This is a genomic window from Providencia sp. PROV197, assembly GCF_028479625.1.
Taxonomy (GTDB): Bacteria; Pseudomonadota; Gammaproteobacteria; order Enterobacterales; family Enterobacteriaceae; genus Providencia; species Providencia vermicola.
Genome location: NZ_JAMPNZ010000025.1, coordinates 1 through 57671 on the forward strand (window position 1 = coordinate 1; position 57671 = coordinate 57671).

The 57671-nt window shown below is 42.1% G+C and carries 51 protein-coding genes (1 of these 51 running past the window's edge); 11 read left to right on the forward strand and 40 right to left on the reverse strand.

The annotated features are described in order from the left end of the window. Positions 1 to 98 precede the first annotated feature (98 nt). The 4 genes from hemG to pepQ are packed head-to-tail and all read right to left on the reverse strand — an operon-like array spanning position 99 to position 4100. Entirely contained in the window at positions 99 to 623 is a 525-nt protein-coding gene (gene hemG, locus PR808_RS14935) for a menaquinone-dependent protoporphyrinogen IX dehydrogenase (RefSeq protein ID WP_206086359.1), read from the reverse strand. Positions 624 to 671: 48 nt separating this feature from the next. Next, entirely contained in the window at positions 672 to 2123 is a 1452-nt protein-coding gene (trkH, locus tag PR808_RS14940; RefSeq protein ID WP_206086358.1) for a Trk system potassium transporter TrkH, read from the reverse strand. 28 nt (positions 2124 to 2151) lie between these two features. Then, positions 2152 to 2766: an IMPACT family protein gene (locus PR808_RS14945; RefSeq protein WP_206086357.1), complete on the reverse strand. Its 615-nt coding sequence runs from the start codon at positions 2764 to 2766 to the stop codon at positions 2152 to 2154. Next, a complete protein-coding gene (pepQ, locus tag PR808_RS14950; RefSeq protein ID WP_206086356.1) occupies positions 2766 to 4100 on the reverse strand; it encodes a Xaa-Pro dipeptidase in 1335 nt (444 codons plus the stop codon). Before pepQ ends, PR808_RS14945 begins: the two co-directional genes overlap by 1 nt. A 257-nt stretch (positions 4101 to 4357) precedes the next feature. Between pepQ and fadB the strand changes: the two genes are divergently transcribed. Both fadB and fadA read left to right on the forward strand, forming a co-directional pair. Further along, positions 4358 to 6550 (forward strand): fatty acid oxidation complex subunit alpha FadB, encoded by a 2193-nt coding sequence (gene fadB / locus PR808_RS14955; protein ID WP_272539565.1) that lies wholly within the window; start codon positions 4358 to 4360, stop codon positions 6548 to 6550. 4 nt (positions 6551 to 6554) lie between these two features. Further along, complete coding sequence (fadA, locus tag PR808_RS14960) at positions 6555 to 7721, forward strand: acetyl-CoA C-acyltransferase FadA (protein ID WP_206086354.1); 1167 nt, start codon at positions 6555 to 6557, stop codon at positions 7719 to 7721. Positions 7722 to 8068: 347 nt separating this feature from the next. Here fadA and fre read toward each other — a convergent pair whose 3' ends face one another. The 3 genes from fre to pepE form a co-directional block, all read right to left on the reverse strand. Beyond that, complete coding sequence (fre, locus tag PR808_RS14965) at positions 8069 to 8770, reverse strand: NAD(P)H-flavin reductase (RefSeq protein ID WP_206086353.1); 702 nt, start codon at positions 8768 to 8770, stop codon at positions 8069 to 8071. 10 nt (positions 8771 to 8780) lie between these two features. Further along, positions 8781 to 10253 (reverse strand): 4-hydroxy-3-polyprenylbenzoate decarboxylase, encoded by a 1473-nt coding sequence (gene ubiD / locus PR808_RS14970; protein WP_206086352.1) that lies wholly within the window; start codon positions 10251 to 10253, stop codon positions 8781 to 8783. A gap of 112 nt (positions 10254 to 10365) precedes the next feature. Continuing rightward, positions 10366 to 11091, reverse strand: a complete 726-nt coding sequence (gene pepE, locus PR808_RS14975) for a dipeptidase PepE (protein WP_206086351.1) — start codon at positions 11089 to 11091, stop codon at positions 10366 to 10368. 163 nt (positions 11092 to 11254) lie between these two features. Between pepE and rfaH the strand changes: the two genes are divergently transcribed. Then, entirely contained in the window at positions 11255 to 11752 is a 498-nt protein-coding gene (rfaH, locus tag PR808_RS14980; protein WP_206086350.1) for a transcription/translation regulatory transformer protein RfaH, read from the forward strand. A 77-nt stretch (positions 11753 to 11829) separates the two neighbouring features. On the opposite strand, the gene tatC is transcribed toward rfaH, so the two are convergent. The 17 genes from tatC to ltnD all read right to left on the reverse strand — a co-directional run bounded on the left by tatC (position 11830) and on the right by ltnD (position 27674). Beyond that, positions 11830 to 12594 (reverse strand): Sec-independent protein translocase subunit TatC, encoded by a 765-nt coding sequence (gene tatC / locus PR808_RS14985; RefSeq protein ID WP_206086349.1) that lies wholly within the window; start codon positions 12592 to 12594, stop codon positions 11830 to 11832. A gap of 3 nt (positions 12595 to 12597) precedes the next feature. Beyond that, positions 12598 to 13158, reverse strand: a complete 561-nt coding sequence (tatB, locus tag PR808_RS14990) for a Sec-independent protein translocase protein TatB (protein WP_272539566.1) — start codon at positions 13156 to 13158, stop codon at positions 12598 to 12600. A gap of 3 nt (positions 13159 to 13161) precedes the next feature. Then, positions 13162 to 13443 carry a twin-arginine translocase TatA/TatE family subunit gene (gene tatA / locus PR808_RS14995; protein ID WP_206086347.1) on the reverse strand — a complete coding sequence of 94 codons (282 nt, stop codon included), beginning with the start codon at positions 13441 to 13443 and terminating at the stop codon, positions 13162 to 13164. Between the two features lie 113 nt (positions 13444 to 13556). Then, positions 13557 to 15191: a ubiquinone biosynthesis regulatory protein kinase UbiB gene (gene ubiB / locus PR808_RS15000; protein ID WP_206086346.1), complete on the reverse strand. Its 1635-nt coding sequence runs from the start codon at positions 15189 to 15191 to the stop codon at positions 13557 to 13559. Then, the gene (locus PR808_RS15005) at positions 15178 to 15831 is read right to left on the reverse strand and encodes a ubiquinone biosynthesis accessory factor UbiJ (RefSeq protein WP_206086345.1); all 654 of its coding nucleotides are present in this window, start codon (positions 15829 to 15831) and stop codon (positions 15178 to 15180) included. Before PR808_RS15005 ends, ubiB begins: the two co-directional genes overlap by 14 nt. A 1-nt stretch (position 15832) precedes the next feature. Further along, complete coding sequence (ubiE, locus tag PR808_RS15010; RefSeq protein ID WP_047756010.1) at positions 15833 to 16588, reverse strand: bifunctional demethylmenaquinone methyltransferase/2-methoxy-6-polyprenyl-1,4-benzoquinol methylase UbiE; 756 nt, start codon at positions 16586 to 16588, stop codon at positions 15833 to 15835. Positions 16589 to 16662: 74 nt separating this feature from the next. Continuing rightward, positions 16663 to 18018 (reverse strand): DNA recombination protein RmuC, encoded by a 1356-nt coding sequence (gene rmuC, locus PR808_RS15015; protein ID WP_206086344.1) that lies wholly within the window; start codon positions 18016 to 18018, stop codon positions 16663 to 16665. Between the two features lie 107 nt (positions 18019 to 18125). Then, positions 18126 to 18656, reverse strand: a complete 531-nt coding sequence (locus PR808_RS15020; RefSeq protein WP_206086343.1) for a DedA family protein — start codon at positions 18654 to 18656, stop codon at positions 18126 to 18128. A gap of 137 nt (positions 18657 to 18793) precedes the next feature. After that, positions 18794 to 19576: a tyrosine-protein phosphatase gene (locus PR808_RS15025; RefSeq protein ID WP_206086342.1), complete on the reverse strand. Its 783-nt coding sequence runs from the start codon at positions 19574 to 19576 to the stop codon at positions 18794 to 18796. Positions 19577 to 19851: 275 nt separating this feature from the next. Next, positions 19852 to 20610: a uridine phosphorylase gene (gene udp / locus PR808_RS15030; RefSeq protein WP_206086341.1), complete on the reverse strand. Its 759-nt coding sequence runs from the start codon at positions 20608 to 20610 to the stop codon at positions 19852 to 19854. 267 nt (positions 20611 to 20877) lie between these two features. After that, complete coding sequence (locus PR808_RS15035; protein WP_004914902.1) at positions 20878 to 22254, reverse strand: GntP family permease; 1377 nt, start codon at positions 22252 to 22254, stop codon at positions 20878 to 20880. Positions 22255 to 22264: 10 nt separating this feature from the next. After that, positions 22265 to 23224, reverse strand: a complete 960-nt coding sequence (denD, locus tag PR808_RS15040) for a D-erythronate dehydrogenase (protein ID WP_206086340.1) — start codon at positions 23222 to 23224, stop codon at positions 22265 to 22267. 62 nt (positions 23225 to 23286) lie between these two features. Continuing rightward, positions 23287 to 24054 carry a DeoR/GlpR family DNA-binding transcription regulator gene (locus tag PR808_RS15045; RefSeq protein WP_206086339.1) on the reverse strand — a complete coding sequence of 256 codons (768 nt, stop codon included), beginning with the start codon at positions 24052 to 24054 and terminating at the stop codon, positions 23287 to 23289. 12 nt (positions 24055 to 24066) lie between these two features. Next, positions 24067 to 24846: a 2-oxo-tetronate isomerase gene (gene otnI / locus PR808_RS15050; protein ID WP_206086338.1), complete on the reverse strand. Its 780-nt coding sequence runs from the start codon at positions 24844 to 24846 to the stop codon at positions 24067 to 24069. An 11-nt stretch (positions 24847 to 24857) separates the two neighbouring features. Then, the gene (gene otnC / locus PR808_RS15055) at positions 24858 to 25499 is read right to left on the reverse strand and encodes a 3-oxo-tetronate 4-phosphate decarboxylase (RefSeq protein ID WP_206086337.1); all 642 of its coding nucleotides are present in this window, start codon (positions 25497 to 25499) and stop codon (positions 24858 to 24860) included. Beyond that, positions 25492 to 26769 (reverse strand): 3-oxo-tetronate kinase, encoded by a 1278-nt coding sequence (gene otnK / locus PR808_RS15060; RefSeq protein WP_272539567.1) that lies wholly within the window; start codon positions 26767 to 26769, stop codon positions 25492 to 25494. The genes otnC and otnK overlap by 8 nt, the downstream gene beginning before the upstream one ends. Further along, a complete protein-coding gene (gene ltnD / locus PR808_RS15065) occupies positions 26766 to 27674 on the reverse strand; it encodes an L-threonate dehydrogenase (protein ID WP_272539568.1) in 909 nt (302 codons plus the stop codon). The genes otnK and ltnD overlap by 4 nt, the downstream gene beginning before the upstream one ends. Positions 27675 to 28058: 384 nt before the next feature. On the opposite strand from ltnD, the gene PR808_RS15070 reads away from it, so the two are divergent. Then, positions 28059 to 28448, forward strand: a complete 390-nt coding sequence (locus PR808_RS15070; protein WP_206086334.1) for a YidB family protein — start codon at positions 28059 to 28061, stop codon at positions 28446 to 28448. A gap of 157 nt (positions 28449 to 28605) precedes the next feature. Here PR808_RS15070 and metE read toward each other — a convergent pair whose 3' ends face one another. Continuing rightward, positions 28606 to 30885, reverse strand: a complete 2280-nt coding sequence (gene metE, locus PR808_RS15075; RefSeq protein WP_272539569.1) for a 5-methyltetrahydropteroyltriglutamate--homocysteine S-methyltransferase — start codon at positions 30883 to 30885, stop codon at positions 28606 to 28608. Between the two features lie 108 nt (positions 30886 to 30993). On the opposite strand from metE, the gene metR reads away from it, so the two are divergent. Further along, a complete protein-coding gene (metR, locus tag PR808_RS15080; RefSeq protein WP_206086332.1) occupies positions 30994 to 31950 on the forward strand; it encodes an HTH-type transcriptional regulator MetR in 957 nt (318 codons plus the stop codon). Here metR and PR808_RS15085 read toward each other — a convergent pair. From PR808_RS15085 to PR808_RS15095, 3 genes are all read right to left on the reverse strand, one after another. Next, entirely contained in the window at positions 31835 to 32734 is a 900-nt protein-coding gene (locus tag PR808_RS15085) for a carboxylate/amino acid/amine transporter (protein WP_206086331.1), read from the reverse strand. The genes metR and PR808_RS15085 overlap by 116 nt on opposite strands. A gap of 57 nt (positions 32735 to 32791) precedes the next feature. After that, the gene (locus PR808_RS15090; protein ID WP_206086330.1) at positions 32792 to 34441 is read right to left on the reverse strand and encodes a Na+/H+ antiporter; all 1650 of its coding nucleotides are present in this window, start codon (positions 34439 to 34441) and stop codon (positions 32792 to 32794) included. Between the two features lie 258 nt (positions 34442 to 34699). Further along, positions 34700 to 36046, reverse strand: coding sequence for an NCS2 family permease (locus PR808_RS15095; protein ID WP_225820737.1), 1347 nt, complete (start codon positions 36044 to 36046; stop codon positions 34700 to 34702). Positions 36047 to 36682: 636 nt separating this feature from the next. On the opposite strand from PR808_RS15095, the gene PR808_RS15100 reads away from it, so the two are divergent. After that, entirely contained in the window at positions 36683 to 38368 is a 1686-nt protein-coding gene (locus tag PR808_RS15100) for an ArnT family glycosyltransferase (RefSeq protein ID WP_272539595.1), read from the forward strand. Positions 38369 to 38399: 31 nt separating this feature from the next. Here the strand turns inward: PR808_RS15100 and PR808_RS15105 are convergent, their stop codons facing one another. Then, on the reverse strand, positions 38400 to 39596 hold the full coding sequence (locus PR808_RS15105) for an MFS transporter (protein ID WP_272539570.1): 1197 nt from the start codon (positions 39594 to 39596) through the stop codon (positions 38400 to 38402). A gap of 186 nt (positions 39597 to 39782) precedes the next feature. Further along, positions 39783 to 40535, reverse strand: a complete 753-nt coding sequence (locus PR808_RS15110; protein WP_206086327.1) for a sulfite exporter TauE/SafE family protein — start codon at positions 40533 to 40535, stop codon at positions 39783 to 39785. A 211-nt stretch (positions 40536 to 40746) separates the two neighbouring features. Between PR808_RS15110 and PR808_RS15115 the strand changes: the two genes are divergently transcribed. Continuing rightward, complete coding sequence (locus PR808_RS15115; RefSeq protein WP_206086326.1) at positions 40747 to 41307, forward strand: helix-turn-helix domain-containing protein; 561 nt, start codon at positions 40747 to 40749, stop codon at positions 41305 to 41307. Here PR808_RS15115 and PR808_RS15120 read toward each other — a convergent pair. The 4 genes from PR808_RS15120 to ivbL form a co-directional block, all read right to left on the reverse strand. Next, positions 41304 to 41966 (reverse strand): hypothetical protein, encoded by a 663-nt coding sequence (locus PR808_RS15120; RefSeq protein ID WP_206086325.1) that lies wholly within the window; start codon positions 41964 to 41966, stop codon positions 41304 to 41306. The two genes, PR808_RS15115 and PR808_RS15120, sit on opposite strands and share 4 nt — an antisense overlap. 165 nt (positions 41967 to 42131) lie before the next feature. After that, entirely contained in the window at positions 42132 to 42416 is a 285-nt protein-coding gene (ilvN, locus tag PR808_RS15125; protein WP_047756595.1) for an acetolactate synthase small subunit, read from the reverse strand. A gap of 2 nt (positions 42417 to 42418) precedes the next feature. After that, complete coding sequence (gene ilvB, locus PR808_RS15130) at positions 42419 to 44116, reverse strand: acetolactate synthase large subunit (protein ID WP_206086369.1); 1698 nt, start codon at positions 44114 to 44116, stop codon at positions 42419 to 42421. Positions 44117 to 44219: 103 nt separating this feature from the next. After that, positions 44220 to 44309, reverse strand: a complete 90-nt coding sequence (ivbL, locus tag PR808_RS15135; protein WP_206086368.1) for an ilvB operon leader peptide IvbL — start codon at positions 44307 to 44309, stop codon at positions 44220 to 44222. A gap of 338 nt (positions 44310 to 44647) precedes the next feature. On the opposite strand from ivbL, the gene PR808_RS15140 reads away from it, so the two are divergent. Further along, entirely contained in the window at positions 44648 to 45817 is a 1170-nt protein-coding gene (locus PR808_RS15140) for an MFS transporter (protein ID WP_272539571.1), read from the forward strand. 254 nt (positions 45818 to 46071) lie between these two features. Next, a complete protein-coding gene (locus PR808_RS15145) occupies positions 46072 to 46479 on the forward strand; it encodes a helix-turn-helix domain-containing protein (RefSeq protein ID WP_206086323.1) in 408 nt (135 codons plus the stop codon). Positions 46480 to 46735: 256 nt separating this feature from the next. On the opposite strand, the gene PR808_RS15150 is transcribed toward PR808_RS15145, so the two are convergent. Beyond that, positions 46736 to 47257, reverse strand: a complete 522-nt coding sequence (locus PR808_RS15150; RefSeq protein ID WP_206086322.1) for a single-stranded DNA-binding protein — start codon at positions 47255 to 47257, stop codon at positions 46736 to 46738. Positions 47258 to 47707: 450 nt separating this feature from the next. Between PR808_RS15150 and uvrA the strand changes: the two genes are divergently transcribed. Further along, positions 47708 to 50542, forward strand: a complete 2835-nt coding sequence (gene uvrA / locus PR808_RS15155; RefSeq protein WP_272516346.1) for an excinuclease ABC subunit UvrA — start codon at positions 47708 to 47710, stop codon at positions 50540 to 50542. Positions 50543 to 50582: 40 nt separating this feature from the next. On the opposite strand, the gene PR808_RS15160 is transcribed toward uvrA, so the two are convergent. The 4 genes from PR808_RS15160 to dnaB form a co-directional block, all read right to left on the reverse strand. Next, a complete protein-coding gene (locus tag PR808_RS15160) occupies positions 50583 to 51317 on the reverse strand; it encodes a hypothetical protein (protein ID WP_272539572.1) in 735 nt (244 codons plus the stop codon). Positions 51318 to 51388: 71 nt separating this feature from the next. Next, positions 51389 to 52585: an amino acid aminotransferase gene (locus tag PR808_RS15165; RefSeq protein WP_206086319.1), complete on the reverse strand. Its 1197-nt coding sequence runs from the start codon at positions 52583 to 52585 to the stop codon at positions 51389 to 51391. A 100-nt stretch (positions 52586 to 52685) separates the two neighbouring features. Continuing rightward, positions 52686 to 53768 carry an alanine racemase gene (gene alr, locus PR808_RS15170; RefSeq protein ID WP_272539573.1) on the reverse strand — a complete coding sequence of 361 codons (1083 nt, stop codon included), beginning with the start codon at positions 53766 to 53768 and terminating at the stop codon, positions 52686 to 52688. A 492-nt stretch (positions 53769 to 54260) separates the two neighbouring features. Continuing rightward, the gene (dnaB, locus tag PR808_RS15175) at positions 54261 to 55673 is read right to left on the reverse strand and encodes a replicative DNA helicase (RefSeq protein ID WP_206086317.1); all 1413 of its coding nucleotides are present in this window, start codon (positions 55671 to 55673) and stop codon (positions 54261 to 54263) included. A gap of 214 nt (positions 55674 to 55887) precedes the next feature. Here dnaB and PR808_RS15180 point away from each other — a divergent pair, with 214 nt between their 5' ends. Beyond that, a complete protein-coding gene (locus tag PR808_RS15180) occupies positions 55888 to 56871 on the forward strand; it encodes a quinone oxidoreductase (protein WP_225820726.1) in 984 nt (327 codons plus the stop codon). A 61-nt stretch (positions 56872 to 56932) separates the two neighbouring features. Here PR808_RS15180 and dusA read toward each other — a convergent pair whose 3' ends face one another. Then, positions 56933 to 57671, reverse strand: partial view of a tRNA dihydrouridine(20/20a) synthase DusA gene (gene dusA, locus PR808_RS15185; protein WP_272539574.1) — the 3' portion only. The gene runs 263 nt beyond the window's last position; the window shows 739 of its 1002 coding nt (coding positions 264–1002); its start codon lies off the right edge, out of view — the gene reads right to left on this strand; the stop codon is at positions 56933 to 56935.

Here is a 57671-nt window from a genome sequence, read left to right on the forward strand (position 1 = left end):
ACGAAAAAATCTCGCAAGTGTTTTTTTGATATTTTCCACTGACAGCTTAATAATTAAACAATTCGTATAAAAAAAATATGATTTGTTGATAAATCACACTATAGATTATCAAACTCAATCGCAAAGTATGAAACCTTCTCCCAATTGGTGTACTCAATTTCAGTATTAGGGTCTGTTGGCCCATCTGTCATTTTCATAATGAGACGGATCATTACTTTATCGAACCATTTATAGCGTGGGTAAAACAACGCCCCCGCAAAAACAGACTTCAATGCTGGCTTCCAAGGACAAACCTCCAGAAACTTACGCGTATAAGCATTTGTCTCTACTGTGTTCTTACCTTCTTTCCTTGCTGTTAGGTTCACTGCAAAGAAAGCGGTCTTCATTGAATTCAGCTGGCTTTGATGAGAAGTCGCGAAACGCTGAAGTTTTTTATTGAAATGCCCATAACGGATAGAAGCCCCTACCAGCACCTTATCATAAGCAGATAAATTAAAATTTTGCTCTGTATTCAAATCGCGAATATCACATTCTCGGCCTAAGCTACGTAATTGCTCTGCTATTTTTAAAACAATTTTTTTTGTCTGCCCATCCGTACTGGAATGTAGAAGTAAATAACTCATTATCGTTCCTAGATTTTTATCATTTCTATATAGCAATATTGTACTGAATTACTCACGCCAAAACGTTGGAGTCAGTAACACTAATAAGGTAAACACTTCTAAACGACCAAATAACATAGTAACGACCAAAATCCATTTACCCGCTGGATTCATACTTGTGAAGTTATCCGCTACTGTGCCTAACCCTGGTCCTAAGTTATTCAATGTAGTCGCAATCGCAGAAAACGCTGAAAATTCATCGACACCTGTTGCGATAAGCAATAAGAGGCTGACAACAAAAACCAATGCATACGCTGAAAAAAAGCCCCAAACAGCCTCTATTATACGTTCAGGAAGTGCTCTTTGCCCAAGCTTGATGGTATAGACTGCATTTGGATGTACTAGTCGTTTTAGTTCGCGGGAACCTTGTAAGAACAATAATAAGATACGGATAACTTTTAAGCCGCCCCCCGTTGAGCCTGCACATCCACCAACAAATGCTGCACACAATAAAAGCATTGGCAAAAATAGCGGCCAACCAGAGAAGCTATCTGTCGTGAAGCCCGCCGTTGTGGCCATCGAGACAACTTGGAAAAAAGCCTGATCAAGTGTTTGACCAAAACCGCCGTAGACAGAGTGATACATCAATATCGCAGTACAAACCACCACGAGGACAAACTGGAAGCTGATAAACATCTTAAATTCAGGATCGCGCCAATAAATACCGAGGCTTCGCCCAGTTAAAACTGCAAAGTGCAAACCAAAGTTACACCCCGAGATAATAAGGAAAACACCAATAATGGTATTAATTGCGGGGCTATTAAAGTAACCGATGCTGGCATCGTGGGTAGAAAACCCACCAATAGCAATTGTTGAAAAGCTATGGGAAATCGCATCAAACACATCCATCCCAGCTATCCATAACGCAATTGCACAGGCTATCGTCAATAAGACATAGATAAGCCAGAGTGTTTTGGCTGTTTCCGCAATTCGAGGACGCATTTTATTGTCTTTCAATGGCCCTGGCATTTCTGCACGATAGAGCTGCATTCCCCCAACACCTAACAGGGGAAGAATAGCAACTGCAAGCACGATGATCCCCATCCCCCCAAGCCACTGCAACATTTGTCGATAAAATAAAATTGCTTTAGGTAAAGAATCAAGTCCTGTTAATGTTGTTGCTCCAGTCGTCGTTAAGCCAGAAAAGGATTCAAAAAAGGCATCCGTCACTGAAAGGTTTGGCCTTTCAGAGAAAATAAACGGTAATGCTCCCACACTGCCCAATACGGTCCAAAATAAGACAACAATAAGAAAGCCTTCTTTCGCTTTTAATTCATGTTTGCTATTACGCGTAGGTAACCATAAAAATAGACCAATTAATAATGCCGTAACGAAAGTCTGGCTGAAGGCTCGCCCTGCACCATCGCGATAAATTAACGCGACAATACCAGGAATAACCATGGTAAAAGAAAAAATGATGACAAGCAGCCCGACAATACGGGTTATTGCACGAAAATGCATTCGGCAGGTTCCTTGCTAAAGCGATTGACTATTCCGATTCTGGCGTGAGCGCTAAGGCACCACGGCTTATATCGCGTAATTTATCATTGACCTCCTGCTCAAGGGTAGCAGGAATTGTAATTTGCAAAGCAACAACTTCATTATAATCACTGTGCAAGATCACGCCATTGACCTGAGCAAGCAGCTGTTCTATTGCATTAATTAGCGAATAATCACACACTAAATTAAACACTTTTTGTGGGACTTTGGTTTGTGTCGATAGTATTTTCAGCGCTTGTTGTGCGCCATTACCATAAGCTTTAACTAGCCCACCAGTACCTAATTTGATCCCACCAAAATAACGCACAACCACACAAGTGATTTCCCCTAGTTGACTACCTAAGAGCTGCGCCATAATAGGTTTACCAGCCGTCCCTGTAGGTTCCCCATCATCGGAAAAGCCCAATTGTTGAGAATCGTCAGGGCGGCCAGCAACGAATGCCCAGCAATGGTGCCGAGCATCGGGGTATTGTGCTTTAATCGATTGAATGTAATCTTTCGCCGCTTCAATACCCTCGGTATGAGCTAAGTAAGTAATAAATCGGCTTTTTTTAATTTCTTCTGTAAAAGAAATCGTTTCTGCCGGTATTAAATAAGGTTTCATTAACGTAAATGCAGGTCTCGAGTCATATTTTCGATACGGTTAGCATGGATCACGATATTATCTTCAATACGAATACCACCGTATGGCTTAAAGAACTCAATTCTATCCCAATTAAAATGCTGACTAAACTCACCCGCTCTCCACGATAAAAGCAGAGATTCAATGAAGTAAAGACCTGGTTCGATAGTTAACACCATTTTGGGTTCTAGAACACGAGTACAACGCAAGAAAGGATACATTTTTGGTGCTGCAAGATGTGTCCCATTGTCGTCTTGCATAAATCCAGCTGCATCATGGACCTGCAGACCTAATGGATGCCCTAAACCATGAGGTAAAAATGGTGTAGTTAAACCATTCTCAACCATTGATTCTTCACTAATACCATTAACAATATCATGTTTCACAAGGATTTTTGCTATACGGTGATGCATATCCACATGGTAATCAGTGTAACGAACGCCCGCTTTAATTGTGTCGATAAGAGAAAGCTGCTCTTTATTAACGTCCGCGACTAATTCAGCAAATTCATCCTTGCCTTTTGCTGCATACGTTCTCGTGATATCAGCCGCATAACCGTTATATTCGGCGCCTGCATCAATCAAGAAACTCCGTAATTCAGCAGGAACGGATTGCTGTAATTTAGTGTAATGGAGCACTGCTGCATTTTCATTCAATGCAACAATATTGCCATACGGCACGTTAGTATCACGGTGGCCTGTTGATTGTAAGTAGCTGACATTAATATCAAACTCACTCATTCCAGCACGGAAGGCTTCCAATGCAGCAAGATGGCCATTTACCGCCATTTTTTGCGCTTCACGCATGCAATACAGTTCGTAGTCTGTTTTATAGGCACGATGAAAATGGTAATAATCTAAGACTGGCTTCGGATTAATATTATCTAAAGAGATGCCTAAAGATTCGGCTCTTGCTGCCGCTGAACCAATATAAGCAACATTCTCTTTTGGTAAACTGGCCAGGAACCCTTTGATATCATCTGCATTTTTTAGATGAATCAGTTCGACATCTTTCGTCCAAAAGCCATTTGGAAGTGGCTCAACACTGTGCCAATAATCAACGGGTGAGTAAAACCATAATTTAGGTTTATTAACGCCGTCAACTAATAACCAAGAGTGGGGGACATCCGTAACAGGAACCCAAGCCTTAAAGTGCGGATTAACCTTAAATGGGTAGTCACTATCATCAAGAAAGATGCGAAGTGGTTCACCCGAATGAATCAATATGGCATCTAATTTGCTGCGCTGTAAGACTTGCTGAGTTCTGTTTTGTAACGTTTTAATATGATCAGCGTAGAGTGCAGTCAGTTTTTCCATTTCCTTCAACCTTTCAGCATTAATTAGAAAATTCAAGCTTATCACGTTCTGTTCTTAACGGATATGCACTCCGTTGCAAATCCAAACTAATTAATTGATAAATAATAAAAATATCATTTTAAAACAACAGTATTTCACTTAATTGCTGTGACCAAGATTCCAAATTTGTTATTAACCGTTTGCAATTAATTAACATTCTAGTCACACTAAAATCATCTGGTCGTACCAGATAACTTTTTCATGTAAAGGAGAACAGAATGCTTTATCAAAGTGAAACAATCTATATTCAATGGTTGAAAAAAGGTATTGCAGAACTGGTTTTTAATTCACCAGGGCCAATCAATAAGTTGGATACCCACACCGTTGCTTCACTGGATGAAGCCGTGTCTGTTCTTGAGCGTCAACCTGATCTGCAAGGTGTTATTTTCCGCTCTGACAAATCTGCTTTTATTGTCGGAGCTGATATCAAAGAATTTCTCTCATTATTTGAAGCACCGAAAGAAACCCTCAGTGAATGGCTGAAATACGCTAATAGCATCTTTAATCGCATTGAAGATCTCCCTGTTCCTACAATTTGTGCAATCAATGGTTATGCACTTGGTGGCGGCTGTGAGTGTGTTTTATCAACAGATTTTCGTATCGCATCCCCTGATGCTCGTATTGGTTTACCTGAAACGAAACTTGGTATCATGCCAGGGTTTGGTGGCTCTGTTCGCTTGCCAAGGTTAATTGGTTTAGATAGCGCGCTAGAAATTATTACTGCAGGCAAGGATGTCAGCGGGCCTCAAGCACTCAAATTAGGGTTAGTTGATGCCGTAGTTGAAACCGAAAAATTGCCACAATCTGCTTTAGCCATTATTGAATCAGCCATTGCGGGTAACATGAATTGGCAGAAGAAGCGTCAACCTAAACTGGCCCCTCTTCAATTAAGCCCACTTGAGCAGACCATGAGCTTTAATGTTGCGAAAGGCATGGTGTATCAAGTTGCAGGAAAACACTACCCAGCACCAATGGCGGCAGTCAATACCATCGAGAAAGCAGCGAATTGCACTCGCGATGAAGCGCTAAAACATGAAACAGCAGCTTTTGTCCCTCTCGCTCACAGTGATGTTGCCCGTTCATTGGTCAGTATTTTTCTTAATGATCAACAAATTAAATCCAATAGTAAAAAACTGGCTCAAAATGTTAAAGCGCCAACTCAAGCCGCTGTTTTGGGTGCAGGTATTATGGGTGGAGGGATAGCTTACCAATCCGCCAGTAAAGGTGTGCCAGTTCTAATGAAAGACATCAATGAGAAGTCTTTAGATCTTGGTATTGAAGAAGCCCAAAAACTGTTAAATAACCAGTTTGAGCGGGGGCGCATTAGTGCAGCTAAAATGGCAACAACTTTAGCCGCAATCCACCCTTCATTATCTTATAATGGTATTGAAAATAGCCAAATTATTGTCGAAGCTGTGGTTGAAAATCCCAAAGTAAAAGCCGCCGTGCTATCTGAAGTGGAATCACTTGTTTCACCAGAAACGATACTGGCATCTAATACTTCAACAATTCCAATTTCCACATTGGCTCAATCCTTAAAACGCCCTGAAAACTTTTGTGGAATGCACTTCTTCAACCCTGTACACCGAATGCCTTTAGTGGAAGTTATACGCGGTACACAAACGTCTGACGATACTGTCGCAAAAGTCGTTGCCTATGCGAATAAAATGGGCAAAACACCAATTGTGGTGAACGATTGCCCAGGTTTCTTTGTGAATCGTGTTCTATTCCCTTATTTTGCAGGTTTCAACTTATTACTCCAAGATGGCGCGGATTTCAAAGAGATCGACAAAATCATGGAAAAAGAATTTGGCTGGCCGATGGGCCCTGCTTATTTACTTGATGTCGTTGGTATCGACACCGCCTTCCACGCTGAACAAGTGATGGCGCAAGGTTTCCCTGAGCGAATGAGTAAAACGGGTAAAAATGCAATTGATGTGATGTATGAACAACAGCGCTTTGGCCAAAAGAACGGGAAAGGCTTTTATCAATACGAAAAAGATAAAAAAGGGAAACCTAAAAAAGTCAATGACCCACAAACTGATGAACTACTGAATTCTATCTGCAAAGTTAAGCGTTCATTTACGAAAGAAGAAATTATCGCTCGAATGATGGCACCAATGATAAACGAAGTCGTTCGTTGCTTAGAAGAAGGCATAATCCAAAGCCCTGCAGATGCAGATATTGCACTAGTTTATGGCTTAGGCTTCCCTCCATTTAGAGGTGGCGTGTTCTGTTATTTAGACACACTCGGTAGCCAATCATACTTAAAAACTACGGAAGTATTAGCATCATTAAGCCCGCTTTATCAGGCACCTGAGGGCCTAAAAGCAAAAGCGATGACTAATGCTACCTATTACCCACAACCGCCTGTTGTGGCTATTGATCTCAAAAAAGTTGCGAGGGGTTAATTTTATGGAAAACGTCGTCATTATTGATGGAATACGCACACCAATGGGCCGTTCAAAGGGTGGAGTATTTCGCCATGTTAGAGCTGAAGACCTTTCTGCGCACCTTATGAACGCAATTTTTGAACGCAATCCTAATGCAAGTAAAAAAGAATTAAATGACATTATCTGGGGATGTGTACAACAAACTTTAGAACAAGGTTTTAATATTGCAAAAAATGCCGCTTTATTAACGGATATTCCTCATACAGTGCCTGCTGTCACGGTTAACCGCCTTTGCGGTTCATCAATGCAGGCGGTACATGATGCGAGCCGGTTAATTATGACGGGTGATGCAAATTCAGTCTTAATTGGTGGTGTGGAACATATGGGGCATGTGCCTATGACACATGGCATCGACTTTAACCCTAGACTTACATTGCGAGTAGCAAAAGCCGCAGGAGCAATGGGGTTAACCGCAGAAATGCTAGCCAAAATGTACAAGATTAGTCGAGAAGAACAAGACGCCTTTGCACTTAGGTCTCACCAACTTGCCGCTGCTGCCACAAAAAATGGAAAGTTCGCCAATGAAATCGTAGCTATTGAAGGGCATGATGCTGATGGGAATCTTATTTCCGTAAATTATGACGAAGTCATCCGCTTAGACGCGAGTCTTCAAGGGTTAGCCGCCCTTCGCCCTGCCTTTGATCCTGTAAATGGTACAGTAACTGCGGGGAACTCATCTGCTTTATCAGATGGCGCATCCGCCATGTTACTTAGTAGCGAAAGCTATGCGAAGCAACATGGCATAAAACCGAGAGCTAGAGTCAGGGCAATGGCCGTTGTTGGCTGTGATCCATCTATTATGGGATTTGGCCCTGTTCCTGCGACTGAAATGGCGCTAAAACGAGCAGGCTTATCTTTAAATGATATTGATATTATTGAGTTAAATGAAGCATTCGCGGCTCAATCCATCGCATGTTTAAAAGGACTGAATATTGCTGAAAGCCTCATCGATGAGAAGGTAAACCTAAGCGGAGGGGCTATTGCGCTGGGTCACCCATTAGGTTGCTCTGGAGCAAGGATCACTACAGCATTACTGAATCAGTTAGAGCAAAAAGATAAGCAATTTGGTTTAGCCACAATGTGTATTGGTTTTGGTCAGGGTATCGCCACAATTATTGAACGAGTTTAATACCCCTTTCGTCAAACATTGCATTTTGTCGATGTTCCCGCCTAGTCAGGGGCGGGTTTTTTTTGCCTTTTTTGCCAAATACCCGTGAGTCGTCTGCCATAATTTCGACTAATAGTTGGCGACAAAAAATTATTTCAAAGCGTTTTAACCTTGAAATGACTGTAAGAACTAAGTGAAGTCCCCCTGCAATCTGCAACACTGCCATATTAAATAATATACCAATGCAGGTTTACCCCTCATAGTTCAGATTATAGATAGATAGCGAGCAAAGATATTCCTAGAAGCGTAGATAACTACATGACTAGGGGAGCTAAGTGAAGCCCCCCTACAATTTGAAATATGGCCGGTTAAATAAATTCGTAGGCATCACCAAACAAGCGTTCAACTTTAGCTCCACGCTCATTACAAAAACGATCCCTCGCGCTTTTCGCCATCTCAAAACGACCTGCAATATAAATGTCATGTTCTGAAAGGTCGCCAAAATCCTCTAATACTGCGCTAAGAACTGTCCCTGTACGGCCTCGCCATAATTCATCGGGTTGTTCAACAACAGGAACGACTTTTAGACTAGTGTATTTTTCACTCAGCGCCTGAAGTTCACCAAGATCATACAAATGCTCTAATTGACGCCCCCCCCAATAGAAGGTGATATCCCGTTGAGGGTTTTCAGCTAAAGCGGCAAGTAATATTGAATGGGTATAAGAGAACCCCGTTCCCCCCGCAATTAAAATCATTGGGCTTTGACTGTCTTCACGAAACCAGGCTTTGCCATGGGGAATATCGATATCGATGCGTTGTTGATCTAAAATCCTATCCATCACCGCCATGGCATATAAATTAATTTCAGAGGCACCAATATGCAGCTCGATTGTGCCTTTGGTGCAGAGTGTGGATGCCATTGAAAATGGTCGTTTATCTCGCTCATCCATCACAACCATCAAATATTGACCAGCTTTAAAATGAAAGGGACCATCTGGCAACAAAATAACCCGATAAACCGTATCCGTGATTGATTCGACAGATGTGACTTTACAGCTTAAAGTTGCCATGCTTTCCCTCTTATTTTTCAAAAATTTTCAATTGTTCCCAGATATCATCAATGCGAGATTTAACGCTTTCCGTCATGACAATTGGGCGGCCCCATTCACGGTCTGTTTCACCTGGCCATTTGTTTGTCGCATCAAGCCCCATTTTTGAACCTAAACCAGACACAGGGGAAGCAAAATCAAGATAATCTATTGGGGTATTTTCCATCATAACCGTATCTCTAGCAGGGTCCATACGCGTTGTAATAGCCCAAATAACATCCTTCCAGTCACGTGCATTGATATCATCATCGCAAACAATAACAAATTTAGTGTACATGAACTGACGCAGGTATGACCAGACCCCCATCATGACTCTTTTTGCATGCCCTGCATATTGCTTTTTCATTGTTACAACCGCTAAACGGTATGAACACCCTTCGGGGGGGAGATAAAAGTCGACAATTTCAGGAAATTGTTTTTGCAAAATTGGCACTAAAACCTCGTTTAGTGCTTCACCAAGTACCGCTGGCTCATCAGGTGGGCGGCCAGTATATGTTGAGTGATAGATAGCATCACGGCGTTGAGTAACATGAGTGACTGTGAACACAGGGAAGTTATCTATTTCATTGTAATAACCCGTATGATCGCCATAAGGTCCTTCTGGCGCCATCTCACCAGGTTCAATATAGCCTTCAAGGATAATTTCAGCACCAGCAGGTACTTCAAGATCATTGGAAATACACTTAACCACTTCCGTTTTATTACCGCGTAATAAACCCGCAAAAGCGTATTCAGATAGCGTGTCTGGCACAGGAGTAACTGCGCCTAAAATCGTTGCTGGATCAGCACCCAATGCAACAGCTACAGGAAACTTTTCCCCTGGATGTGCTTGGCACCATTCTTGGAAGTCTAATGCACCACCACGATGAGACAACCAGCGCATGATCACTTTATTTTTACCAAGGACTTGCTGACGATAAATACCGAGGTTTTGACGCTCTTTGTGTGGCCCTTTAGTGACAGTCAACCCCCACGTAATAAGTGGTGCGGCATCTTCTGGCCAACAATGCATAACTGGAATTTTAGTTAGATCAACATCTTCACCCGCCCAAATTTGTTCCTGACACGGAGCTGAGCTTAAGCGCTTAGCAGGCATATTCAAAACTTGTTTGAATTTAGGTAACTTATCGAATAAGTCACGGAAACCCTTCGGAGGATCAGGCTCTTTTAAGAATGCGAGTAGCTTGCCAACATCATGCAAGGCTTTAATGTCTTCTTGCCCCATTCCCATTGCAACCCGCTTGGTTGTCCCAAACAAATTACATAGAACAGGCATATTGTAACCTTTTGGATTTTCAAATAATAAGGCCGGTCCCCCTGCTCTTAGGGTGCGATCTGCAATTTCAGTCATCTCCAAATAGGGATCGACTTCCATTGTAATGCGTTTTAACTCGCCTTGCTTTTCCAGCTGCGCGATAAAATCTCTAAGGTCACGATATTTCATTATCTTCTTTTACTATTACAGAGGGAGTCTCATTATAAGACGTCCGGCCAAGGTTACAAGTTACTGTCTAAATCATTTAAAAATCAATATTTTTCTGGTTAAGTATACCATTTTACTGGCAATCAAAAGGGACTAATTTTTCTAATAATAATGTATCGAACTGCTCTGGGAATGTTTTGTTGTGCTGAAATAATTTAAAACCTTCATTCTTACCACTAAAATAATGGAGTTCATTCCCTTTAATTTGCAAACCGCTACCTTCTCGAAGCGCAACAACCACTTCATGTGGGTTAATTACGCAAAACTCTTGTAGTCTTTCATCACGTGTTTCCCCCATATGCCCAGAAATATGTGCATCAATGTAATGTGGGTTAATTTGTAATGGGAAGAGCCCCAAAGATGGCATAATAGCTGCATTACTCACAGGCATATCATTGGTTGTGCGAATACTTGGTGTTGCTACATTACAACCTGCACTCCAACCAATGTATGGAACACCACGCTCTCTGACCGCACGTTGAATCGCCACAATCAAACCATTTTCATGTAGGCACTTGTTTAACCACCAAGTATTACCACCGCTAACCAGAATACACTCTGCTTGTTCAATGGCTTCAACTGGGCTAGAAAAATGCTCTATAGTCGTTACTTTAATGCCTAGTGCTTCTGAAAGTTGTTCTGCACGCTCATCATGGGATCCACGGAGAACAGCATATGGAACGAGAACAGCTGATTTGATATTTTTACGGGTAAGTGTTTCTTTAATTCGAGGTAAAGCATAGCTTAACCAAACTGAGTTTCCTGGTAATTTACCATTACTCAACAAAAAGATATCCATTGTGTCTCCTACAAACTTAGGTTCTATATTACAGTGTTCATAAGCCGCAGCTTGATGATTTTAACTTACAGATATGAATAATATTGTGCAGAGGTTCATTAGTCACATTGTTCTGTCGTAATTTGTTATCATAAACATATTATTGTCATACGAGATTCAAAAAATGGAAAAATGGTACCTGCTTTATTGCAAACGAGGCCAAATTGAACGTGCTATTGAGCATCTAAATAGACAGAACGTGCTCTGTATGACTCCCATGACTGAGATGGAAAAAATTGTTAGGGGTAAAAGGACAACGGTGCAAGAAGCATTATTTCCGAATTACTTATTTGTAAAGTTTGATCATAACGAAATTCATACTACGACGATTCAATCCACTCGGGGTGTTAGCCATTTTATTCGTTTTGGCCAATTACCGACTGAAGTACCAGAAGAAGTGATTGAGTTATTACAGCTGACTCCAATTACCCATATGGTTGCACCAGACCTTCCAAAATCAGGCGATAAAGTGACAATTACAGAGGGTATTTTTGCAGGAATTCAAGCTATCTTTGATGAGCCTAATGGAGAGTATCGTTCAATTCTTCTATTGAATATTTTAAACAAAAATGTCCCAAAAGTGCTCGAAAATACGCAATTCAAAAAATCACCTGAGCTGTAATTCAAGACAATAAAAAGCCCATCATTAATGGGCGTTTTATTGTCAGTAAAATCAGGAGCTCGATGCATCTATTAAGGTTAAGATTCTTCTTTTTCATCTTCCTCTTCTTCTTGACGCTTCCTTCCTTTACCTACGTAGAAATTAGAAAGTAAAACACCAAGCTCAAAGAGCAAGTACATGGGCACTGCAAGTAGCGTTTGAGATAATACATCTGGAGGCGTTAAGAACATCCCGACGATAAATGCCCCTACAAGAATGTATGGACGTTTACGCTTAAGTGCCTCAGGGGTAGTGACCCCAGTCCAACACAGTAAGATAATGGCAATAGGCACCTCAAAAGCCGCACCAAACGCCATAAACAAAGTCATAACGAAACTAAGGTACTTACTGATATCAGGAATGAAGTTAACGCTATCTGGCGTTGTTTTAACAAAGAAGCCAAATGCTAGTGGGAAGACAACAAAATAAGCAAATGCCATTCCAAGATAAAATAAAAAGCTACTTGAAACCAGCAGAGGTAACATCAATTTACGCTCATGCTTATAGAGTGCTGGTGCAATAAATGCCCAGATTTGATAAAGAATAACAGGTATCGATACAAAAACCGAGACCATCATTGTCAATTTAATCGGGGTAAAAAATGTTGATGCCACATCAGTCGCACTCATTTGCGAACCCACTGGCAGCTTATCAATCAAAGGGGCCGCAACGAGACGGTAGATATCATTTGAAAAATAAGCAAGTGCAGCGAAGACAATTAAAACTGTTATTAAACAGTTTAATAGCCGTTTGCGAAGTTCAATGAGGTGGCTAATAAGTGGTTGTGTATCATTTACAGCCATGTGTTATTTTTCACTTTCGGTTTGATTCGAGTTTTTAGCTTTAGTATCTTGCGAGTCTGTTGTTGCTAAAGCGACTGGCTCATCAGTTTTTGCTGGTTCCTCAGTTTCAACTTCCTCAACAACAGCAGCCATTTTAGCCGCATACTCAGGATCTGGATCCGATTCTTGCGTCTGTTCAGTGCTGTTTTTCGCATCTTTGACAGCTGTATCATAGCTATCAGTGATTTCTTTAGCTTTATTTAACTCTGTTTCAATATCATTAGTTGTTGCTTGATAGCCACTTTTCAGTGACTGAGCTGCTGTCCGCAGTTCTTCCATAGACTGCTTCAGTTCAGGAGACAGCGCTTCTAGATTAGCTTTCTCCTCAACTTTTTTCAGCGTTTCTTGCAATTCCTGTAATTTCAGCTCTTGCGATAGCTCATTTTGTACATTAGCAGCCATTGAGCGCATGGTACGAATCCACCCAGCAACGGTTCTCACCGCCACAGGTAAGCGCTCAGGCCCTAATACAACAAGACCGATGACAGCAACAAGCAACAGTTCACTAAAACCTATGTCAAACACGGTTTAACCCTGCTCTTTGTTTTTGCTCTCAACTGGGCTTTCTTTTTTCTCTGCAGCCTGTTGTTCCGTAATATTTTTAGTCGCAAAATCAGCATCTTGCTTTTCTTGTTCTACTTTCGCTTTTTCATCATCACTCATCGCTTTTTTAAAGCCTTTGAGTGATTCACCTAAATCAGAACCTAAAGAACGTAATTTTTTGGTGCCGAAAATTAAAATAATAAGCAAAGCAATAATAATGAGTTGCCAAGGACTACCAAAAGCAGCCATTGCAATAGTTGATTCCATTGTTAATACCTCTATAGTTTTGGGATCAATTGTTATTAGGTCTATTATATACAACCAACACAAAATACGGAAATGTTCACAGCCTTATAAACTTGTCGCAAAACAAAGTTTACTTAATTTTCGCCTGTTTTACACCAACCAAACAACCACGATAAAGCACCAGCAGCCATAAACACTGCGGAAAGACGCGTTAAATCGGAAATAAAGAATAAACTGCCACAGAGGATAAATGTAGCCCCTATTCCTAATAGGTATTGCGATTTTCGCTGTTTATTTCGCTGACCTTTCAACTGCTGTGCAAGTTGTTCAATGTTTGACTGCAAGTACTTGTGTTGTTTCAGGGCACCATAAATTAAATCTGGTAGCTCAGGCATTTTTTCAGCCCAATAAGGTGCTTTTTCTTTCAATGCTTGTGTAATTGCAGGTAAGCCAACTTGGCTATGCACCCAATCCTCTAAAAATGGTTTTGCTGTTTTCCATAAATCCAACTGAGGGTATAGCTGCCGACCAAGACCTTCCACATACAATAATGTTTTTTGCAATAGTACTAACTGAGGTTGCACTTCCATATTAAAACGGCGCGCCGTATTAAATAAATTCAGTAGTACATGCCCGAAAGAGATTTCGGCTAATGGCTTTTCAAAGATAGGTTCGCATACTGTACGAATGGCGAATTCAAAATCCTCCACATTAGTATCTTGGGGAACCCAACCAGAATCGACGTGAAGCTCCGCAACTTTACGGTAATCACGATTAAAAAATGCAATAAAGTTTTCAGCTAAATAGCGCTTATCTTCTTTATTTAATGAGCCGACGATACCACAGTCAATACCAATATACAGAGGGTCTTCTGGGTGCTCATAACTGACAAAAATATTCCCAGGATGCATATCCGCATGGAAAAAGCTATCGCGAAACACTTGAGTGAAAAAGACCTTTACACCGCGCTCAGCCAACAGCTTCATATTGGTTCCCTGCGCTTTGAGTGTCGCAATATCTGATACAGGGATCCCATAGATACGTTCCATTACCATGACATTTTCACGGCAATAGTCTGGATAAACTTCAGGGATATACAGCATAGAGCTGTTTTCAAAGTTACGTCGCAGTTGAATAGCATTCGCCGACTCGCGTAAAAGGTTCAGCTCATCAATTAATGTTTTTTCATATTCACGAACCACTTCTTTTGGACGCAAACGGCGCCCATCAGGTAATAACGGCACCCAATTTGCGATACGGTACATGAGCTTAATATCCGCTTTGATAATAGGTAAAATATCCGGGCGAATAACCTTGATAACAACATCTTTGCCATTTTCTTTTAAAATAGCCGTATGAACTTGAGCGATAGACGCGGATGCGAGTGCTTGCTCATCAAAATGATCAAACCATTGCTCCAGAGGCCCACCTAAAGAAGCCTCAATATAACCACGTGCTAATTTACCATCGAAGCTGGCAACTTTGTCTTGTAGTAAAGAGAGTTGGTCTGCGATTGCAGGTGGAAAGAGATCTCGGCGAGTCGATAACATCTGGCCAAATTTAATCCAAACGGGGCCTAATTCTTGTAATGCAAGACGTAATCTTTCACCAAGTTCTTTATCTTTGTGCTGATTCCTAATCCAAAAAAAACCCAAGCGACCAATACGAAGTGGCAACGTAAGTTTAATTTTGGGGATTAACTCATCTAATCCGTAAGAGAGAAAAACCCGAATAATGAAGTAAAGTCGTTTTAATTCACCGGGTGTCATTCTTCTCCTCCAGTTGGCTTAGCCGTTGTTCCAGCGTACTCATTGAGCTCTCAATTTGCTCAACCTCATCACTAAAATGCACGAGTTCAAGTTGGCTTGGCGCCATTTTCCACTCTTCAATCAGGGCATCTTTAACATAGGTCTTTTGGCGTTTAACCAAATGAGTTACAAGGCAAACACCTTTATTTAGCAGCTTGCTCAACCCTTCCGCTGCTACATCGCCGATATACGGTGATAAATAGTGAGCTGGATTCCAAATCGCTAAATCGAGCAAAGAAGACCAATGTTGGACAATCTGCATATCACCTTCAATCACGATATCACCGTGATTAATCAATTGAGATAATTGTTGTTTGTCTTTCAACTTCACTAAAGTGAACAGCGACGTTTTAATTGTACAATCTGCCGCTTCAGTCCATTCGCTCAGTACATCAACATGATTTTCCGCAAAAATCAGGGTCAGTGTTTTATTAAGCTCTTTTAACTCAATGGACATCACCTTACCCGCCAAACGCATCCTAGCAGGCTGCAGAACTTTCTCTTTAAACAGCATATGATTAAGAGAGGTTTCCATCATTGCTGTTATTAAAGAATACAAAACCGTATGTTGGATTTCGGTATGTGCTGATGCCGCTTCCATCTTAGAATTTAAACCCTTTGTGCAGTGCAACAATACCACCGGTCATATTTGTATAAGACACTTGTTCAAAACCGGCATTTTCCATCATCCCTTTCAAAGTTTCTTGATTTGGGTGCATACGGATTGATTCTGCTAAGTAACGATAACTATCTGGATCGTTGACAATAGCCTGCCCAATACGCGGTAAAATATGGAATGAATATGCGTCATAAGCTTTATTCAGTGGCTCAATAACGGGTTTTGAAAATTCTAAGACCAGCAAGCGACCGCCTGGTTTTAGCACACGAAACATTGAACGCAGTGCTTTGTCTTTATCGGTAACGTTCCGCAAGCCAAAAGAAATGGTAATACAATCAAAATAGTTATCTGGGAATGGTAGTTCTTCTGCATTAGCTTGAACATAATTAACATTTCCCACAATGCCGAGGTCACGTAATTTTTCACGCCCCATTTTCAGCATGGAATCGTTAATATCTGCCAGAATGACTTCCCCTTTTTCACCCACCAAGCGTGAAAATTTTGCGGTTAAGTCCCCTGTTCCACCCGCAAGATCCAGTACACGCTGATTACGGCGCACACCGCTTGCTTCAATCGTGAAACGTTTCCAGATACGATGAATACCGAATGACATCAGGTCATTCATTAAGTCATATTTTGATGCTACAGAGTGAAAAACATTCGCTACTAAGCCAGCTTTATCCTCTTTGCCGACAGTGCGGAAACCAAAATCAATGGTTTCTTTCGTTGGTTCAGTCATTTCTCTTATGCCTGCTTATCATTCAAACTTTGTAGGAAGTGTAACAGCCTTTGAGGTAAAACCCTATTAGAAGTCTACGATTCAGCACAATTAGGTGAATCTGACCGCTCTACAAGTTGAGGCTCAATAGGTTGTTTTATCTCTACCCCAAGCTCCTTAAAACTTTCCGCTTGGCTAATCAAATTACCCCGCCCTTGAGCAAGGCGTTTCATCGCCGAATGGTAAGTATTATTCGCTTTATCAAGGCTGGTGCCTAAAACCTGCATATCATCCACAAATAAACGCAGCTTGTCGTACATTTTTGCTGCCTTATCTGCAATTTCTTGGGCATTTTGCCCTTGTCGCTCATAACGCCATATATTATTAATTGTTCGAACCGCCACTAGCAAGGTGGATGGACAAACTAACATAATATTTTGCTTTATTCCTTCATCGAGTAGCTCAGGGGCTTCTTTCAAAGCCAGCAAATAGGCTGGCTCAATAGGAATAAACATTAAAACGTAATCCAGTGAACGAATTCCTGGTAACTGATGATAATCCTTTCGGCTCAGCATTCGCATATGATTACGAATGGAAGCAACGTGGTTTTTTAACGCTTGTTGCTGCTCATGAGGGTCTTCACTATTGAAATAGTGCTCGTAAGACACTAATGACATTTTGGCATCGACAACCACATCTTTACCTTCAGGAAGGTGGATAATGACATCAGGTTGATAGCGGCTATTATAACCCGTATTAATACTGACTTGGGTTTCAAATTCGCTGCCTTCGCGCAAACCGGAAACTTCTAAGATACGGGTTAAAATAGTTTCTCCCCAATTACCCTGTATCTTGTTATCCCCTTTCAGCGCACGCGTTAGATTAACGGCCTCTTTGGTCATCTGATTGTTGAGCTGCTGCAACTGCCTAATTTCATAGGCCAATGTATGCCTTTCTTTCGCTTCTTCACCAAAACTTTGTTGAACTTGTTGGCGAAAACCATCTAATTGCTCACGAAAAGGCGATAGCATTGCGAGTAAGCTTTTTTGCTGCTGTTCTGAAGCACGACGCTCATTTTGTTCAAAAATACGATTCGCTAAATTTTCGAACTGAGTCGTTAAGCGTTGCTCACTGTTCTGTAAAATGCGTTGTTTTTCTTCGTTAGCAAGCTGATTTTGCTCTAACCGTGTGATGACTTCGCGTAATTCGGCCTCTTGTTCCCGGTTAATGTCACGTTGTGTACGAAGCTCTTGATCAAGCCTGTCATACTCCTCTTTCCACTGAGCAAGATGCACATTTTTTTCATCGCTGGCTGCAAGTTGGCGGTAAGCCTGTTGTAGCTCTTGATCTTTATGCGCGATTTTTTGGGCAATAGAAAACCACGTCGCTAAACCACCGACTAAAATGCCACTCAACGCACCAATAACGGCATATAAAAGAGAGGTATCCACGATTAAATCCTTACTTTACAAAATCTAGTGTAAGGTAATGGGATACTGTATAAGTGTCCAGAGGTAATTTCATTTGCCGCCGTTTATTTGCGAGCCGCTTCGCAAGCCTAGCCTATCCAACTCGCAAACCATTTAAGACCAAGAGCTCCTGGGGCGAGTATACCAAACGCCCAGATCATCGCAGAGGCAATATTGGCAAGTTGGAAATGGCGTTGAGGCATCGCACAGATCCCTGCAACCAAAGGGACGACGGCCCTCAATGGCCCGAAGAAACGGCCAAAAAAGATCCCCCAAATCCCCCATCGATCAAAAAAAACTTGCCCTTTATCAATCATTTGCGGATTACGGGAAATCGGCCACATCTTGCGTACGTTTTCTTTGTAATGAAAACCAAACCAGTAAGAAAGCCAATCGCCAAAAAAGGCCCCTAACGCAGCAGCCAACCAAATAGGCCAAAAAACAATATTGCTTTCACCAATCAAAGCGCCAAGCGCAAGCAGTATCACTGTTGCAGGTAAAAGAAGTGATAAGAAAGCGAGAGATTCACCAAAGGCGAGAAAGAAAATAATGGGTAGCGCCCATACTTCATGTTCACGAGTAAAATCCGTCACAACGGTCACGATTTCATTGAGCGTCACGGTATATTCCTTCCATCAATGGTTAGATGTATTACAGTAGCGAAAAACATATAAATCAAGATTAAACAGGACAATAAATTCAGCTGAGTTATGTGCTCATACCTTTATTCACACAACATCAGCCAAAGTAACATCTATTATTCGAGGAAGTGTTGCTGTAAGTCTTCACGTTGTTTCAGCCCTAAGCCAAAATCGGTTTCCAACCACTTATTCACATTACCATACTGTTTTTCAATGCTTTTTAAGGCTGTTTGTAGGAACTCTTCACGGACAGAATACACATACTCAAACTTTTTCACGATGCTATCACTCATGGTTTTTGCGTGTTCTTCCAGTAAGTGCTTACGATATGGCGCTAATGTTTCGTTAGTGAGTAAATAGTCTTCCATTACCGTTTCAAGATCAGCACCTAAAGCAAATAAAACCAACGCCGAGCCGACACCAGTGCGGTCTTTCCCGACGGCACAGTGCTGAACAATCCCCCCTTTTTCGGGTTGCTGTAGCATGTTCACCAATTGATGATATGCGGGGTTATTCAACGGTAATAATTCATACAAACGAAACATAAAGGCTTGTGGATCAAACTGTTCCAATATTTCTGGCGTGAGCTTATCTAAGTTTGCTGTCACTTCTTTGGCGAGCGGGTTTGCCGGAGCATGGACATAATGTGCACCTTGCCAAACAACATCAGGCTTAGCAATGATTTCAACTTCGTCACGATAATCAATAATTTGGAAAAGATTTTGTGATTGTAAAACCGACTCATCATCCTGAGTTAAGCGATCTAATGCCCCTGAACGGAACAGCACGCCAGGTTTGATTTTATTGCCATTTGATAGTTTTTTCCCACCTAAATCGCGGAAATTAATCCCCCCTTTCAGTGGAAGGACGGAAGGGTGAAGGTAAGGTGTTGTTGACATAATGATTCCTTTTTGCCCACAGCACACGTCTAAGTTGCAAATAAAGAAGATGCAACCCAAACGATTAAAGGGCACATAATATTGATAATTGTTTTTATGACAATAACAGATCTAATGAATAAGAGGATCACGTTATTTTCTGGAAATTCATTACAAACTGTTAAAAACTTGGCAGGATTATGATTCAAATAAATAATTTGAAGGGCAAACTAAGCCCGCCTATTGCCTTTCCACAACCGAGTGAATTTTAAATAGGCGAGCCAGTAAATCATTGATTACAGTAAACGACGTGCCGCTTCAACAACAATACTCAGCACATTACCTTCTGTTTTCTTCAGTAATGCTTCATTTGGGATTTCTTGTTGTGTACGATTAACAATCACCCCTGCAACCATACCTGCACGTAAGCCTTTGCTGCTTGAGCACATGGTCAGTAACGTTGCTGATTCCATTTCATAGTTCATAACGCCCATGTCTTGCCACTCTTTCATTGAGCCTCTGAAATGGCGCATTACACGACCAGTATAGGTATCATAACGCTCTTGGCCTGGGTAGAAAGTATCTGAAGAAGCTGTTACACCAACATGAACCGTTGCACCCGCATCTTTTGCCGCTGCAAATAATGCATTAGTACAATCAAAATCCGCCACTGCTGGGTATTCAAGTGGCGCAAAGTGCTGGCTCGCACCATCTAAGCGTACTGCACCTGTGGTGACTAATACATCACCCACATTAATATCTTCTTGGATTGCACCAGTTGTACCAATACGTAGGAAAGTACGGATACCTAATTGCGCGAGTTCTTCAACTGCAATAGAGGTAGATGGGCCACCAATACCTGTTGAGCAAACAATAACAGCTTTACCATCGAGCTCACCACGCCACGAAGTATACTCACGTAATGACGCAAGGTGTACAGGGTTATCCATCAGACGTGCAATTTTTTCAACACGGTTAGGATCCCCAGGAACAATCGCTACGGTTGCACCCTGTAAGTCACTTTTCTTTAAACCTAAGTGGAAAACGTCAGACATATCAAACTCCTTTACACAATGGCATCATTGAATTAATTAGCTACTATTAATATAGCGATAAGCACAAGTTAATTTAGTGACGAGTATCTCTTTTAATGAAAACATCATCATTTTATTTTCAATAAAACGTGATTTTAATCACAAAATAAAGGTGCCATATTGAGAATATGTTTAAGATGCAATCAGTATAGATGAATGTACCTGATTATCGAAAAAAAGCGCCTGTAAAGGCGCTTTGGATTGGCAGGTAAAGCTTAAAGTACAATTTTAGAGAATTACATCAAGGACAAGGACGCCAACTAAACCAATCGCCCACGCTATTGTTGTAGGTATAGACCAAACGATCATTTGTTGTTTTACGTCTTTAATCCCCATCATTCTGTTCACAACCCAATATAGGCTGTCGTTGAAATAACCGAAGAACAGAGACCCCATTGTTGCCGCTTGCGCCGCAACCAATAAGTTAATATCGGGTATTTGGCTGATGATTGGTGCAGATATGGATGCTGCTGTGATCATCGCTACCGTGCCAGACCCTTGAATTAAGCGCACTAATGTCGCGATAATAAAAGGAATTAGTACAGGTGTAATTGGTAAGTTTGCAACGTGCTCAGCAAGAATATTACCTGTCCCACTATCACGTAATACTGCGCCTAACGCACCACCAGCACCTGTCACTAACAAGATAATCCCAGCGGCTTGTAAGCCTTCTTCCATACGGTCGATGACTTCTTCTTTTGTTGCTTTTGGCATTAATGTGTATACCGATATCAACACACTAATTGATAAAGCAATAATTGGCGCACCTAAGAATTCAAATGTCTGAAAATACCAATTGCTTTCCATTCCTTGGAATGATTCAGTTTTTAAAATCAAGCCATTAATTGCATTGATAAAAATCAACAAGATTGGCGTGATAATCGGTAGTAAAGATAAAAATAAGCTTGGTAATGGTTTGTTTGCTTTTTCTTCCATGTAACGTGCATGAACTTCTTTCAGATCTTCACTGCCCGTTTCATCTGGCATAAACTCAGGATATTTAGTTCCTAACCATTTTGCATAAAAAACAATTCCGATTACACAAGGAATAGCGAGGCTCATTCCAGCCAGGATCATCGCCCCAACATCGACACCAAAAATACCAGCAACGCCTAAAGGGCCTGGTGTCGGAGGAACTGTATGGTGCGTAACAACTAAACCACCAGCCAGTGCAACACCTAAGGTTAATATGCTGCGCTTACCATTTTTTGCCAGCGCTTTTGCCAATGGATATAAAATGACGAAAGCGGAGTCAACGAAGATAGGGATACTGACAATATAGCCCGTAATTGCCAGTGCCCACTCCTCACGTTTTTTCCCTAACCATTTGATAAAGCTATAGGCGATTTGTTCAGCAGCACCTGAAACTTCCAGCACCCTTCCCATCATTACCCCGAGTCCGATAACAATACCGATGCTACCAAGTGTTGACCCAAAGCCTTTTGTAATGACTGTCACTGTCTCCGCTGCTGTTAAACCACCAGAAACACCCGCAATTGCCGCGGCAATGAGCATTGCCAATAACGCATGAACGCGCGTTCGTAATACGAGAAAAATCAGAACGAATATGGCCACCGCGAGGCCAATAACAGGAATATAGGACATAGGCTATCTCCTAATTAGACGAGCCGTGGTGGGTGATAAACGAACGGATCGCATCACCAAACGAGCCATCTGCACGAAAACCTAAATCCAATGCACGGCTAATATCAAATTTGCCTGGCCAACTCGCCACAATGCGATTAATGGCTTCATCGGGCTCAAAACGGATAAGATCAACCGTTTCTTGACCTGCAACATCACGCAATGCGTCAATCATTCCCTGAACCGTGACGGTGATGCCTGGCAAATTCACTGTCCGTGACTGGCCAAATTTTTCCGCAGGAATACTCACCGCATGAATAAAATTGTTAATCACCGTTTCTGGGCTTGATAACCATAATGCTAAGTCAGGTGAAACTGGACAAACGCTCTCAATACCATTTAATGGCTCACGAATGATGCCACTGGCAAATGAAGAAGCGGCTTTGTTTGGTACTCCAGGGCGAATACTAATTGTTGGCAAACGCATAACCCGTCCATCTATATAGCCTTTACGGGAGTAGTCATTCACCATTAACTCACACATCGCTTTTTGCGCGCCATAAGACGACTGTGGGTTCACAACACACAGATCAGTGATCACATCAGGTAATTGCCCACCAAAAACAGCTAATGAGCTGGTGAACATAAATTTAATTGCAGGGTTCTTCTCACGAGCAGCTTCCAATAATTGGCGCGTTGCTTCGAAGTTGACTTTCATGCCTAGGTCAAAATCGCTTTCAGCATGGCTGCTCACAATAGCTGCAAGGTGGAAAACCACATCCGTTTGCGCATCAATCAGTTCATTAGCTGCGCCAGTCTGGGTTAAATCCAACGCGACACAGGTCACTCTCGCATCTTCAACTGGCGATGTAGGGCACTGAATATCGGCTAAAACAAGGTGGTCAAATTTCAAACCCTGGCTATTTTTAAGCAAAGCAGCGGCTAGCTGCTGGCCCAGAAAGCCTGCGCCACCAGTAATAATAACTTTCATTGTAATTCTCCTTGCTATAGCCTTTTTCTGGCTATGCAGTTCTAGGTAAGATTATTTATGTTTTATGTCTTTATTAAATGAAGTTTTATGTTTTGTTCTGTTATCCGTTGCACCACATCGATGGGTAATCGATCATCACAAACAATGTCGTGCAACTGATTTAGAGGGCAAACACGGAACATGCCATACTTGCCAAATTTGCTACTATCTGAAACCAACACACAGCGTCGGCTTACATCTAGTAGCGTTTGTTTTATCTGTACTTTTTCCTCATGAGGTGTTGAAACACCATGTTGCAAATCCCATGAGCTGGTACTGATAAACGCAATATCCACATTCAAGGTTTGCAACATCATCGCGGCGGTATTCCCAACGCAAGAATGATTGCGTTTGTCCACTTGCCCACCTGTGTGGTAAAGGTTGAGCTGCGATTTATCCATCAAATACTGCATGATAGAAAAATCATTAGTGACAATCGTTAAATTAAAGCGTTCACCAAGGACACGAGCGATTTCAAATGTTGTCGTCCCCGCATCGAGGTACACAACTTGCCCATCCTCAACTAACGAACTGGCAAACTGGCCAATTTCACGCTTATGACGGTGATGCAATCGCGCCTTTTCACTCCAAGGTAGTTCTTGACGCAACACATCATTTAACTTAACGCCACCACTGATACTGAGCACCTTCCCTTCTTCTTCTAGCATCCGAATATCACGTCGTACGGTCATATGAGAGACATTCATAAGCTCAACTAAGTCACTGATCGACACAGTTTGGCGCTCATGTACGTAACGGTAAATAAAATCACGACGCTCAGAAGGGAGCATAGGTTCTCCTAATTATGAATCTGCTTGTTTAAGCCAGCCTAACCCATCTTCGGTACGGCCTGCAGGATGATATTCACATCCTAACCAGCCGTCATAACCCATTTCATCCAATTGTTTGAAAATCCAAGGGTAATTCACTTCGCCACTATCGGGTTCATGACGGTAAGGGACTGACGCTATCTGAATATGACTAAATTTACCCCATAAACGTTCGATTGTTTTCAATAAATCACCCTCCATAATTTGGCAGTGATATAAATCCAACTGGATAAATACGTTTTCACGATTAATTTCAGGTAATAATGCTTCAGCTTGCTTTTGAGTCGTTAAAAAATACCCAGGCATATCACGGGTATTGATTGGCTCAATCAGTACACGGATCCCATGCTCCGCCATCACATCCGCAGCATGTTGAATATTTTTGATAAAACACGCTTTTTGCTGTTCTAATGTGACGTTTTCATTCACTTTCCCCGCCATTGCATGCACTTGTTTACAACCCAATGCTTTCGCGTATGTCAGAGCCGTTTGTACACCTTCGGCAAATTCAGCCTCACGACCTGGAAGAGATGCCATGCCACGCTCGCCCGCAGCCCAGTTACCTGCAGGCATATTGAACAATGCCTGCGTTAAATTGTGTTTTTTCAGTTCATTCGCAATTAAATTGGCATCTTCTTCATAAGGAAAAAGATATTCAACGCCTTTAAAACCTGCATTCGCTGCACTTTCAAAACGTTGCATAAAAGGCACTTCGTTAAACATCATGCTGAGATTTGCTGCAAACTTAGCCATTTTTTGCCTCCTTACTTTTGTGGATAACGACTCTCGAGCAACTCGACTTGCTCTTGCGTTAATGTCGTGAAACCGTGTGGGCGCAATGTGATATATAAGCGAGCTGTATCTTCTAGCTCTTCTGCATTAAAAAATGCTTGTCTTAGTGTTTTTCCACCCACCACAGGTCCATGGTTAGATAGCAATACCGCATTATGCGTCGGTGCTAATTTCGCAATTTCCTCACCAATTCGGTCGTCCCCTGGCGGCAAATACTCAATCAATGGCAGTTTCCCCACACGCATGACGTAATAAGGCGTAATCGGGGGCAAGCAATTTGCGGTATCTAACCCAGCTAAGCACGAGAGCGCAGTAAGCCACGGAGAGTGTAAGTGAACAACAGCTTGGCAATCAGGACGTTGCTGATACATTGCCATATGCATAGACACTTCTTTTGTTGGCTTATCACCATCAATCCAATTTCCATCGGCATCTAGCTTACTCAGTTTATTTGGATCTAAATCCCCAAAACTGGAATTTGTTGGTGTAACAATAATGCAACCATCAGGTAGCCTAGCGCTTATATTTCCTGCTCCACCGCTGCTATATCCACGGTTAAACATTGACTTAGCCCAATCGACTAACTCTTGACGCAGCGCCTTTTCATCACTCATTAAACATCTCCTGTGCGAACTGGAAGAAATTTTCTTGGCCAAAGTTGCCTGATTTCAATGCTAACCAGTTTCCGCTTGCTAAATCTTGTACCCAAGGAACGCCTGGGGCGATCGGTGAACCAATACTTAATTGCTCGATACCAAGGCTTTGAACGACTTTGCCCGACGTTTCACCACCCGCGATAATAAACGTGTTAAACCCTTGCGATTGAAGTTCCTTCACCACTTCACCAAATACGTTTTCTACTGCACTGCTCGACGCTACAGCGCCATATTTTTCTTGTGTTTTCTTTAATAATTCAGGTGGCTGAGTCGCATATAGTAATGGTGCTAAACCTGTCGATTGCTGCTCTTGAACCCAAACTGCCAATGATTTTGCATACGCTGGGTTATTTAAGCACTCTCCAACATCCAACGCTTTTGCAGGCGCAATTTGCTGATAAGCTTGTACTTGCTTGTTTGTCATAACAGAGCAACTACCTGACAAAATGACTGTTTTCCGAGCTAAGCCAGTCGGTTTTTCCCCTCTGGTGGTGTTACCACCCCACACACATTGGCTATCAATGTTTGCCAGTGCAGCGCCTAAACCAGAGCCGCCAGTGAGTAATGGCATTGTTTTCACTGCACTCGCGATGGGTAATAAATCATCCATGGTGATCGCATCGACAACCGCATAACTCGTGCCTTGTTCAGCAAACGCAGCTAGCTGTGCACTTATCGTGTCGTGACCCTGCTGTACCTCTACCAGTGAAATTAAGCCCGCTTTCCCTTTCGACTGTTTCTCCATAACGCGCAATAAATTTGCATCCGCCATTGGTGTCACAGGATGATGTTGCATCCCACTTTCGTTAAGCAACTGACCATTAACAAATAAATGTCCATGAACAACAGTTCTGCCATTGATGGGTAATGCAGGGCAAACTAAGGCTAAATCCGTCCCCAATTGTGCCATTAATGCATCAGTGACAGGACCGATGTTGCCTTTTTCTGTCGAGTCAAACGTCGAACAGTATTTAAAGAATATTTGCTGGCACTGCGCTTTTTGTTTTAGCCAGTTACACGCATTGATTGAAGCACTCACTGCTTCATCAACAGGACACGAGCGACTTTTTAAACTGACAACAATCGCATCAACATCATGAGGTACAACGGTATTTTCATCAGGTTCGTTCAATAGTTGAACGACCTTCCAGCCGTTTTGTACCATAAAGCCCGCAATATCGGTCGCACCGGTAAAATCATCGGCGATTACGCCTAACTTCACTGTCATGCTTTTTTCTCCGGTAAAGTAATTCCTTTAAATGTTTTAATCACTGCACTGTCATCTTGCAGACCAAAGCCTTCGTTACTCGCAGAAATAAACATTTGATGGGCAGTCGCGGCGAGAGGAAGCGGGAAGTTTAACGCTTTCCCCGTTTCCATCACTAAGCCTAAATCTTTCACAAAAATATCAACGGATGATTTTGGTGTGTAATCCCCGTCTAATACGTGCTGCATACGGTTTTCGAACATCCAAGAATTCCCTGCCGCATGCGTGACAATGTCATACATCACATCAAGGTCGATACCCGCTTTTGATGCTAGCGCCATACTTTCTGCTGCTACAGCGATATGTACACCCGCGAGTAATTGATGGATGGTTTTTACCGTTGACCCTAAGCCAACCTCATCACCAACACGATAGAGACGCTCAGAAATGGCATCAAAGACAGGTGATAACCTTTCAAATAAAACGGGTTCACCAGAAGCCATTATGGTGAGTTTGCCTTCAGCCGCTTTAATCGCACCACCTGAAATAGGTGCGTCCACCAATGATAATTGGTAACTTGCAAGGCGTTTTGCAATTTGTTTAGTTTGCTCAGCAGCTAAAGTGCTGTGTAAGACAATGATTGTCCCTGGGTGTAGTTGTTCAACAAGTGGCTTATCCCCAGAAAATAAAATAGCTTCAACTTGGCGGCCATTAACAACCACGAGCAATAACGCCTCTATTTCCTGGGCAAATTCAGCGGCATTTTGCCCTACAGCTTTTGCCCCAACACGAAGTAAGTTTTGACAAGCTTCTTGGTTTAAATCAAATCCATAGGTTGGAATATTCTTTTTTATTAGAGATTGTGCAATGCCCATCCCCATGGAACCAAGGCCAATAACGCCAATATTATTAACGAAATTTCCCATAATGACCCCTGATGTTGTTAATCTTCGTGACTGTTGTGAATTTTCACACAACAAAATTCACAAACACATGACCAACATCACATTGCCAATAATATAAAAAACAATCAATTTCGATGTAACACATTGATATAGAACAAATAAATAAATTCACGCCTCATGAAAGTCATTCACACAAATGTGTGATAAAAAATGTGACATCGGTTGTGCTTATTTACATCCTCCATAAGCTCAATCACATCACCTTGTTATATCGGGTTATCTTAAATGCATCATTTTCATTGACCTGAAAAATAAATTAATCAAAATAGCCGACTACAATTTTTCAAATAATGCTCCATACTATGAGTGAGAGCATCAAGTGACATGTTACCTAGGAGTCAAAAAATGGGGCTATTCGATCAAATGTTAGGGATGGTTGCAGGTGATAAAATGCAACAATTTCAATCCGTTATTAATTGGATTGAAAACCAAGGTGGCCTTTCTGGTGTCGTTGATAAATTTAACGAACAAGGCTTAGGTGGCATTATTACGTCGTGGATTAGCGAAGGGGCGAATTTACCGATTGATGGAAGCCAATTAATGCAAGTGTTTGGCAATGTTAATCTTCAAGAGTTGGCTCAATCTGTGGGCTTAGATACACAATCAACATCAGATTTAGTGGCTAAATATCTGCCCCAACTGGTTGATAGTGCAACACCAAATGGTGAGCTTCCTGAAAACCTCGATTTGGCTTCTATTGGTATGAATCTGTTGAAATCCAAATTATTTGGTTAACCCGTTAACCAATCTGTATACGCAAAAAGGCAGGTTTCCCTGCCTTTGAGGTTGTTGACAAAGCAGGATAAAAGCGTCGTTTTTCCTGCTTTGTGTTATCAGCCGAAAATCAATAAATTTATTTTCAAAACCCATCCAACCTGCCTTTTATTACGCTTTAAGATGAGTGCTCATTTCTTAGCAATTTCGCGGCTTCAACCATGTTGGCTAACGCTTGACGGGTTTCCGTCCAGCCGCGGGTTTTCAGTCCGCAGTCTGGGTTGACCCACAAACGCTCAACAGGGACACGTTTTTCCGCTTTTCTGAGCAATTCAACAATCCACGCCACATTTGGTACATTCGGTGAGTGAATATCATAGACACCTGGCCCAATTTCATTTGGATAATCGAAATGTTCAAATGCATCCAACAGATCCATATCTGAACGCGAAGTTTCGATAGTAATCACATCTGCATCTAGCGCCGCTATCGAATCCATGATGTCATTGAACTCGCAATAACACATATGGGTATGAATTTGTGTGTCATCCTCAGCGATGGCAGCGCTGAGTTTAAAGGCATCGACTGCCCATTTTAAGTATGCTGCCCACTCATTTCGACGCAGTGGTAAGCCTTCACGCAACGCAGGCTCATCAATTTGAATAATACCAATACCCGCTTTCTGTAAGTCATCCACTTCATCGCGTAGTGCCAGTGCGATTTGTTTTGCGATGGTTTCACGGCTAACATCTTCACGCGGGAATGACCAACACAGGATAGTGACTGGACCTGTTAACATGCCTTTGACAGGTTTTTTCGTTAGCGATTGCGCATATTTCGCCCACTCAACGGTAATTGCCTCAGGGCGGCTAATATCCCCAATAATCACTGGTGGCTTCACACAACGCGAACCATAGCTTTGTACCCAACCATTTTGCGTAAATACATAGCCATCAAAGTGTTCACCAAAGTACTCAACCATGTCATTACGTTCAGCTTCACCGTGTACCAACACATCGATATCCAAAATTTCTTGCTCTTTAATCGCCTGTTTGATGTGCTCGCTAATATTTGTACGGTAATAGGTTTTATCTACATGACCTTTTTTGAAATCTAACCGTAGCGTTCTGATTTCACTGGTTTGAGGAAAAGAACCAATCGTGGTAGTTGGCCATAATGGCAAGTTAAAGCGTTTACGCTGAAGCTGTGCACGTTGTGAATATGGGCTGGTACGCTCTGCATCCCCCTCACGAATTGCCGCTAAACGTTGTGCGACGGTGGCATTATTCACTCGAGTTGAGGTTTTACGAACTCGAATCGGCGCACTGTATGTTTCTAACGTTGCAATGTTTGCATCAGTGGGTTGATTGAGTGCTTTACTCAGCAAGGCAAGCTCTTCACATTTTTGTAATGCAAACGCGAACCAGCTTTTCACTTCCGCATCTAAACGCGTTTCATCATTCAAATCAATGGGGCTGTGCAGCAGTGAACAGGAGGTTCCTACCCACACTGAACGTTGACCTAGCAGTGGTTTTACTTGGGTAAATTTTTCACCTAAATCGGCTTTCCAAACATTACGGCCATTAATCACACCTAGTGATAAAACCCAGTCAGCAGGCAGCGCTTGGTGCAGTATTTCAATATCATCTGAACCCGCCACAACATCGACATGTACCCCCTGGACAGCTAACTGTTTGATGATATCTAAGTGATGGCTAACGCCATCAAAATACGTGGTCAACAATAATTTTATGTGGCCTGATAACGCTTGATAGGCCTCTTTGTATGCTTGTTGCCATTCAATAGGTAAATCCAGTACCAGTGCGGGTTCGTCAATTTGCACCCATTCAATGCCTTTTTCAGCTAAGCGCGCCAATATTTGTTGGTAAACTGGCAGTAATTCATTCAGCAACGATAAACGATCAAATGATTCGCCTTTAACTTTCCCTAACCACAGGTAGGTAATTGGCCCCACAATCACAGGTTTAACTTTGTGGCCTAGCGCAAGTGCTTCATCAACTTCATCAAACAATTGATTCCAAGATAGCGCAAATTTTTGCCCTTTTTGAAACTCAGGCACGATGTAATGGTAGTTTGTGTTAAACCATTTGGTCATTTCACCTGCTGGCGCTGGAGTCCCTGTTGGTGCACGGCCACGAGCGACTCTAAATAAGGTATCTAAATCAATAGAACCATCTTCATTTTGATGGCGTGGCGGCACGTTACCTAATAGTAAACTAGTTGTCAGAATTTGGTCATACCAAGCAAAATCACCAACGGGTAATAATTCAACACCTGCATTTTTTTGCTGCTCCCAATGGCGAACGCGCAACTCATGCCCCACCGCTAAAAGCGCCGATTGGTTAATTTTGCCTGCCCAATAATCTTCTTGTGCTCGTTTTAGCTCTCTTTTCAGACCGACGCGTGGAAAACCAAGTGTATGATTTATAACAGACATATTGACCCCTTAAAATATTTAGCCGTCTAGATGTTTACACATCCATAATCAACAGGTACTGTATAAAGCACAAGCGCAAATATTTCATTGTCACCGTGAAGGTTTCTCATGATCGAACTAAAACATTTAAAAACATTGCAAGCGCTCAGCCAGTACGGCTCATTAGCGGCTACAGCAACACACTTGCACCAGACACAATCAGCTCTGTCACACCAGTTTAGTGATTTAGAGCATCGGTTAGGCTTTCGCTTATTTGTACGAAAAAGCCAGCCATTACAATTTACGCCACAAGGGGAAGTTTTATTGCAGCTGGCACAACAAGTACTACCCTTGGTCAAAGATGCCATTCGCGTCTGTAATGAACCTGGTGTCTGTGCGCTACGTATTGCTATCGAATGCCACAGTTGCATTCAATGGCTAACACCTGCATTGCAACAGTTTAGGCAGACCTGGCCGCAAGTGAGTGTGGATTTTAAATCGGGGGTGACATTCGACCCACAGCCTGAGTTGCTTTCAAGAGAGCTCGACCTTGTGATGACGTCAGATATCCTGCCTGACCAAGGTATTCATTACACGCCAATGTTCGATTATGAAGTGAAATTGATCGTCGCCTGTGACCATCCACTTGCAAAGAAGCCACACATTGAACCACATGATTTGGCGAATGAAACGTTACTGCTCTACCCAGTACAACGAGAACGTTTTGATGTTTGGCGCCACTTCCTGCAACCTGCGGGCGTTTCACCAAATGTAAAAAATGTAGATAACACATTGATTTTAATTCAAATGGTAGCAGCTAAAATGGGAATTGCCGCATTACCCCATTGGGCCGTAGATTCCTTCGAGAAGCAAGGGTTGATTAAGACTAAAACATTGGGGAGTGGCTTATGGAGCCGGCTGTACGCTGCGTGCCGTGAAGGAGAACAGCGCCAGCCAGCTATCGAGGCATTTACTGAGAACGCGACGGATCACGCTGTGGAGAGCCTTTCGTATGTGAAGCCCGCGAAAGTATCCAACGTTTATGCACCCAAAGAGACGCAATTATTAGGCTCGATCCAATGGTAAAACTCAACCAATTAGGATGTTGCTGCCAAATGGCAAAATTCACTAATAGGCCAGCTGGAACCATCATGTTATTCATAATAGCAAGGGTTCCAGCATCAACTTTTGTTGCCCCATAGTTCCACATAAAATAACCAATACCTGATGCAGCAATACCAAGCCACAGCAGTACTCCCCATTGGAGGTTTGTGGTTGGCATCATGGATTTATTACCAAAGAGCAACCAGCCAATCAGTGCCACTAACGTCGCCCCCAAATAGAACCACGAGAAAGCCTGATGTTGAGGAATGGGATGTACCTCCATCAAACGCTTATACCCCACTTGCCCGATAGCAAAAAAGATATTGGCTAACTGCACAAACAATAACCCCAACCAGAATGATTCGCTCAAATGATCATAGCGAATAATTGCCGCACCAATCACCGCCAGCAAAGAACTAAACAAGTACCCTTTACGCAGTGGCTGCCGTTCTAATAAGTCATAAATTAATGTGACATACAGTGGCGTTAATACCGTAAAAAGTAAAAACTCAGCAACAGTAAGATATTGATAGGCATGGAAAACAAACAGGTACATGATCCCAAGCTGGCAAGCACCCACTAACATGTAAAGTGAAATCACTTTAGCGCCAAATTGACGCCAGCGAAGAAAAGGCAGGAATACTAATGAAGCAAGGCCAACACGCACCAAAACTGAGAACCAGCTGTCGACTTGGCCTGCTAAATATTCACCAATCAAACTAAAAGACGCTGCCCAAAGCAGCGTCGTGATAACAAGTAACCACATAATGCTGTATTCTGTCTCAAACTAAAGAATGCTGAGTAGAATACTCGGTTTTTCGTTTTAATGCTCTTTTTCGATCAGTACCGCTTCTAATAAATCTAAATCGACCAACAAAGATTGTAGTGTCTCATTGCTGATTTTTTTCGTAGCACGCAAGTGATAAAGCTCACCACGCTCTGCACGCAACGCGGTCAAACGGAAACGGCGCTCAAGGTCTTCAATTTGCAAGTTATGTTCAATTTCATCTTGCCCTGCCGTACGACGTCTGAGATAACCTGTCACGCGAGAAGCAACCTCACTGATATCTTCTGAATCAAGTTTTTCGTCCACGTCCGCAGATAAACGCTCTTCCATTTTATTCAAGCTAACGATCGCTACTTCTGCCATTTTAGCCTTCGCCATACGTATTTCGTTGGCATCCGCTTCTTTGTCACCCACTTTGAAATTGCGCAGCAATAACGGTAATGCGATCACCCCTGCAAAAATGGAGAACAAAATCACCCCAGCGGCGATAAACACCAGTTGGTAACGAGCAGGGAAAGGAGAACCGTCGGTTAAAAACAACGGAATAGAGAGCACACCCGCTAAGGTAATCGCCCCACGCACCCCCGCAAAAGAAGCCAGCCACAGCTCACGCACGGTATAATTAGCAAATTGCAGTGGTTTTTTCTTTAGGAACAAACGGCTAAACCTTTTCATCAGCCACAGCCAACAAAAACGCAGCAATAACAAGGCAAAGTAAATAATGGCAACGGCTGCAAACAACATCCATGTCTCAACACTTGGGTCGAGATCTGCTTGAATGACGGAAGTTTCCCATATCCCTGGCAACTGTAGCCCTAACATGATGAAAACTAGGCCGTTAAATACAAATTCCAACATCGACCAAACACTATCCGCACGTAAACGCATTGCGAGTGGCGCATTACGGATCACGCCAGATTTGGTGATAGTCATCCCTGCGGCAACAGCGGCTAAAATGCCAGAAAACCCAATATGTTCTGCAATCATGTATGAAGCAAATGGCAGCAATAGCATGAAAACAATCTGTGTTGCAGGGTCATCACCACTCCAGCGGCTCATTAAACGCAAAGATTTACTGTACAACCATGTCACAATAATCCCTGCAAGTAAGCCACCCACAGCAACTTTAAAGAATTCAATCGTCACGCCAGATGTGCTAAATACCATTGTCCCCATCGCAATGGCAACTGCGAATTTTAATGCCACCAGACCTGAAGCATCATTCATTAATGCCTCACCTTCTAGGACACTCATCATACGTTTAGGAATACGCCCTTTCCCCACAATGGAAGACAGCGCAACCGCATCCGTTGGTGAAAGTACCGCAGCTAGGGCAAATGCGGCGATGAGTGGAATACCAGGCATTAACCAGTAAATTAAGTAACCGATACCTATAACTGTAACCAATACCAAAACCAACACGAGAATAAAAATTTCCCGGCCATTTTGGAAAAATTCACGGGTTGGTGTTTTCCAGCCATCAACAAACAGTAAAGGCGGAATCAATAAAACCATAAACAATTCGGGGTCAAACGTGACATGCAAGCCAAATTGTGGCCAAGCTAATAGTGCACCAATGGCTATTTGAATGAGGGGAAGTGGAATACGAATAGGAAGAATTTTAGCAGCAACCCCTGACACAGAGACAGCTAAAATCAAAATAAGAATAGTAAAGAAAATTTCCATGTTGCCCTTACTGATTAACTAGACGACCAGAACTCAAAATTGCCTGCCGCCGCATAGTAAGAGATAGCACCGTCCAGACCTTGATTATGACAATCAAGCGGTCACGAGTGGAAAAATGGGACTTCCACTTGATTCACCGCCTTATATCTATTCTATCCCTAGCTACCGTCCTATGGGAAAAAAATTTATACTTTGCGATTAATCGAAATAATGCGTTACAAGGCGGTAACAACCCCCGCCTTTTTAATTTAATTACCTTTAAATGGCCAAATCAGCAGCATAAAACGCCACCAAAAGCACAGCAATCACAACAGTACCAATATTCAACTTACGCCATTCACCCGCACAAATGCGACCGATCACTAATGCTGCAAAGCCAAGCATAATGCCCGTTACGATATTGCATGTCAGGACGATAAACACCGCACACAGCAGGCCAGACATCGAATCAACAAAGTCATCAAAGTCTAATTTTGAAACGTTACTTAACATTAACAAACCAACGTACATCAGTGCTGGTGCTGTCGCATAAGCCGGCACTAAGTATGACAATGGCGATAAAAAGAGGATCAGTAGGAATAGCACTCCAACAACAACAGCAGTTAACCCCGTACGCCCACCAGCAGCTGTTCCCGCGGCTGATTCAATGTAAACCGCCGCTGGTGAAGCACCTATCGCCCCCGCAAAAATGCTACTTACGGAGTCAGCGGTTAATGCTTTTCCACCATCAATAATTTGCCCGTCTTTATCTAATAAGTTCGCTTGCCCTGCAACGGCACGGATTGTACCCGTCGCATCAAATACGGCAGTCATGACTAGCGCCAATAAACTTGGCAGTACCATTGGTTGCAACGCACCCATGATATCCATATTAAAAACAAGAGAAAGACCATCGTCACCTAATGACGGTAATTTAAAGAAACCTTGGTATTTCACTGCAGGATCAAAAATTAAACCAATAATTGAGATCGCAATAATGACTAATAACACGCCACCTGGTACACGGCGCTTTTCTAAGCCGAAAATAACTGCAAGACCCGCTAATGACATTAAAACAGGGAAAGAGGTAAATTCACCTAAAGCCACAGGTAGGCCAGCATTTGGGTTTTTAATCACTAAACCCACGCCATTTGCAGCAATCAATAATAAAAACAGGCCGATACCAATCCCTGTACCATGTGCAATGCCCATTGGCATATTACGTAAAATCCAACTACGAATGCCTGTTACAGAAATAATGGTAAACAAGCACCCCATTAGAAATACGGCGCCTAACGCAACAGGGATACTAATTTGCTGGCCTAAAACTAAGCTGAAAGCGGTAAATGCGGTAAGTGAAATGGCACAACCTATTGCCATCGGCAAATTCGCCCATAGCCCCATTAATAATGAACCGAAACCGGCCACTAAACAGGTAGCAATAAACACTGCAGTAGGCGGGAAACCAGCCTGCCCCAACATACCAGGCACCACAATAACAGAATAAACCATCGCTAAGAATGTGGTTAGCCCTGCAATGATTTCACGGCGAACGGAAGAGCCGCGAGCGGTGATCTTAAAAAATGAATCCAATTTGCAGTTGGATGAAGCCTGTTGGCCTGACATGGTGTACCTCTGCTGTTAATGGTAAACGAACACGCTAAAAGCCAATAAGTTTATATGCCCATCTTACTGGCTCATCACACTCCCGCTGACGTAAACGATTACGTATTTCTAAAAACCTTATTGACCGAGAGGAAAAATCTCAATCAAAACAATGGCGCAATCGTTTGGCTTAAAAATAAGAATAGGGCGTATTGTGAGGAGAGCAATTATCGTTCGAAAACGGGCAAATGATCAAGTGTTTTTAGTTTTTTCTCTGCATCAAACTCATTTTCCACCTCGAAAAATAGAATAAAATACCCGATGATAAATACGGCTTTATTAATAATATTTATTATTCTTCACCATTTATTAAAGATAACATTAGGTAAAAATAGCTAATTCAATTTCATATAGACTTTGTTTATATAGCGAGATTATTTTTTTTGATATAATCACTGAATATTTGCTTACAAAACGGTTAGCTAACTCATTATTATTTCATGGTAAAATAGTTTAAATATGTGTTAGTGAATAATATTTTCAAAAAATATAAATATCCGTCAATGAGTAAATATTATTTTTATATATGAGCTAAAAAACTATTAACCGTAGTTATTATTTTATTTTTATCACCGTGAACTAAAGTCTTAAATGAATATGCCAAATAAAAATACACCATCCATCACATTACAACGGGGTGTTTTACTACTTTTTATCAGTTTCCTTGTCCTATATTTACTCCCTGGTATCTATAGTCATAGTCCATGGAAACAAGATGAAAACTACAGCTTTGGTATTATTCAAACCATGTATGAAACAGGGAAATGGTTAGTTCCAACCAATGCGGGTGAGCCTTTTATGGAAAAACCCCCGCTTTATTATTGGGTTGCAACCCTAACCTCCCACTTATTTTCAGGGTTTATGCCACTCTACGATGCGGCACGAACTGCCAGCTTATTTTTTTCAGTCATTAACTTTTCATTTTTTGTGTTCTTAGCTCGCCGCTTTTTTACTGCAAGGGACTTTACTGATATCCGTATTTGGATTGCATTTGCACTGTATGCCTGCGCGCCAGGGATCCTCCGCCATAGCCATGATATGTTTACTGATGTCGCCCTGGTAGCAGGTGCAACAATCGGGCTTTATGGGCTATTAGGGTTGATCCAACAACAAAAAATGGGAATGTCAGCGGTTTGGCTCTGCGTGGGAACAGTGGTAACGATGCTCTCAAAAGGTGTCTTTATTCCTGGAGTCCTGTGGATTTGTCTGCTATTAGCCCCTGTATTTTTAACTCAATGCCGTACAAAACAATTTTGGTGCTATAGTTTTGCGGCTGGATTAGCGGCGCTTATTGCTATCCTCCCTTGGCCAATCATGCTTTACCAGCAACACCCTGATTTATTTATGGTTTGGTTTTGGGAAAATAACATCGGTCGCTTTTTTGGCTTTTCTGTTGAAAAACTCGGTGCAAAAGCAAATTTAACACGTATCCCTGCAGCCGTTTCATTGTTTGCTCTACCATCGGGTTTGTTGGCAGTCGCTTATTTCTTACGCCACCCAATCAAACGCTTAATGACTTCTAACACCTATTTACTCACATTATTCCCGCTCTTAGGCATAGTCTTTTTGCAAATTTCTGCCTCTGGCCGTGCACTATACCTTCTTCCTTTTATCGCACCAATGGCGATTATTGGTACACCTGCACTTTTGGCTATTCCTGAAAAAGTTCTCAATGGGGTTTCACGTTTCTCTGCTGTGTTTTGGTCATTCTTAGTCGCATTTCTATGGGTCAGCTATTTCATCGTATTAACGGGCAACCATCAAGAATACTTAACATTATTTAGCCGTTGGCTCCCCATGAGTTATCAAATGCCCTTTTCCACTATCACTTTCATCTGCGGGGTATTGATTACACTGGTTTGGTTCTTGCGTAACCGAATCATTCCAAACCTTTCCCCCGCTTTTCAAATGATGAAAAACTGGGTACTCGGGCTCTGTACTGTTTGGGGAGTGATCTTAACCTTATTTTTGGGTTGGGTTGATTACACAAAAGGTTTTGAAGGGGTTTTTGTCGATTTAAAACAGCATTTAGTAGGCCAATATACAGCTGATGATTGTATGGCCTCTGATAATATTGGAGAATCAGAAGCGCCAATGTTGTATTACTACACAAAAGTTCTACACCAACGACAGGATAAGTTCCAAAAACCAGAGCACTGCCGCTGGTTAATCGTATTATCAAAAGAAGTGAAGCCTGCCCCACAAGGTATGGTACTTTTTTGGCACAACCATCGACCAGATGAATATCGTGAGAATTTAGTCGTTTATAAAGTCACAGAATAAAGTGAAGCGGGTGCTAATTCACCCGCTAAAATTAATATGTCGCTTGCTCAGTAACTTGCGCACTGTATTTCGCTCGGGTAAACCACAAAAAAATAGCCGCAGACAAAATCAATAAAATAGGTAAGCCTGATGGTGAAATTGATGTCGCGACCCCTGCGAGCAGAGGCCCAGATAAGTTACCAATCCCCCACAACATCGCTGCTGCCGCATTCGCAATAATCAGCTCATTCCCTTTAAAATATTGGCCAATCTGCACCAACGCAATGGTATAAATTGCCCCCGCAGTTGCTCCCAATACAAACAACAATACCCAAATTAAATAAGGCTGAGTAATGGTAAATGGTAATAAGAAACTAGCTGCCAATGTTACAACACCACAGATCCGATAGAGTTTCTCCCGATTCATGTGGTCAGCAAGCCAGCCAAAAGGTAGCTGCATGATTGCATCACCCGCTAAAATCGCGCTAATCATCAGTGCAGCCACCGCTTCTGTGTGTCCCATCCCCATCCCATAGATAGGGAACATGGATAAAATCGTGCCATCAAAAAAGGCGAAAAATAATATTCCCCCACAAATTCCAGGCGCAACTTTCACAAACTGGATAATAGAAAAATTTGATTTTTCTGCTGTAGCGGACAATCGATCACCTACTTTTTGATCCATTAATATAAATAACACAACCGAAATCAAATGGATAAGGGTACAAATAAGCAAAGGGGATTTATCTTCTACACCATAATAAGCAATAAAAGAAGGCCCAAGTAGCTGGCTCACAGTAAATACCGTGGTATAAATCGCGAGGATCCGTCCACGTTTGTTTTCAGGCGATAATTCGTTAATCCACGTTTCGCCTAAGCAAATCATGACACCACTGGCAAGCCCTGTTATCAATCGTAAAGGAAATAATAACCAAAGAGGTAGCGTACTTAATAGCGGTAATAAGCTAATACCTGAAATAATGGTGGCAATTAACATCGCTTTGCGCTTGCCTGACCATTGCACAATACGCTGTACAACAGGCGCGATTAAAAACATCCCTAAAGCTGGCGCAGCGGAAATAATACCGATGGTGAGTTCATTCACACCATAGTTATTTAATCTCAAAGCTACCATTGGAATACTTAACCCAATGACGATGCCAATAACGGCAATACTGGTCGTAATCGTAAAAATAGCAAATGAAGGGGAATGTCGAAAATTGTGTAAACACTGATTATCAGAGCTCATTTTGGTATTAATCTAAATACTTAATCAAAGAATTAGATTTTAACTCCATAAAATTAATTATTAATAATATAAAAAACCGCCGCATTATCAATAAACCTAATAATGCCAGCGGTGATTGTAGCATGCCGCCTATATTCTGCTATTTATCTTTATAAAATAAATTTGTGTTTTAACGGGTATTTATAATTAAAGAACAAAGAAATATCGATATAACAAGGCTATGCCTGAAACTAAAATCACTAGATTAATAATTTTCAAAAAAGCTTCACGGGTGATTTTTAATGTAATGTGCCTACCCAACCAAGTTCCAAGCAACATTGCTGGACAGAATGCTAATGCAATCAATAAAGTATCAAGGTTAAGGTACACTCCCATAACCAAAAAAATGACCACACGTGTTAGCGTACTAAAACCAATTAGTGTCATTTGGGTGATACGAAAACGCTGTTTATCTTCAATCCGACTGGATAAATACATTGCATAAATAAAACCACCGCTCCCAAATAACGCGCTAAAAACCCCGCCAATCAAACTAAAAGGGACAACGAGCGCTTTTGAAAACGGTTTTTTGTTTTTTTTTGATAAGAAAGCATTTAACACATAACCAATAACAAACAGCCCTAATAACAAAACTAATATATCTGGTCGTGTTTTTAATAAAATCGCTGCGCCAATTAAACTTCCCACTATCATTAGGGGAATAATCCATTTTATTTCCTGATAATCCGCATTTTTTCCATCTTTAAGTAAATTTAATACCGCAGCCGTTAAATCAATTAACGCTAAAATGGGAACGATCATATTCAGAGGTAAATACAACGCGAGTACAGGTGTAGCAATCAGTGCAGACCCAAAGCCCGCCATTCCAAAAACAATATAGGCAAACAACAACGTCGTAAAACAAATCGCCATTTCTGGTGAGAATAATTCAAACGGCATAGCGCTTAACTCCGAAAGTTTTTAACGCCCTCACTATAGTTATTATCAGATTTATTAAATAGCTTTATTTTTTTCATTTTTAAAAATTCAAATCTCTATCAAAAAATTAAATAACGCATTGAAATAGTATGGATAACCAAGAGTATGTGATTTGATTCGCTGAGTGATGTAGAATTAGCACAATAGACCAATATTCAAGGAAAGACACAACATGGATAAAAAAATTAATATAAAAATTGGCCAAAAAATTCGTTTACTTAGACAAGCGAGAAATCTTTCACTTAACGAACTTTCTCGCCTTTCAGGCATATCTAAAGCGGCGCTCTCAAAATTAGAATCTGGGGATTCAAACCCACGTATCGATACATTGGAGTCCATTGCTATAGCACTGCGATTTCCGCTAAGCGATTTATTTACGCGTCAACATGAAGCCTACCCTTATTTTGTAAAATCTACACCGAGTGATGAAAGCGAGTACTCTCAGCAATTTAAATTTCGTATCAGCATGGGAAATATCTCGGAAATCTGGCAGCTAACCATGAAACGAGGCGCAATCATTAATAGCCCTGCTCACATGACGGGAACCCACGAACATATTATGGTTAATTCAGGTTCGCTCATGTTACGCTTAAACAACGATCAAAATATTGTCTTAGAAGCAGGGGATTTTTATGCATTTAGCGGCGATTTTCCACATTCCTACTTATGTATGGATGGTGAACTTCAAGCAACTGTAGTGATGACATATTCACATCTTAGTGATGGCGTTTAAACTGTAACATGCTGTGCATCATAGCTAATACGTAACGTTCCCTTTTTAAATTTCATCGACTTAATTGAAAAATGGCAAATATTATCTAACGAGGCGACATGCGTCCCTCCGCATGGCATATCTTCTGTTTGGTCGATATAGCTTATCCGCATTTCACCATTTTGCTTAATATCAACCTTACGGGCACTTTGTAAACTTTGATTGATAATGCCTTCAATTTCAGCGCTATCAAGTTCTTCAAAAGGGGTTACTTGATTTTCCATCATAGTAAACTCTACTCTTGATTCATCTGGGAAATGATGCCCTTTTTGTGCCATCCAGCCAAAACGACGTAATTCCCAATTTAACAAATGCCCTGCAGTATGAAGCGCAGCATAGCGTCGGCGTTTCTCACTATCAACTTTTGCTATAACCCTTTCCTCAGCATTGAGAGAAGCGCATTCAGGTAAATAAGCAACAATTAACCCATTCAAGTGTTTCTTTATCCGAACACTAAATTCATTAACCCAGGCTGTGTCCGCAGGTTGACCGCCGCCTTGAGGATGAAAAATATTATCTTCAAGTGCAATCCACTCACCCTCCTCATCATGGCCTGTATTAACTAACATTGTCTCTACTTCATATTGATAGGTATTCGAAAGATAGATATTGTTTTGCATCGTTTTTGTTCCCTTTATTCTTCATCATAAACTGAGAAACTATTTGTTTATCTTTTGATGTTATATCACTTTCGTTCGTTTTAAGAAACCCCGATTCAACATTATTTGGCTAAAAAATATGCCCATACCAAAGTATGAGCTTATTTGAAAAACCAAGTTTAAGAATTACTGCAAATAATTTTGCATTGTTTCAAACAGCTGTAAATTATCGCTAAAACGTACTTCCCTAACATCTTCAAGTTTTTCGACTTGATTAATCATTTGCGATAAGCGTTCGTCTTTTTGGACTAATAACCAAATGCGGCTTTCGTCTTTATCTTTAATTGGCATACAAAGAATGCCATCTACGTTAAATGCTCTACGAGCAAATAGGCCACAAATATGAGACATAACGCCAGGGTGGTTACGCACAATTAACTCTAAAGCAATTGGGTGGTGTTCAAGTACCATAATTACGCTCCAATCATATCAATATTAGCGGCACCTGGCGGAACCATTGGATATACCTTCTGATTCACATCGATCAGGGCATGTATTAAACAAGGGCCTTTGGTATTCATAACCGCTTCCAGTGCCATTGCAGGGTCTGCCTCATTATTCAAATCACAGGTTTGTAAACCAAAGCCTGCCGCTATCTTAATAAAGTCAGTTTGGTACGGATAAGCTGCAGCAAATATACGGTTTTCAAAAAATAAATCTTGTTGCTGATGAACCATACCTAACGCTTGGTTATTCATTAAAACGATTTTGATATTTAATTGATGTTCAGCTGCTGTCGCTAATTCTTGAATATTCATCATCAGGCTACCATCACCAGAAAAACATACGATGGTTTTTTCAGGTTCAGCCAAAGCAGCACCAATCGCAGCAGGTAAACCAAAGCCCATCGTGCCTAAACCGCCTGAAGTTAACCATTGGCGAGGGCGAGACAACGGATAAACTTGTGCAGCCCACATTTGGTGCTGACCAACATCGGTTGTGACAATGGCCTCTTCACCCGCGGCACGAGCCGCAGCTAACACCAAACCATAGTGGTTTAATGGGTTATCTGCATCGCTTAAGTTTAATGGGTATTTTGCTTTTAACTCATCGACTCGTTTGATCCATTCATTTCGCGTATTTCGCTCAACCAATGGCAACAATAATTCCAAAATTTGCCCTGCATCAGCATGGATAGCAATGTCTGGACGCTTAATTTTACTGATTTCCGCTTTATCAATATCAACGTGAATAATTTTGGCATTAGGGCAAAATTTTTCAGCTTTTCCGATGGCTCTATCATCAAAGCGTGCTCCAATAACAATCAGTAAATCTGATTCTTCCATCACCATATTGGTACTTGCCGCGGCGTGCATACCTAACATTCCCAAATACAAAGGATGTCGCATAGGCACAGTACCCAATGCCATCAAGGTCATGGTTGTGGGCAAAGCAGCCTTTTCTGCAAATGCAATCGCCGTTTCTGTTGAAGCAGAGCTGATAACACCACCGCCAAAATACAGCACTGGACGTTTAGCTTCGTTGATCATTTGCGCCGCTTGGAGTACTTTTTCCATATCAAAATTTGGCGCTTTATCTTTCGGTAAAATGTCAGGTATCTCGGTTAACTCAATAGTCGCGGTTTGAACGTCTTTCGGTATATCAATCCAAACTGGCCCTGGACGGCCTGATTCAGCGATACGAAAAGCATCGCAAATCACCTGTGGCAAATCATTTATGCTGCGAACTAAATAGTTATGCTTGGTAACTGGAATAGAAATACCATAAGTATCAACTTCTTGGAATGCATCTGTCCCTATCATTGAAGAAGGCACCTGTGCCGTAATACAAACCAGTGGAATAGAATCTAGTTTTGCATCAGCAATTGCAGTCACTAAGTTGGTTGCGCCAGGGCCGCTCGACGAAATACACACAGCGGCTTTGCCTGTTGTTCGAGCGATACCCTGAGCAATAAAACCCGCCCCTTGCTCATGACGAGCAAGAATATGGCGAATTTTTTTGCTTTTTCCTAATGCATCATAAAAAGGCAAAGCTGCCCCACCTGGAATGCCAGAAACAATGGTAATACCATGTTTTTCCAGTAAATGTACAATTAATTCTGCGCCCGTAAAACGCGTTTTCTGTGGTGATGTGTTGCCCGATTCGCTCATCATAATTATCCTTTGCTAGCCTGCGGATTTGAGCGAGAGAGAATAAAAAACCCCGCTCGGTTTGCGCCGGCGGGGTTTCTAAATCTGCGTTGATTTGTACCCGTTACGGCGCTAAGCCCACGACCACCACCACACGCACGACCACCGCAGCACGTGGCGCGGTTAGTAGTAGGTTTAAGTGATTAAAAGTCATGTTCACGGGGTTTTCCTGTTTTAGTCTGTTTGTTTAATTTTTTGTTGTTTTCTTAACTTCCTTTAAGAAAACATAATTTTGTTACTCTGACAATCATTTTTTCGTTTTTCAGTTCTCATCCCTCCTAAATGCGAGCCTCATCACATTCAACCATATCAGAGCCATCATCTTAATTTAAATCAAAATAAAGCAGAATTCACTATTAAAACATCCCCAACCTATCACTTGACTTAAAGTTAACTTGAAGTTGTACCATAGAGCCAAAGAATATGACGATGTGAACAAAATTCATATTCAATAAATTGATTTTATTTGATTTTTATAAGAAAGAGGTCTCTATGCCAAGGTCTGTTTGGTGGTTAGCCACCACACTTGCATTATTTATAACAGGGAATGCCATTGTCCTTTCAGTTGCTGTTGTGATTGGCGAAAACTTAGCAACTGACCCAAAACATGCCACAATTCCCCTGTTAAGTCAGTATGTTGGTTTGATACTCGCAACAATCCCTATTGCCTTTTTGATGCAAAAATATTCAAGAAGAATTGGGTTTATTATCGGAAACATTGGCGGGCTAATTGGTGCTGGATTATCGATTCTTGGGGTTTTAGAAAGTAATTTAATCTATTTCTCCCTAGGTTTATTTTTCACTGGAATTGCGATTGGCACTGCACAACAATTTCGCTTCGCTGCTATCGAAGAAGCCCCTATTTCACTGCGCGCTAAAGCGATTGGTCTTGTGATGAGTGGTGGTATTGCCGCTGCCTTAATTGGCCCAACACTGGCTATTATGACCCAAGGATTTTTTGCAAAATATCCGTTTGCAGGCCCTTTTGCTACGTTAGCGGGTATTTATGTTATCGCATTTATTTTATTGCTCATTGTGCCATTGAAAAAAATGGTGAAAGTACCACTCGATGAAAATTTAATTAAACGAAGCTATAAGGCATTGTATTCACAGCCAATACTGAAATTAATCGCGATTGTGAGTGCCATTGGTTATGCGATTGTCGTCTTTACTTTTGCCTCTATTCCACTCTCGATGAAGCAACATGATTTTCCATTTTCATCAATCGCAATCGTGTTTCAGTTTCACGTATTGGGTATGTTTGCTCCCTCATTTTTCACAGGGACATTAATTCAGCATTTAGGGGCAAAACGCATTATTTTATGTGGCATCATTTTATTGATTTTATCTGCTGTGATGAATTTACTAGGTAATGGTTTTTATCACTATTTGCTCTCTGGTATTTTTGTTGGGGTAGCTTGGAATTTACTTTTAATCAGCACCACCAATTTACTGCCCCACAGCTATGAAGTTCATGAAAGAGCAAAAGTGCAAGGAACAACTGATTTTCTGATCTACTTTTTTGGCGGCATTGGCAGCCTCGGGGCTGGCATTCTCTTTTTCACCATTGGCTGGCAAGCGATGAATATACTATCCATTATAATTTCCATCGCTATTTTGCTCAGCTTTTGGAGACTTAAAAAATATATTCCAACACACTGATCAGTATGAACTGTCTCGATCCTGGTGATTGTAATGCTTATTGTAGGATCGAGGTTCAGTTATCACTCGTTTTACTCGATTCCTGATAAATATATTATCTTAAGGCAAACACTACTGGTTAGAGATTAATTAAAATTTGCTATTAATGTCATTTAACAAATTAACAGCCTGTATTCCTATTTGTTTAGTATTTATTTATTGGCTGTTTACTTAATGAAGGATATGATTAAAAAGTAACTCGTAGGAAAAACATTATGTATAAAGAAATCCCTGTTCCCTATAATGGGAAATACACAGAATTTCAATCTACAGTTGTTAATGAAATAATAGTTTGGATTGAAATGAACTTAACCAGTCGTCTATTACTGGATGATATTGCACTAAAATCTGGATATACAAAATGGCATTTACAAAGAGTGTTTCGTAAGGTTGTCGGGATACCTTTAGGTGAATATATTCGTCGAAGGCGGATTTGTGAAGCAGCAAAAGACCTCTGCACCACAGAACTACAAGTAATTGATATTGCATTAAAATACCAATTTGACTCCCAGCAATCATTTGCAAAGCGATTCCGCGCTTATTTAGGTACGTCGCCATCAGTCTACCGAATTTCCGGTGAAAGTCAGAATGACCCTTTACTATTGGAACCTAAAGTAGCCTGATACGCAATATGAAAATAAAATTTGTACTTACCCTTTTTATTCCACCTCCAATACAAAGCTCCAAGTAAGTTAATTACTGGAGCTTTTTTATTATTTATTTTTGATAAAAAAATTAATAATCCCTTAAGGTTTATAACCATTTTTTATTTTATTATATTAATAAAAAATTTTTATTTGATAGTTATATTTAAAATATAAAAGAATAAAGGCTTCACGAGGAAGCCTTTTATATATTTATAGTTATTAAAATAACAAATTAAAACGGAATATCGTCATCGAAATCCATTGGTGGCTCATTATTTTGTGGTGCTGGCGCTTGTGAGCGTGCAGGTGCAGCACCGCCACCACTGAATTGCTGTGCAGCTTGTGGCTGTTGAGGTTGACCCCAACCACCTTGACCACCTTGGCCTTGTGATGGCGCATCACCGCCACGACCACCTAACATTTGCATAGAACCGCCAATATTCACAACCACTTCCGTCGTGTAGCGATCTTGACCGCTTTGGTCTTGCCATTTGCGCGTTTGCAAAGACCCTTCGATATAGACTTGTGAACCTTTTTTCAAGTATTCACCTGCAACTTCAGCTAATTTGCCGAAAATCACCACGCGATGCCATTCAGTTTTTTCACGCATCTCGCCAGTTTGCTTATCGCGCCAGCTTTCAGAAGTTGCCAGAGTCAGGTTTGCCACAGCTCCGCCGTTAGGCATATAACGGATTTCAGGATCTTGCCCTAGGTTACCGATAAGAATTACTTTATTTACGCCTCTGCTGGCCATTTATTGCTCCTGATGCATTGAATTTTAATCTCTGGATTAGCCTTGAAGTTTACCAATGACCGAACTGATTTGCACCAACAATTGAAATTGCATATTTAAACTTGCGAAACGCTTTCCAAAGTTAAGTGAAATCCCAGAGCACTTTTTTCAGTATAGACACAAAATTATTCTCTCAGTAGCACGCCTTCCAACAAATTATTTTTCCCCTTGAATTTGTTTGTAATTTTGTATTTTTCACCTCAAAACATTCGATTCTGAATACAGCTAGTCGGTAAATGAATGCATCGTAGGGATGCTTACTACTACGCAACTAAGTGCAGCCAACAACACAGCGAATTTAAATCTGTACAGGCCAGAAAATATAACGAGTACTGTATATCCATTCAGGGAAAAATATGTGATAATGATCGCTTGCGATTGTTCAATATCAAATCATCCGGGAAGTGGTAAATGGATAATATCGAAGTCCGCGGCGCACGCACGCATAATCTGAAGAACATCAATCTCGTTATTCCTCGTGATAAACTGATTGTTATCACGGGTTTGTCAGGCTCTGGAAAATCCTCTTTAGCCTTTGATACCCTGTATGCAGAGGGCCAGCGCCGGTATGTTGAGTCACTTTCTGCCTACGCGCGCCAGTTCCTGTCCTTAATGGAAAAGCCTGATGTAGACCATATTGAAGGGCTCTCTCCTGCGATTTCGATTGAACAAAAGTCCACTTCACATAACCCACGTTCTACCGTGGGAACCATCACTGAAATTCATGACTATTTGCGGTTATTGTTTGCGCGGGTTGGTGAGCCTCGCTGCCCTGATCATGATATTCCATTAGCAGCGCAAACCGTCAGCCAGATGGTTGATAATGTTTTAGCGCAGCCAATGGATCGCCGTATGATGTTACTTGCTCCCGTCGTCAAAGATCGTAAAGGGGAACACGTTAAATTACTCGATAACTTAGCGAGCCAAGGTTATATCCGCGCACGCATTGACGGGGAAGTTTGCGATCTTTCTGATCCCCCTAAACTCGAATTACAGAAAAAGCACACCATTGAAGTCGTGGTTGATCGCTTTAAAATCCGCGATGACATCGCGCAACGTTTAGCTGAGTCATTTGAAACCGCGCTAGAGCTTTCTGGTGGTACCGCTGTTGTTGCCGATATGGACGATCCACAAGCAGAAGAGCTGGTCTTCTCTGCAAACTTTGCGTGTTCCGTTTGTGGCTATAGCATGGTGGAACTAGAACCGCGTCTGTTTTCCTTTAATAACCCAGCTGGGGCTTGCCCAAGCTGTGATGGTTTAGGCGTTCAGCAATTTTTTGACCCTGAACGCGTGTTACAAAACACAGAAATTTCTTTAGCAGGCGGCGCTATTCGCGGCTGGGATCGTCGTAACTTTTATTATTTCCAGATGCTAATGTCATTGGCTGAGCACTATAAGTTTGATGTTGAAGCCCCTTATGATTCACTCAGCCCTGCAGTGCAAAAAATCATTTTGTACGGTTCAGGCAAAGAAACCATTGAGTTTAAATATCGTAATGATCGCGGGGATATTACCGTTCGCCGCCATCCATTCGAAGGTGTTCTCAATAATATGGAGCGCCGTTATAAAGAAACGGAATCCACCGCCGTTCGTGAAGAACTGGCGAAATATATCAGTAACCGCCCTTGTGTTTCTTGTAATGGAACGCGTTTACGTAAAGAAGCGCGCTTTGTATTTGTTGAAAACACCACGTTACCTGAAATCGCAGATTACAGTATTGGCCATGCGATGGAGTTTTTCCAAAACTTAAAGCTGAGTGGCCAGCGCGCGCAAATTGCTGAAAAAGTACTGAAAGAAATTGGTGATCGCCTTAAATTCCTAGTTAACGTTGGCTTAAACTACTTAAGTTTGTCACGCTCTGCAGATACCTTATCAGGTGGTGAAGCACAGCGTATTCGCCTTGCTAGCCAAATTGGTGCAGGTTTAGTGGGTGTGATGTATGTGCTTGATGAACCGTCAATTGGCCTGCATCAACGGGATAACGATCGCCTGTTAGAAACCTTGATCCACCTGCGTGATTTAGGCAATACCGTGATCGTCGTAGAGCACGATGAAGATGCTATTCGCGCCGCTGATCATGTGATTGATATTGGCCCAGGTGCGGGGGTACATGGTGGTCAAATTGTCGCCCAAGGTACATTAGAAGATATTGTTGCGAATCCTGACTCCTTAACAGGTAAGTTCTTAAGCGGTGAACGACGAATTGAAATTCCGAAACAGCGAGTTCCTGTCAATAAAGACAAAATGCTCACTGTGTTTGGCGCAAAAGGTAACAACCTGAAAAATGTGACTTTAAAAGTGCCAGTCGGGTTATTTACCTGTATTACGGGCGTATCTGGCTCAGGTAAATCCACACTGATTAACGACACATTATTCCCAATTGCCCAGCGCCAACTCAATGGGGCAACCACCATTACCCCAGCACCTTATTTGGATGTTGAGGGCTTGGAACATTTCGATAAAGTCATTGATATTGACCAAAGCCCAATAGGGCGAACACCGCGCTCTAACCCTGCGACCTATACCGGTGTGTTTACTCCTGTTCGTGAGTTATTTGCAGGGGTGCCAGAGTCCCGTACCCGCGGTTATAACCCAGGCCGCTTTAGTTTTAACGTGAAAGGCGGGCGCTGTGAGGCCTGTCAGGGTGATGGCGTTATCAAGGTTGAGATGCACTTCTTGCCTGATGTCTACGTGCCATGTGACCAGTGTAAAGGTAAGCGCTATAACCGCGAAACCTTGGAAATCAAATACAAAGGTAAGAGCATTCATGAGGTTCTCGATATGACTATCGAAGAGTCCCGTGAGTTTTTTGATGCAGTTCCTGCCCTTGCTCGTAAGCTGCAAACCTTGATGGATGTAGGGTTATCCTATATTCGTCTTGGCCAATCAGCGACCACGTTATCAGGCGGTGAAGCACAGCGTGTTAAGCTGGCTAAGGAACTCTCCAAACGCGGTACAGGGCAAACTATTTATATTTTGGATGAACCAACGACAGGCTTACACTTTGCTGATATTCAACAACTTTTAGTCGTTCTGCATCAGTTACGTGATCAAGGCAATACCATTGTCGTCATTGAACATAACCTTGATGTGATTAAAACAGCAGACTGGATTGTTGATTTAGGCCCTGAAGGGGGTAGCGGCGGCGGTGAAATTCTCATCGCGGGTACACCAGAAGAGGTGGCCGAATGTGAGAAGTCCCACACTTCAAGGTTCTTAAAGACGATTTTAGAACGCGGCTACTAATATTCTATGAATACCCTTGTGTTATTGGCAAGGGTATTCATTAGCCCAATTCGAAACGCAAATGGCTCTTTCTAAAGTCTCGAATTTTGTATTCTTGCTCAATGAGGTGAGCACCATCATAACCATCAATAATAGTTTGTTCGCAAATAGGTAATTGGCTATGAAAACCGTAATTTTTTACCCACATCACTAGGTTCAAATTAGGTTGTTTCCCTCCCCACCCTATAAACTCATACTCTTCTCGTCGGCAAAGAAAACAGACGCTTTCCCCCGCTTTTATCATCAATGGAACCGTTTTTCGTGGGAAGTGAGTGGTAATATCCCCTAGTTCCGACACGCTATGAACATCAAAATAGTATGGGGCTAATGACTGAATATTTTCAAACATCAGCGCGTCACAATCACCTGAATATTTTGCGACTTTAGTTTCACTCTTCGTTCTAACCCATTCATTTTCATGGAAGTATTCCCCTGTCAATTTCATGATTGCACGCGTTGATGGTGATTGCCAAATTTGTTGTTGCTCTTGACTCATTTGTGATGAAATCACAGGTTGATAGGCATTGAAGCCCCACTCTTGCAAACATTTATCCCGCTGAATGAATTCTTCGTGGACACGTTCAAAATAACGATATCGGCTAGCCTTTGAAGTTCCCATATAGAAAAACGCATCTTCAGGTAATTGAGCTCGGGTAGAACCTTTACCAAAAAAGGAAAATTTTCGGACAAAAAATTCAAGGAATAAAACAGGAGAAGATAGACTTAATTGTTTCATAAATATAACCGAGTAATAAAAAACGCAGGGATTAGCCTGCGTCTATTTACTTATCATTGAGTTAGCTTTAACTATTGGCTAACAGCAGCAAATGCCTCAACGATACGTTTTACATTGTGGCGGTTAACACCTGCCATACATACTCGGCCCGTACCCACTAAATACACCGCAAACTCGTCTTTTAGACGAGCCACTTGTTCTTTAGTGAAACCGGTATAACTGAACATCCCGCGCTGTTTCAATAAATGGTCGAAGTTTTTGGTTGGTAACGCTTTTTTCAGCTCATCCACCAACACGGTGCGCATGTCTAAAATACGTAAACGCATTTCTTCCACTTCTGCTAACCATTTTGCTTTTTCTGCGCTGTTGGTCAGTACCGCAGCCACAATTTTTGCCCCATTAGAGGGTGGGCTTGAATATAAACGGCGCACACCAGCTTTAAGCTGACCTAATACACGATCGCGCTCATCGGTGTTTTCACAAATCACCGATAATCCACCCGCACGTTCGCCATAGATACCAAAGATTTTAGAGAATGAGTTGCTGACAAACACGGTCAAACCCGCTTTAACCATCGCTCTAATCGCGTAAGCATCTTCGTTGATACCTTCAGCAAAACCTTGATAAGCGATATCTAAGAATGGGATCAGTTTGTGTTCAATCGCCACTTTCGTGACTTCATCCCACTGCGCCGGTGTTAAGTCAGAACCCGTTGGATTATGGCAACATGGGTGCATTAAAATGATGCTATTTGCTGGCAATTTCTTAAAGGTTGCAAGCATTTCATCGAATTTAACGCCTTTGGTTTTTTCATCAAAGTATGGGTAATAATGAACTTTTGTGCCCGCACCAGAGAAAATAGAGGCATGATTTTCCCATGTTGGGTCACTGCACCAAACTTCTGAATCAGGATAGTATTGATGTAGGAAATCAGCACCGATTTTTAATGCACCAGAGCCACCAATGGTTTGCACTGTTGCAATACGCTCTTGTGCAATCAGCGGGCAATCTTCACCAAATACCAATTTTTGCAGTTCAAGACGGTAATCTTTTAAGCCTTCCATTGGTAAATACAAGGAAGCACTTGCAGGTAACTTGTTTAGTGACGCTTTAGCGGTACCCACCGTTGCCAGTTCAGGCGTTTTACCTTCACCATCGTAGTAAAGACCAATACTCAGATTAATTTTGTTATCACGAGTGTCTTTATTAAATTCATCCATTAACGACAGAATTGGGTCGCCCGGATAAGCATCAACATGTTCAAACACAGGACATCTCCTAATCATTATTTGGCACTGATAATGTCAGCGCGCATTGCGTTATTCAGCGTGGTTATTACGTTGTTACTTGAAAATAACCCTTTGTTGACTATTCGTCTACATATTCCATCGCAACTCGTGAGGTCAATTTAGTGAGCAACTCATAGTTGATAATACCCGTTTGTGCGGCAATTTCTTCAACTGGCAGTCCATTCCCCCACAAAACCACGTCATCACCAACTTTATCGGTGGCATTTAACCCCAAATCCACGACAGTCATATCCATCGAAATACGACCAATAATCGGCACTTTTCGCCCATTAATTAATACTGGCGTCCCAGACGGCACGTTACGCGGGTAGCCATCGCCATAACCAATGGCAACAACCCCAAGGCGAGTATCTTGATCACTGCACCACGTTTCACCGTAGCCAACACATTGGCCTGCTGAATGTTCTCTCACAGCAATTAAGGTGGATTTTAAAGTCATGACTGGCTGCAAGCCGAAATCTGCCGCGCTTTTTCCTTCTTGGGGAGAAGCGCCATACATCATGATTCCTGGACGAACCCAGTCATAGTGAGCTTCAGGCCATAATAGGATACCTGCGGATGCCGCGATAGATTTTTCGCCTTCTTTGCCTGCAATAAACTGTTTGAAGCAATCGATTTGACGTTGAGTTGTTGGCAAGTGCGGCGCATCAGCTTGACAGAAATGGCTGACAATATTAATAGGCAGTTCAACATGTTGGCAACGTTGCAGGCGTTGATAAAAAGCCTCAGCGTCTTTTGGTAATATACCAAGGCGATGCATCCCTGTATCTAATTTCATCCAAACTTTGAGGGAATGTGGTAACTTAGCCGCTTCAAGCATTTCAAGCTGTTCGATGCAGTGAATAACGGTGTCAATTTTGTGCTCTGCCATCAATACTAAGTCAGACTGCTCAAAAAACCCTTCCAGTAAGACGACGGGCTTTGTAACGCCATGTTGGCGCAGTAGCAATGCCTCATTCAACCTTGCCACGCCAAAGCCATCCACCAGCGCTTCCACTGCACTTCCCACTCCAACTAACCCATGGCCATAAGCGTTTGCTTTAACAACTGCAATCAGTTGGCTATTGGGTGCAATCTCTTTCACCCGTTGCAAGTTGTGTCGCAGAGCGCGGCGGTTTATTAATGCGGTTGCCGCTTTCATGATCCCCTCGTTTGCTTCTCTCTAATTTGTCTAAAAATTAAGCTGCACATTGGCAGCTTAGTCTATTCTCTATTTGTTATACGCTAAAAAATATCAATTTCCATCCGATATTATTTTTATGAATCATTTAATTTTAATATTCTAATTCCAATACTCTAAATAGTTTGGGTTGTCGCTAGGCGGCAAGCGAAGATATCGCGGGGAGCATACACGAGTATGTGACTCGCGTAGCTGAGTGCAGACAACACCGCGATAGCTCAAAATATGACGAGTATTTCCATTAGATATTATTTTATGAACCATTCAATTTTAATACTCTAGTTCAAACACTCGAATTACAACGTCCTAATTCCAATACTCTAAATAGTTTGGGTTGTCGCTAGGCGGCAAGCGAAGATATCGCGGGGAGCATACACGAGTATGTGACTCGCGTAGCTGAGTGCAGCCAACACCGCGACAGCGCAAAGTATGACGAGTATTTATGACGAGTATTTAGTCTTCGTCGTTATACGCAGGCCCCGCATAGTTATCAAAGCGTGACCACTGCCCATTAAACGTCAACCGCACCGTACCAATTGGCCCGTTACGCTGCTTACCTAAAATAATCTCCGCAACCCCTTTAAGCTCGCTGTTATCGTGGTAAACCTCGTCGCGGTAGATGAACATGATTAAGTCCGCATCCTGCTCAATAGACCCCGACTCACGTAAGTCGGAGTTAACGGGGCGTTTATCCGCACGTTGCTCAAGGCTACGGTTCAACTGTGATAATGCCACCACAGGCACATTAAGCTCTTTCGCTAAGGCTTTTAGCGAGCGAGAAATCTCGGCAATTTCAAGAGTACGGTTATCAGAAAGCGAAGGAACACGCATTAACTGAAGGTAGTCAATCATGATCAGGCTTAAACCACCATGTTCACGGTAAATACGCCTCGCACGGGAGCGTACCTCTGTAGGTGTCAAGCCAGATGAGTCATCAATGTACATGTTGCGCTTTTCCATCAAAATCCCCATCGTGCTGGAAATACGCGCCCAATCCTCATCGTCCAATTGGCCGGTACGAATACGCGTTTGGTCAACGCGAGAAAGTGACGCAAGCATACGCATCATGATCTGGTTACCTGGCATCTCCAAGCTGAAAATAAGCACTGGCTTTTCTTCTGTCATCGCCGCATTTTCACACAAGTTCATCGCAAAGGTAGTTTTACCCATCGATGGACGCGCTGCCACGATAATTAAATCTGAACCTTGTAACCCTGCAGTTTTCTTATCAAGGTCTTGATAACCTGTAGAAACCCCCGTTACCCCATCATGAGGTTGCTGGTAAAGCTGCTCAATTTTTTCGACGGTTTCGGACAAAATAGCTTCAATGCCTTTTGGCCCTTCATCTTTGTTCGCTCGGGATTCTGCGATTTGGAAAACTTTGCTTTCCGCTAAATCCAACAAATCTTCACTGCTACGCCCTTGTGGGTCGTAACCCGCATCTGCAATTTCATTGGCAACAGAAATCATGTCACGCACAACAGCACGTTCGCGAACGATGTCTGCATAAGCATTAATGTTCGCCGCACTTGGCGTATTTTTGGATAATTCAGCTAAGTAGGCAAAGCCCCCTACGCTATCAAGCTCACCTTCTTGCTCTAAGGATTCGGACAGGGTAATTAAGTCGATAGGCTTGCCCCGCTCTAGCAATAATTGCATCTGCGAGAAAATCGTGCGGTGAGGGCGGCTAAAAAAATCAGCGTGTGTGACCCGTTCAGAGACAGTATCCCAACGTTCGTTATCCAACATCAAACCGCCTAAAACAGATTGCTCCGCCTCAAGAGAGTGCGGTGGAAGTTTCAAACCTTCCATTTGGTGATCCCGAGGGGCATCTGTTTTAAAATTCGATGAGGGTTTTTTAGCCATACATTTGCATCCAAGTCTATAATTAACGAACAGCTTCTAGTATACGCCAATCTGATTTTTGTTGTGGCTTTCTTTACGCCCTCAGGCAAGAGAATTGCCTGCTAACGTTTTCAACAAAAAGCACAAACCAATAATTCTTCTGATTGAAACATGGCGTTATAGTAAAACGATTGATATTGTAAACAAAACTAAATGGTTCTTATTGGAGATTGTCATGGCAAAACGTATCGAGTTCGCGCAACATGGCGGCGCTGACGTTCTAAACTTTGTAGATTATTCCCCAACCGCACCTGCTGATAACGAAATTCAAATCGAAAACCGCGCAATCGGCATTAATTTTATCGACACCTACGTTCGCAGTGGCCTTTACCCTGTCGCTAAACTGCCAAGTGGTCTCGGAACTGAAGCCGCTGGTGTCGTCGTTAAAACAGGTGCCCACGTCACAGGTTTCAAACCTGGAGACCGCGTGGTGTACGCCCAAGGCCCGCTGGGTGCCTACAGCGAAGTGCACAATGTACCTGAACACGCTGTTGCTCATTTACCTGATGGCATTACCTTTGAACAAGCCGCAGCGAGTTCACTCAAAGGAATGACGGTATATTATTTATTCCATCAAACGTATCAACTTAAGCGTGATGAAGTATTTTTATTCCATGCTGCCGCAGGTGGCGTAGGCCTAATTGCCTGCCAATGGGCAAAAGCACTGGGTGCCAAAATGATTGGTACCGTGGGCTCTGCGGATAAAGCACTGCGAGCAAAAGACGCGGGTGCATGGGAGGTGATTAACTACCAAACCGAAGATATCGCTGCACGCGTTAAAGCGATCACTCAGGGTGAAAAAGTCAGTGTGGCTTATGACTCTGTTGGGCAATCCACATGGCTTGCTTCTTTAGATTCACTGAAACGCCGCGGATTGATGGTGAGTTTTGGTAATGCATCAGGCCCTGTCACGGGTGTAAATTTGGGCATTCTCAACCAAAAAGGCGGTTTATACGTCACTCGTCCATCTTTGGGGGTGTATGTGACTAACCGTGCAGAGTTAGACCAAGCCAGTCACGCGTTGTTTGATATGATTTTAAGTGGCAATGTGAATGTGGATGTGCCGCAATCACAAATTTTTGCCCTGAAAGATGCACAAAAAGCCCACGCAACGATTGAATCAAGAAAAACCCAAGGATCAAGCCTGTTGATCCCATAACGGGTATCTCGTCGATCAGAAAAAACGCCTGTTTTGGCGTTTTTTCTTTATAATCAATATGCTATTCACCGCGAGTCACAAACTCCAGAGCCTGTTCAACGACCGCTAAGTCAGCACCTTTTTTATGGGCATTTTCGCTCAAATGGCGACGCCATTGGCGAGCACCAGGAATGCCTTGGAAAATCCCTAACATATGGCGCGTCATATGGCCTAAATAAGCACCTTTAGACAATTCACTTTCAATATACGGGTACATCGCCCGCACTGCATCAACACCATTCGTCACAGGAAAGTGCTCACCAAACAATTGGTTATCAACCGCTGTTAAAATAGACGGGTTTTGATATGCTTCGCGACCCACCATCACGCCATCTAAATGTTGAAGGTGTTCTTTTGCTTCTTCTAACGTTTTAATACCGCCGTTAATCGCCATCGTTAAATGCGGGAAATCGAGCTTCAATTGATAAACACGTGGGTAATCTAATGGGGGGATTTCACGGTTTTCTTTCGGGCTTAGTCCAGATAACCATGCTTTACGCGCATGGATAATAAACATTTCACAGCCGCCCTTGGTAGAGACTGTTTCGATAAAATCACACAAAAATTCGTAGCTATCTTGCTCATCAATACCAATGCGAGTTTTGACCGTAACAGGGATGGATACCACGTCTTGCATCGCTTTTATACAATCCGCCACCAACTGCGCATCCCCCATCAGACAAGCTCCAAAACGGCCATTTTGTACACGGTCAGATGGGCAACCCACATTTAAGTTTATTTCATCATAACCGCGCTCTTGT

Bases quoted from the DNA above. Each gene is read 5' to 3' on its own strand.
- hemG (WP_206086359.1), bottom strand. From the start codon at position 623: ATGAGTTATTTACTTCTACATTCCAGTACGGATGGGCAGACAAAAAAA.
- trkH (WP_206086358.1), bottom strand. From the start codon at position 2,123: ATGCATTTTCGTGCAATAACCCGTATTGTCGGGCTGCTTGTCATCATT.
- PR808_RS14945 (WP_206086357.1), bottom strand. From the start codon at position 2,766: ATGAAACCTTATTTAATACCGGCAGAAACGATTTCTTTTACAGAAGAA.
- pepQ (WP_206086356.1), bottom strand. From the start codon at position 4,100: ATGGAAAAACTGACTGCACTCTACGCTGATCATATTAAAACGTTACAA.
- fadB (WP_272539565.1), top strand. From the start codon at position 4,358: ATGCTTTATCAAAGTGAAACAATCTATATTCAATGGTTGAAAAAAGGT.
- fadA (WP_206086354.1), top strand. From the start codon at position 6,555: ATGGAAAACGTCGTCATTATTGATGGAATACGCACACCAATGGGCCGT.
- fre (WP_206086353.1), bottom strand. From the start codon at position 8,770: ATGGCAACTTTAAGCTGTAAAGTCACATCTGTCGAATCAATCACGGAT.
- ubiD (WP_206086352.1), bottom strand. From the start codon at position 10,253: ATGAAATATCGTGACCTTAGAGATTTTATCGCGCAGCTGGAAAAGCAA.
- pepE (WP_206086351.1), bottom strand. From the start codon at position 11,091: ATGGATATCTTTTTGTTGAGTAATGGTAAATTACCAGGAAACTCAGTT.
- rfaH (WP_206086350.1), top strand. From the start codon at position 11,255: ATGGAAAAATGGTACCTGCTTTATTGCAAACGAGGCCAAATTGAACGT.
- tatC (WP_206086349.1), bottom strand. From the start codon at position 12,594: ATGGCTGTAAATGATACACAACCACTTATTAGCCACCTCATTGAACTT.
- tatA (WP_206086347.1), bottom strand. From the start codon at position 13,443: ATGGAATCAACTATTGCAATGGCTGCTTTTGGTAGTCCTTGGCAACTC.
- ubiB (WP_206086346.1), bottom strand. From the start codon at position 15,191: ATGACACCCGGTGAATTAAAACGACTTTACTTCATTATTCGGGTTTTT.
- PR808_RS15005 (WP_206086345.1), bottom strand. From the start codon at position 15,831: ATGGAAGCGGCATCAGCACATACCGAAATCCAACATACGGTTTTGTAT.
- ubiE (WP_047756010.1), bottom strand. From the start codon at position 16,588: ATGACTGAACCAACGAAAGAAACCATTGATTTTGGTTTCCGCACTGTC.
- PR808_RS15025 (WP_206086342.1), bottom strand. From the start codon at position 19,576: ATGTCAACAACACCTTACCTTCACCCTTCCGTCCTTCCACTGAAAGGG.
- udp (WP_206086341.1), bottom strand. From the start codon at position 20,610: ATGTCTGACGTTTTCCACTTAGGTTTAAAGAAAAGTGACTTACAGGGT.
- PR808_RS15035 (WP_004914902.1), bottom strand. From the start codon at position 22,254: ATGTCCTATATTCCTGTTATTGGCCTCGCGGTGGCCATATTCGTTCTG.
- denD (WP_206086340.1), bottom strand. From the start codon at position 23,224: ATGAAAGTTATTATTACTGGTGGCGCAGGCTTTCTGGGCCAGCAGCTA.
- PR808_RS15045 (WP_206086339.1), bottom strand. From the start codon at position 24,054: ATGCTCCCTTCTGAGCGTCGTGATTTTATTTACCGTTACGTACATGAG.
- otnI (WP_206086338.1), bottom strand. From the start codon at position 24,846: ATGGCTAAGTTTGCAGCAAATCTCAGCATGATGTTTAACGAAGTGCCT.
- otnC (WP_206086337.1), bottom strand. From the start codon at position 25,499: ATGAGTGATGAAAAGGCGCTGCGTCAAGAGTTAGTCGATTGGGCTAAG.
- otnK (WP_272539567.1), bottom strand. From the start codon at position 26,769: ATGACAGTGAAGTTAGGCGTAATCGCCGATGATTTTACCGGTGCGACC.
- ltnD (WP_272539568.1), bottom strand. From the start codon at position 27,674: ATGGGAAATTTCGTTAATAATATTGGCGTTATTGGCCTTGGTTCCATG.
- PR808_RS15070 (WP_206086334.1), top strand. From the start codon at position 28,059: ATGGGGCTATTCGATCAAATGTTAGGGATGGTTGCAGGTGATAAAATG.
- metE (WP_272539569.1), bottom strand. From the start codon at position 30,885: ATGTCTGTTATAAATCATACACTTGGTTTTCCACGCGTCGGTCTGAAA.
- metR (WP_206086332.1), top strand. From the start codon at position 30,994: ATGATCGAACTAAAACATTTAAAAACATTGCAAGCGCTCAGCCAGTAC.
- PR808_RS15085 (WP_206086331.1), bottom strand. From the start codon at position 32,734: ATGTGGTTACTTGTTATCACGACGCTGCTTTGGGCAGCGTCTTTTAGT.
- PR808_RS15090 (WP_206086330.1), bottom strand. From the start codon at position 34,441: ATGGAAATTTTCTTTACTATTCTTATTTTGATTTTAGCTGTCTCTGTG.
- PR808_RS15095 (WP_225820737.1), bottom strand. From the start codon at position 36,046: ATGTCAGGCCAACAGGCTTCATCCAACTGCAAATTGGATTCATTTTTT.
- PR808_RS15100 (WP_272539595.1), top strand. From the start codon at position 36,683: ATGCCAAATAAAAATACACCATCCATCACATTACAACGGGGTGTTTTA.
- PR808_RS15105 (WP_272539570.1), bottom strand. From the start codon at position 39,596: ATGAGCTCTGATAATCAGTGTTTACACAATTTTCGACATTCCCCTTCA.
- PR808_RS15110 (WP_206086327.1), bottom strand. From the start codon at position 40,535: ATGCCGTTTGAATTATTCTCACCAGAAATGGCGATTTGTTTTACGACG.
- PR808_RS15115 (WP_206086326.1), top strand. From the start codon at position 40,747: ATGGATAAAAAAATTAATATAAAAATTGGCCAAAAAATTCGTTTACTT.
- PR808_RS15120 (WP_206086325.1), bottom strand. From the start codon at position 41,966: ATGCAAAACAATATCTATCTTTCGAATACCTATCAATATGAAGTAGAG.
- ilvN (WP_047756595.1), bottom strand. From the start codon at position 42,416: ATGGTACTTGAACACCACCCAATTGCTTTAGAGTTAATTGTGCGTAAC.
- ilvB (WP_206086369.1), bottom strand. From the start codon at position 44,116: ATGAGCGAATCGGGCAACACATCACCACAGAAAACGCGTTTTACGGGC.
- ivbL (WP_206086368.1), bottom strand. From the start codon at position 44,309: ATGACTTTTAATCACTTAAACCTACTACTAACCGCGCCACGTGCTGCG.
- PR808_RS15140 (WP_272539571.1), top strand. From the start codon at position 44,648: ATGCCAAGGTCTGTTTGGTGGTTAGCCACCACACTTGCATTATTTATA.
- PR808_RS15145 (WP_206086323.1), top strand. From the start codon at position 46,072: ATGTATAAAGAAATCCCTGTTCCCTATAATGGGAAATACACAGAATTT.
- PR808_RS15150 (WP_206086322.1), bottom strand. From the start codon at position 47,257: ATGGCCAGCAGAGGCGTAAATAAAGTAATTCTTATCGGTAACCTAGGG.
- uvrA (WP_272516346.1), top strand. From the start codon at position 47,708: ATGGATAATATCGAAGTCCGCGGCGCACGCACGCATAATCTGAAGAAC.
- PR808_RS15160 (WP_272539572.1), bottom strand. From the start codon at position 51,317: ATGAAACAATTAAGTCTATCTTCTCCTGTTTTATTCCTTGAATTTTTT.
- alr (WP_272539573.1), bottom strand. From the start codon at position 53,768: ATGAAAGCGGCAACCGCATTAATAAACCGCCGCGCTCTGCGACACAAC.
- dnaB (WP_206086317.1), bottom strand. From the start codon at position 55,673: ATGGCTAAAAAACCCTCATCGAATTTTAAAACAGATGCCCCTCGGGAT.
- PR808_RS15180 (WP_225820726.1), top strand. From the start codon at position 55,888: ATGGCAAAACGTATCGAGTTCGCGCAACATGGCGGCGCTGACGTTCTA.